The organism is Cytobacillus firmus (genome assembly GCF_023715565.1).
GTDB lineage: Bacteria > Bacillota > Bacilli > Bacillales > Cytobacillaceae > Cytobacillus > Cytobacillus firmus_C.
Genome location: NZ_JAMBOJ010000002.1, coordinates 57672 through 115342 on the forward strand (window position 1 = coordinate 57672; position 57671 = coordinate 115342).

Here is a 57671-nt window from a genome sequence, read left to right on the forward strand (position 1 = left end):
TAAAGAGCTGTTATATCCAACATAAAGGAGCGTTCTTAATGCTTGGGATTTTAAATAAAGTGTTCGATCAAAATAAACGCGAACTAAAACGCCTTACCAAAATGGCAGAAGAAATCGATGCTCTTGCATCTGATATGGAAAAATTATCCGACGAGCAGCTGCGCGAGAAAACGGAAGAATTCAAAGCCCGCTATCAAAAGGGTGAAACTGTTGATAATCTGCTGACTGAAGCCTTTGCGGTTGTCCGTGAAGCATCGAAGCGCGTTCTTGGTTTATACCCATATCCGGTTCAGTTAATGGGGGGGATTTCCCTTCATGACGGAAACATTTCCGAGATGAAAACGGGTGAAGGTAAAACTCTGACTGCCACTATGCCGGTTTATCTTAATGCCTTAACTGGAAAAGGCGTGCACGTTGTAACGGTCAACGAATACCTAGCAAGCCGTGACGCTACTGAAATGGGTCAGCTTTACGAATTCCTTGGCCTGACTGTTGGGCTTAACCTGAATGGCCTTTCCAAAGAAGAAAAGCAGGCTGCCTATGCGGCTGATATCACATATAGCACAAACAATGAGCTTGGGTTTGATTACCTTCGCGATAATATGGTTCTTTACAAAGAGCAGAAGGTTCAGCGTCCTCTTCACTATGCTGTAATTGATGAAGTTGACTCCATCCTTATTGACGAAGCGCGTACACCGCTGATCATTTCAGGGTCAGCTCAAAAGTCTACACAGCTTTATATTCAGGCCAATGCGTTTGTCAGCCGCCTGAAAAAAGACGAAGATTTTACGTATGATGAAAAAACAAAAGGCGTGCAGCTGACTGAAGAAGGGATGACGAAAGCAGAGAAGGCTTTTGGAATCGATAACCTTTTCGACATTTCGCATGTTGCACTTAACCACCATATTACACAGGCATTAAAGGCACATTCCAGCATGCACCTCGATGTTGATTATGTTGTTCAGGACGATGAGATCGTCATCGTTGACCAATTTACAGGCCGTTTGATGAAGGGCCGCCGTTACAGCGACGGGCTTCACCAGGCAATCGAGGCGAAGGAAGGCCTGGAAATCCAGAACGAAAGCATGACCCTTGCAACGATTACATTCCAGAACTATTTCCGTATGTATGAAAAGCTTGCCGGTATGACTGGTACGGCGAAAACGGAAGAAGAGGAATTCCGCAATATTTACAATATGAATGTTGTGGTGATTCCGACAAACCGTCCGATCGCCCGTGATGACCGTGCAGATCTAATCTATGCCACAATGGATGGTAAATTCCGTGCGGTTGTAGAAGACATTGCCGAGCGCCACAAAAAAGGACAGCCTGTGCTTGTCGGTACAGTGGCGATTGAAACATCTGAAATCATTTCAAAATACCTGACCAAAAAAGGTGTTCCGCATAATGTTCTGAATGCGAAAAATCATGGCCGTGAAGCGGAAATAATCCTCGATGCCGGTAAGCAGGGTTCTGTGACAATTGCCACTAACATGGCAGGACGCGGTACGGATATCAAGCTCGGTGAAGGTGTAAAGGAAATTGGCGGTCTTTGCGTTATTGGTACAGAGCGTCATGAAAGCAGACGTATTGATAATCAGCTCCGCGGACGTTCCGGACGTCAGGGAGATCCGGGTGTCACGCAATTCTATCTTTCCATGGAAGATGAATTAATGCGCCGTTTCGGTTCTGACAATATGAAATCGATGATGGAGCGCCTGGGTATGGATGATACTCAGCCAATCCAGAGTAAAATGGTATCAAGAGCTGTTGAATCTGCACAAAAACGTGTTGAGGGCAATAACTTCGATGCCCGTAAGCAGCTTCTTTCATACGACGATGTTCTTCGTCAGCAGCGTGAGATTCTTTACGGTCAGCGTAACGAAGTTCTGGAGTCTGAGAACTTGAGAGATATTGTAGAAAAAATGATCATGACCAGCATCCAGCGCAATGTAGAAGGATATGCACCTGGGCATGAAGATGAGGAAAACTGGAACCTGCAGGGTATCATTGACTATGTAAATGGAAACCTTCTGAATGAAGGCGATCTTACTGTAAATGACATCCGCGGCAAAGATACGGAGGAAATCGCCGAAACCATTTTTGCCAAGGTTAAAGAACGCTATAATGAAAAAGAAGAAATGCTTAGCCCTGAGCAGATGCGTGAATTTGAGAAAGTTATCGTGCTTCGTGCCGTTGACTCCAAGTGGATGGATCACATCGACGCAATGGATCAGCTTCGCCAGGGAATCCATCTGCGTGCGTATGGCCAAACAGATCCGCTCCGTGAGTATCAGGCAGAAGGCTTTGCAATGTTTGAAAATATGATTGCTTCCATCGAAGAAGATGTGGCTAAATACATCATGAAAGCCGAAATCCGCAACAACCTCGAGCGCGAGGAAGTGGCCAAAGGCCAGGCCGTCAACCCGAAAGAAGACGGTGAAAAGGTTAAGAAAAAACCTGTCGTTAAACAAATGGACGTTGGACGGAACGACCCATGTATCTGCGGAAGCGGCAAAAAGTATAAAAACTGCTGTGGTGCAGAGAAATAAACCACAAGAGCCGGCAACAGCTTTGCCGGCTCCTCTCTTTGAAAAAAAACTGGAATAGTCTTTTACAGAAAATCACGCTATAATAGGAAAAAATATTTTTTGAGGTGACCAAAATGGAATTAGCAGATATTCGTAATGAACTTGAAAAAACAGCTAAGATTTTAGCTGACTTTAGGGGGTCTCTTTGACTTAGAAAACAAAGAGGCACGCATTGCTGAGCTTGACGATGTCATGCTGCAGCCAGGATTCTGGGATGACCAGCAGGCGGCACAGGTTGTGATCAGTGAATCAAACTCACTGAAAGACCAGGTAGTTGAATTCCACGATTTATACGAAATGTTTGAAAATCTGGAATTAACTTATGAACTGGTAAAAGAAGAAGATGACGCAGAATTACAGGCTGACCTTGAGGAAGAGCTTAAGGATCTGGTAAAGCGTCTGAACGATTTTGAGCTTCAGCTTCTTTTAAGCGAAGAATATGATAAAAACAATGCCATTCTTGAACTGCATCCGGGTGCAGGCGGAACCGAGTCACAGGACTGGGGCAGCATGCTGCTTCGCATGTACACACGCTGGGCAGAGAAGAAAGGCTTCAAGGTGGAAACCCTGGATTACCTGCCGGGAGATGAAGCCGGCATTAAGAGTGTTACGCTTAGCATCAAAGGACATAACGCTTACGGCTATTTGAAGGCGGAAAAAGGCGTGCACCGCCTTGTAAGAATTTCTCCATTTGATTCATCAGGACGCCGCCATACTTCATTCGTTTCCTGTGAAGTGATGCCGGAATTCAATGATGAAATTGAAATTGATATCCGTACTGAAGATCTCAAAATCGACACATACCGTGCAAGCGGTGCCGGCGGTCAGCATATCAACACGACTGACTCTGCTGTCCGTATCACCCACTTGCCGACAAATGTCGTGGTAACCTGCCAGACAGAGCGTTCCCAGATCAAAAACCGCGAACATGCCATGAAAATGCTTAAAGCCAAGCTCTACCAGAAGAAAATCGAGGAGCAGGAAGCAGAATTGGCTGAAATCCGCGGTGAGCAAAAAGACATCGGCTGGGGAAGTCAGATCCGCTCCTATGTTTTCCACCCATATTCTATGGTGAAAGACCACCGCACCAACACGGAATCAGGAAATGTCCAGGGAGTAATGGACGGAGACCTGGATCCGTTTATTAACGCATATTTGCGGTCAAAATTGATATTGCCTGAGGACTAATACCAGGGAGATAAGAAGCCAATGCCGGCAGAGAGACCGGCATTGGCTTTTTTTGTGCAGAATAAAAGCTGAAAGTTGATTTCCTGAGAATGGATAAGTATAAAAACACCAAAAATTCTTCATTAAAAATATTTTTTCAGTATATTATTAAATCCTTTCCCCCTTTAATGCTTCATAGCATCATATATTCTAACCGCTTTATTGAAATAGTTTTAAATCCACGTTCATTTTAGAATATAAAAAATAGTTTGACAAATAAAATAAGCTGACGTTAAAATACAAATATGTTCATGAATACAGAACAGAGTTTTATAATGTAAAACAAAACGCCTGGAGGAGTGATAGATTCACCAATTTTAAAGTATATTTTGAAAGCGTTTTATTTTGTTTAAACGACATTTATGAGCTTCCAATGATAGCGCAAACGATGAGTACTATCATTTTTAAAAATATTGAGGGGGAAAATTGATGAAGAAGTTGTCTATTTTATTTTTGAGCATTCTTATGTTCAGTACGATGGTATTGGCAGCATGTGGAGGTGGATCAAACTCAACCGGTGCTACTGAAAATGGATCTGATAGTGCCAGTGGAGAAGGGGGAAAGCGGACTATCAAAGTTAGTATTGGGGTCAATGACAAGCACCCGGAATATGAGGCATCCTTGAAGTTTAAAGAACTGGTTGAAGCAGAGTCAGATGACCTAACAGTCGATGTCTATCATTCCGGCCAGATTGCCGATGACCGTTCAGCAATAGAAATGCTTCAGTTCGGTACGCTTGATGCAACTATCCCATCGACTTCACCACTTATAAACTTTATACCGGCGTTCGGTGTTTTCGATCTTCCATTCACGGTTCCTAATGAAGAGGTGGCAGATAAGATATTGGATGGGCCATTTGGAGATAAGATGCTTGAAATGGTTGATCAGCAGGGGTTAGTTGGTTTGGCCTGGTGGGAAAATGGTTTCCGCAATTTAACCAACGATGCAAAACCTGTTGCCGGTATGAAAGATGTTAAAGGATTGAAAATCCGTACAATGGAAAATGAAATCCACTTAGATGCATGGAAAGCTCTTGGTGCTAATCCAACTCCAATGGCATTCACTGAATTATTTACAGCTTTACAGCAGGGGACGATTGACGGACAGGAAAACCCATACCCAACAATATTGTTAAGTAAGTATCATGAAGTTCAAAAGCACGTTTCCAATACAAATCATGTGTACACACCTTTTATTTTCTTATTCAGCAAAATGGTTTGGGAAGAGCTTTCTGCAGAACAGCAGGACATTATCTCGAAAGCAGCGGTAGAAGCAGGTAAGTTTAACCGTGAGCGCACACGTGAAGTAGCGGACGAATCACTTGAAACGTTAAAGAAAGAAATGACTTTTACAGAAATCAAAGAGGGAGAATTTGAGAAGTTCCAGGAAGCTGTGAAGCCGGTTATTGATAAATACAAAGATAAAATCGGAGCCGATATTGTAGACGAGTTCTTTGCTGAGGTTGAGAAGGCAAAATAAATATGAAATGAGCTGCCGGTTGTCGCCCGATGGCCGGCCGCAAATTGAAGAAGAGAGGCGATTAGTTTGCTAAAAGTACTAAAATGGCTGGACGAAAACTTTGAAAAATACATACTATTCGTTTTATCGGCTATCATGGTTTCGGTCATTTTTATACAAGTGTTTATGCGCTATGTGATGTCCAATTCACTGTCATGGTCAGAAGAGCTTGCGCGGTACTGCTTTATCTGGCTTATCTATATCGGTATCAGCTACGCAGTCAAACATCATCGCCATATTAAAGTAGATGCAGCACTCATTCTCTTTAAAGATAAAACGAAAATCTATTTTTCACTCATCTCTAATATCCTCTTTTTAGTATTCTGCGTATATGTAGTGTTCTATGGCTTCGGAATTGCATCCCAGCTGCTGATGTTTGGACAGACAACACCAGCACTTCAAATTCCAACAGGCGTTGTATATCTTGCTCCACCGGTTGGCATGGGGCTTGCTGGCATCCGATTGATTCAAAATATCATAGGCAATATTATATCGATTAAAAACTTTGATAAAACACATGTACTGCCAAAAGATGCTGAGCAAAATATAAATGTGATCTAGCTATTAAAGGGGGTAAGATCTGAATGGCGGGAGTATTATTTGGTTCATTTGCTGCATTCCTCTTTTTAACTGTACCAATAGGAATTGCGATCGGATTAGCCGTATTATTCACTATTTTGTATACCGGCAGTATGCCAGTGGAATTCCTGATGAAAGAATTAACAAACTCAGTTGACTCCTTTCCGCTGCTGGCTGTTCCATACTTTATCATCGCCGGTGAGATTATGGGTAAAGGAGGAATATCGAAGCGCCTCTTTAATGTAGCCGATTCAATGGTAGGGAATAAGACAGGCGGCATTGCTATGGCTACGATTGTTACCTGTATGTTTTTTGCAGCGATTTCAGGATCTGGACCTGCAACTGTTGCGGCGATTGGCGGAATTATGATTCCAGCCATGGTCCAAAAAGGGTATGACAAACGCTTTGCAACAGCGGTTGTTGCATCAGCCGGTTCAATTGGCGTTATTATTCCGCCGAGTATTCCTATGGTTATTTATGGTGTATCCGGCAGTGTTTCGATTGGAGATATGTTTATTGCCGGAATCATCCCGGGAATTTTGGTGGGAATTGGCTTGATGATCTATTCTTACTTCCATTCGAAGAAAATGGGTTATATTGGATCAGGTCAAAAAACAACCTTAAAAGGTATTTTAACAGCTTTTTGGGAAGCTAAATGGGCTCTCATGATTCCGGTTATTATTTTAGGCGGGATTTACGGCGGTATCTTTACGCCAACAGAAGCTGCTGTAGTTGCGGTTGTTTTCGGGTTAATTGTCAGTGTTTTTGTATACAAAGAATTGAAGTTCAAAGATTTGCCTCAGATTTTTGTGGATTCTGCTTTAACGACAGCTTCTGTGCTTGTCATTGTTGGAGCTGCTACAGCATTTGGCCGTTTATTGACCCTTGAACAAATCCCGAACCAAATCGCTGAAGCCATGATTTCCATTTCAAGTGAACCTCTTATCATCATGATGCTCATTACTTTATTGCTATTAATTGTAGGGTGTTTTATGGACACGATTGCGGCGATTATCATCTTAACGCCCATACTGCTGCCAGTTGCCCTTCAGATAGGCTACGATCCGATTCACTTTGGGATTATTATGATCGTAAACCTGGCTATTGGTTTTATCACCCCGCCGCTTGGTGTAAACCTGTTTGTTGGTGCCGGTATATCGGGACTGTCTTTAGAACAGCTGTCTAAAGCGATTGTGCCATTTTTCTTTGCCATGGTTATCACATTGCTGATCATTATTGTTATTCCACAGCTTTCACTGCTATTCTTATAAACTCTGATGATAGTAACAGCATTTTCATTAAGAAATGACTGTTTCCTTTTTGTATATATTACAAAACCGAGTTTTATATTATAGAACAAATTACAACTTTAGAAAGTTGCAGCGAAACTAACAAAGGGGAGATGAAGATGAAAAATAAGAAGTTACTGGGATTGGCAGCCACCGCACTTGCAAGCTTCTTAATTCTCACAGGCTGTGGCGGAGAGGAAGCAGGAGGAAATGGTGGGGGAAAGAAAAAGGTAATCAAAGTAGCTCATTACTTTGCTGAGGATCATCCTCAAAACGTGGCATTGAAAGAAAAGTTTAAAACAATAGTAGAAGAAGAAACCAACGGCGAGCTCGAAGTTCAGCTTTACCCGAATAGTACATTAGGTGCCGAGAAAGAGTTCTATGATGGTGTACGCAACGGAACAATCGAAATGGGAATCCCGGGTTTAATCATGCAAGCTGATATTCCGAAAATGGCTGCTCCGGAATGGCCATTCTTATTTAAAGATTTCGAGCATGCCAAAAAGGTATTGAATGGGCCGATCGGTAACGAATTGACAGAAGACCTTGAATCCGAACATGGTGTAAAACCTCTTGCCTGGAGTGCAAATGGATTTAGGATGATTTCCTCTAACAAAACGATTGATAGCTTAGAAGATCTTGATGGACTCCGCCTGAGAATGCCGAATATACCGAATTATATTAAATTGGGAAAATTACTTGGTGCCAATGTGACGCCTCTCCCAATCTCTGAAATTTTCACAGCGATGGAGCAAAAAGTGGTAGATGGCCAGGACAACCCAATTGCTACAGTCCGGGCATCGGGCTGGTATGAGGTACAAAGCGACATTCTGGAATCAAAGCATATGTTCAGCCCTAACTTATATATCATCAACAGTAACTTTTGGAATGGTTTGACGGAGGAGCAGCAGAAAATTATCGAAAAGGCCTCAAAAGAAGCCGCAGAATATGAATTTGATCTCCTTGAGAAGAGTTATGAAGAAGATAGGGAGTTTCTTGAAGACAATGGATTAAAATTTACAGCTCCTTCAGATGAATTCTCAGCTGAGATGGAAGAAGCAGCACAGCCTTTATATGAAGAAATTTACAGTGAGTTTGATTGGGCGAAGGATTTAGCTGATCGCATCCGTGCAGAAGCAGAGTAAGCAGCATAAGCTTGGAGGTTATCGACCTGTTTATATCTCCAAGCTTTTATTGCAGGGAGGAGAAAGCCGTGTTTAGCAAAATAAATTCTATTTCTAACAAATTATTAAACATCGCGATTGCCTTTTCATTGGCAGCCATGTCCCTCTCCGTCTTTGGGAATGTTGTTTTAAGATATGTATTTAATTCTGGTCTTACCTGGTCTGAAGAAATGTCCCGCTACTTTTTTGTCTGGATGGTCTTCCTGGGGGCCATTGCTGCACTGAAGGATAAAATGCATCTAGGCGTGGATATTGTTGTCAATGCCCTGCCAAAGGGACTTCAAAAGATTGCCTTCCTGATTAGTAACGCGATAGTCCTTTACCTTCTATGGCTTATTTTGGAAGGGAGCTGGAAAATGACCCTACTCAATATGAATAGTAGTGGTCCCGCAACAGGCATGCCTCTTTCTTACTTATATGGAATAGGTATTGTTTCTAGTATTTGGATGATGCTTATCGTGATAGCCAGCCTCTTTAAAGCTATCAGAGGAAAGTCTGAAGACCTCACGATCATTCAATCCTCAGACGGCGTATTAGCAGAGGTAAATCATGATCAGAAAGAGAAGATCATTGCAAAATAGAGGCGGAAGGAAAGGAGGGGAATACCTGCTATGATTGGCGTATTTTTAGGGTCACTGTTTGGGTCACTGACATTAGGGGTGCCGATTGCATTTGCCCTTCTTGCAAGCGCGGTTATGCTGATGTTTGCAATGGGAACGTTTGATAGCCAAATTGTTGCCCAAAACCTGATTAATGGAGCTAATAACTTTTCACTAATGGCAATTCCGTTTTTTGTTCTAGCTGGAGAACTGATGAATGCCGGGGGGATTTCCAGGCGTATCGTTGATTTTTCCATGGCGCTGGTAGGACACATTCGTGGCGGCCTGGGCTTTGTAGCCATTATTGCCAGTATTCTTTTTGCGGGATTATCAGGCTCAGCTGTTGCAGATACAGCGGCACTTGGGGCCATTTTAATTCCCATGATGATTGCCAAAGGATATAACGTCAACACCTCCACAGGTATCATTTGTGCATCGGGTATTATAGCCCCTGTTATACCGCCGAGTATCCCGATGATTTTATTTGGAGTAACGGCAGGTGTATCCATTACTGACTTATTCATGGGCGGCATTATTCCTGGAATAATGATGGGAGTGGGGCTCATGATCGGCTGGTTCTTTATGTCAAGGAAGGATACAAGTGACCTTCCGCCAAGAAAATCAGCAAAAGAAATCTGGAAGGCTATCCAGGATGCAAGTTTTGCGCTAATGCTTCCGGTTATTATAATCGGCGGCCTCCGCGGCGGCGTTTTCACCCCGACAGAAGCTGCTGTTGTCGCTGCATTTTATGCCTTGGTTGTTGGCTTATTCATTTACCGTGAGCTGAAGCTGGAAGAACTGTATCAGGTTTTAATTGCTTCAGCAAAAACCACGAGTGTGGTCATGTTTGTGGCTGCAGCTGCCATGGTATCGGCGTGGCTTATTACTGTTGCGAATGTTCCTGCGGAAATTGCCGGCTACATGGGTTCTCTTGTCAGCAGCCCGCTGCTGTTAATGGTTGTCATTATGATATTCCTGTTATTGATCGGACTGGTAATGGACTTGACACCTGCGATACTGATATTTACACCAGTTTTGCTGCCGCTTGTGAAAATGGCTGGAATTGATCCGGTTTATTTCGGAATTGTTATGGTGATCAACTTATGTATTGGATTAATCACTCCTCCGGTTGGCACGGTTTTATATGTAGGCTGCGGCATTAGTAAGATTAATCTGGTGGACATAACGAAAGGAATTTGGCCGTTCTTGCTCGTTCATATCATTGTTCTGGCTCTATTAATCTTGTTCCCTGAGATTATTACAGTTCCGCTTGAATGGCTTAATTAAACTGATTCCAAACGGAAGGAGATAAACAAATGAGCATCATTAATGAAATATTAAAAGATATCCACCTTCCTAAAATGGTGAAAGTAAGACAGAAGTTTTCCGCACCCCAGCTGGAAGATGTGGCGGCTGAGGTGCGGAAAACGCTAAATGAAACGAATGTGCTTGACAAAATAAATGAAGGCGACTCCGTTGCTATTGCAGTAGGAAGCAGAGGGCTGGCTGATTTGCCTATTCTGGTGCGGGAAACCGTCAGGGAAATTAGCCGTGCAGGAGGGCATCCCTTTATTGTTCCGGCAATGGGCAGCCATGGCGGCGCTACAGCTGAAGGCCAGATTGATGTGCTGCACCAGCTTGGCGTGACGGAGGAAGCTGTAGACGCCCCCATAAAATCTTCTATGGAGGTTGTCCAAATTGGCCAGCTTCCAAATGGGCTTCCGGTTTACATTGACCGAAATGCCTATGAAGCTGATAAAATTGTCGTCATCAACCGGATTAAGCCACATACAGCATTCCGCGGACCTGTAGAAAGCGGGCTCATGAAGATGATTACAATCGGGCTCGGAAAGCAAAAAGGAGCGGAAGCTGCCCATGCCTACAGCTTTAAATATATGGCAGAGCATGTTCCGGAAATGGCGAAAATTTCTTTAGCGAGAGCGCCAATCATTTTCGGCCTGGCATCACTTGAGAATGCTTATGACAAAGTAGCAAAAGTTATTGCTGTACCGGCGGAGGACCTGGAAACTGCCGAGCCGGAGCTTTTATTGGAAGCAAAGTCCCTGATGCCAAAAATACAATTTGACGAGTTCGATGTGCTGATTGTCGATGAGCTTGGTAAAGATATTTCAGGTGATGGGATGGACCCGAATATTACGGGGAACTTCGCCACGCCGTATGCCTCTGGAGGACCGGATATAAAAAGAACAGTTGTCCTTGGTCTGACCGAAAAAACGCATGGAAACGCAAATGGCATTGGGATGGCAGATATGACGACCAAAGCTGTAGTGGATGAAATTATATGGGAAAAAGGCTATGCAAATGCATTGACCAGTACTGTGATTGAAGTGATTAAGCTTCCAATGGTGCTAGAAACAAAAGAGCTTGCTGTCAAGGCTGCGATTAAAACCTGCAATGCCTTTGATTTAAACAAGGTAAAAGCGGTTCGAATCAGGAATACGTTGGATATCGGAGAGATCTGGATCTCTGAAGGTTTGATTGAGGAAGCGAAACAAAACAGCCATTTAGAAGTTATTTCCGAGCCCATGGAATTAGTGCTCAATTAATTCGAAGAGTCTCTGCCGAAAACTTGCAGATTCATAGATAAGGAGTGTTCATATGACACATTTATACCCGCTTATAGATAATCCTGTAAATCCATACCGTGATAATGTGCAGGGAAAAGCGAATGAACCGATCACGGTAGCCGGACTTCTGGACCGGGCCAAACAGACACTTGGTTCTTCTTATGAAGGCGGAAAGCCGGATTGGACACTTGAGGAAATTTACAATCGCCTTGAAGTAAATGCTCCGCGAATTGCCATTATCGGAGGATCCTCTGACCATCCTGCACACATCATGGACTATCAAACCTCTGCGCGTGCGGCCATCCGCATCTGGCAAAATGGAGGAGTTCCTTTTTATTTTTCCACACCGGTTATGTGTGACGGCACTGCCCAAAGCAATCAGGGGATGAGCTATTCCCTGCAAAGCAGGAATGCGGTTGCCCAAATGGTGGTCAATCAGCTTGAGGCACATAGTTATCACGGTGCGTTCGTTATTCAAGGGTGCGATAAACAGCCGCTGGGCGTTGTCAGTGCACTGGCACATGTCGACCGGGTAAGACGCATCCGCGGTGAAGCTTCGTTTTTTGCAACCTTTGCGCCTGCTCATGTGCTTGAAGGAGGATCGATCCCTGATGATGTCATCGCAGAGCTCGAAGAATTGGCGAAAAAAGCAGAGGCGGATGGTGCAGCTGATGTGGCGGCCGATTTGCGTGACACAATGGCATATATCCTGCAGTGTTCATCCAATACAGCCTTCCAGGGCGTTTTCGAGCGTGCCTATGAGAGGGGTATCCTAACAAAGGAACAGCATAAGTATTTTGAGATGAGGCTGGCGGTTGCGACATGCGACGGTCAGGGAGGGGTTTGTGCCTTTAATGGAACCGGTAATAGTTCCAGACATCTTGTAGCTGGACTGGGCCTTGTTCATCCGGCGGTGGAGCTGCTGACAGATCCGCCGGCACAGAGGCAGATCAATTCAGTTCTTGATAGCTTTGCCACCATGATTAATGAAGAAAAGTATGGCGTTTCCAATATTGTGGCTGCCAATATTAGAAATGCGGTCCGCATCCATAGTGCATCCGGCGGTTCCACTAATCTAATGATGCATATTGTTGCAGGCATGCTCTATGGCGGATACAAGTTTAGCCTATGGGATTTGGACCGCATCCATCATGAGCATTCGATTCCGGATTTGTTTGACTATAGCCTGACAGAAGGCCGTGATATTTACTCCCTCGCCATGCAGTGCTGCAGCGGAACGAGCAGGGGAATGGAAACACTTTTTTACGAATTGCTTGAGCATGGTGTACCGATGGATCAGGATGCGCCGACAGTTGCAGCCAGAACCTGGAGAGAGCGCCTCGCCATCACAAGAAGCCTTCAGGCATTAAATGTTAAAGAAAATCCTGTTATCTTACCTGCTGAAGCACCGCGCAGGGCATTTAGCGGAGTGGATGTCCTGCAGGGCAATTTCTTTGAAAGCGCAGTGGTAAAAATCAGCGGAATGCCGACGCCACAGCTTGATCAATTTGATGATAAACTGGCATTTGTACTTTATTTTGAGAATGAAGATGATGCAAACAGGAGCCTGCTTGACTCGAATTTGCTTAACGATATTAAAAAAGATAAGCTATTTGACCATAACCTGCTGCTGGAAACACTGAAATATAACAACAGGGCAGAATGGGAACTATTAAAAGAAGAAAAATACGAAAAGCTATTTGACGAGATGGCTGAAAAAGGCATATTGAAGATTTCAGTTGTTATTGCCGGTCAGGGTCCGGTAGCCTTTGGAATGCCGGAGATGTTTACGCCGATGCAGCATATTAATGCCAACCGGGTCATGAAAAAGCTTGCAACCATTATCAGTGACGGGCGTTATTCGGGTGTTACATACGGTGCTGCGATTGGACATATGACTCCGGAAGGATACGAGGGCGGCGGCATTGGCTTCCTTCAGACAGGTGATGTTGTACATCTTCAGCTGCGGGGACGCCGCATTGATTTTGTAGACAAATCCCGGCTTTTCGCAGGGGAGGTTGTGCATTCCTTTACAGACAGCTTAAGAGCAGATCGCCAGTCTCTTGCAGAGGAGAGAAAGCAGCGAATGAAGGCACGCCAGAAGTTGGTTGCAGCAAGCAATCGCATGTACGGCCATACAGATGCTGCAAACGGGGTGGTTCCGCTGGCCGTAGCCGAGGATGCAGTTCTGGATTATGAGACAGATGTTTTGCTTCAAGAGGCAGGTACTATTGCAAATTAAAGAGGCAAGCTCGTCAAAAATCCTGTAAAATTAGGCTAAATAGAACTAGGAGAGTGAGCAAAAATGCCTATTATCCAATCAGTGGAACGTGCATTAAAAATTATGGATTTATTTGACGAGCGGGACAGAGAATTATCCATCACAGAAATAAGCAAAAGAATGAATCTGCATAAAAGCACGGTTCATTCGCTGCTAAAGACTTTGCAGGAACAAAGATACATCTCTCAAAATGAGGAAAATGGAAAATATCGTCTGGGGCTAAAGCTGTTCGAAAGAGGCAACATGGTCCTGAGTAATCTTGATTTGCGGAAAGTAGCCCGAAAGCATCTTGAAAGGCTATCCGCCATGACAAACTTAACGGTTCATCTGGTTATTCTCGACGGGCAGGAAGGTGTTTATATTGATAAGGTTGAAGGAAGCGGAGTGACGGTTCTTTACTCCCGCATTGGACGCCGGGTTCCCGTTCATACAAGTGCGGTAGGCAAATCGCTCATCTCAACGAAAACAGATGCCGAACTGGATCAATTTCTTGAAAACTATCAGTACACAAAGCAGACTCCAAAGTCAATCTCTTCAAAAGAGGAGTTGCTCATTGAGGTCGCTCATGTCCGCGAGGCAGGCTATTCAGTGGATAATGAAGAAAACGAACCGGGCATTGTCTGCTATGCGGTTCCGATTAAAGACTATTCCGGTGAGGTTATAGCAGGGATCAGCATGTCTATGCCTGCTTCGAAAGTAACGGATGAAGTCCGTGAATACCACGTGGGGCTCCTGAAAGAGTGCAGCACCAGCATATCGCAGGACCTGGGGTATGAGTACCAAAAAATTTAAATCAAATATTCTGCTGGGAGCATCCTTAGAGGGATTCTCCCATGACTTAGCCAAGATTCGCAACCAATTAATTGAAAATTTCAAACATAAATAATAGTCATTCAGGAGGAGAGAAACATGAGAATTATTCGCTACCTAAAAGGAAACGAAAAACAATTGGCAGCTGTAACAAATGAAAACGAAGTGGCAGACCTTCCATATAGCGACTTTATGTCATTGATTGCCAAAGCGCGCGAATATAACAGAACAGCGTTTGATATTGTAAAACGAATTGTTGGAGAGTCAAATAAACAGCCACTTGATGGCCTCAGGTTAACTACTCCAATTGATGCTCCAGAAGTTTGGGCTTCCGGCGTGACATATAAAAAAAGCAGGGAAGCGCGTAATTATGAAGCTACACAAGGGAAGCTTGATCGTGAAACATTTTATGACAAAGTCTATGATGCAGTGCGGCCGGAAATTTTCTTCAAATCAACATCAGCCAGAACGGTAGGCCCGAATGATCCGGTATATCTAAGGTCCGATTCAAACTGGCAAATCCCGGAGCCGGAGCTGGGGCTTATCATTGATAAAGATGGTAATGTGCTTGGCTATACAGCTGGAAATGATATGAGCTGCCGGGATATAGAAGGGGAAAATCCGCTGTACCTCCCGCAGGCAAAGGTTTGGAAGAATTCCTGCTCCATTGGGCCGGCTATTGTATTGGCCGAGACTGTTACAGATCCATATGAATTTCAGATTATTTGCCGCATCTACAGGGATGAAGAGCTTGTATTTTTTGGAGATGCTCAAGTCAGCCAGCTAAAACGCACACTGGATGAGCTGGTTCAGTACCTGGTGCTTGATAACCAGATATTTGACGGAACCGTCCTTCTTACAGGAACTTGCGTTGTACCGCCTAATGAATTTACTTTAGCGGAAAATGACCGGATTGAAATCGAAATTCCTGGTATAGGAATCCTGAATAACCCGGTTGTCCAAAGTGAAAAAGTGGAGCAAGCCGCCAAGGGGTGAGGAAATGAGTGAGTACAAAACACTTTTTTTAAATGAAAGAGACAGTGTTGCTGTAGCTCTATCAAATATACCTGCGGGAGCGGAAGTGACGGTCAAAGCAGAAGGCATTGAAAAAACAATTCGTATTCTTGAGCCGATCCGGTTTGGCCATAAATTTGCAGTCCGGGCCATTCCTCAGGGGGATGACATTATTAAATATGGTGAGGTGATTGGGGCGGCAATTGCCCCAATCGATGCCGGAGAACATGTGCATGTTCATAATCTTGAAGGCAAAAGAGGAAGGGGTGACAAGATTGTTCAATGAAAAGCTGCAGTTTTGGGGCTACCGCCGTCCTGATGGCCGTGTCGGAGTAAGAAACCACGTGCTGATCCTGCCTACCATTACTTGCGCAACGCAAACGGCACAGCGGGTGACGGAGCTGGTCAGCGGAACTGTTACATTCATCCATCAGCATGGCTGCGCCCAGGTTGGAACCGATTATGACCAGACAGCGAGAACATATGCCGGACTCGGGATGAACCCCAATGTTTACGGTGTGATCGTCCTCGGTCTCGGGTGTGAAACCCATCAGGCACACCGTATTGGTGATGAAATAGCCAAATGCGGCAAGTCGGTTGAGACGGTATCCATACAGGAACATGGCGGAACGCTTCAAACGATTGCCGAGGTCGCAAAAATTGCGGTGAAAATGGTACAGGATGCATCTCTGGTACAGAGGGAGCTATGTGATTTCAGCGAATTGATAGTCGGTACAGAATGCGGGGGTTCTGATGCATGTTCTGGACTTTCGGCAAACCCTGCCGTTGGACGCACAAGCGATATGCTGGTCGAACAGGGGGGCACCGCCATTTTAGCCGAAACCACCGAATTAATTGGTGCAGAGCATTTACTTGCCAACCGGGCAGCAAATGACACGGTTGCTAAAAAAGCATATGCCGTCATTAAAATGATGGAAAACCGATCTATTCAAATGGGTGTTGATATCCGTACCGGCAATCCAAGCCCGGGCAACATTGAAGGCGGCCTAAGCTCTCTTGAAGAGAAGTCGCTTGGAGCTGCAACAAAGTCGGGTACCACGCGTTTGGAGGAAGTGATTGACTATGCAGAAAGACCAACTAAAAAAGGGCTGGTCTGGATGGATACTCCGGGGCATGACATCGAACAGTTAACGGGTATGGTGGCAGGTGGAGCGCAAATTGTCCTATTTACAAGCGGACGCGGAACACCTACCGGATCACCGATTGCCCCTGTTATAAAAATCTCGACAAATACACCAATGTTCGAACGCATGAATGAAAACATGGATCTTGATGCCGGAACCATCGTAGACGGTAAAGAGACTGTCGGGGAAGTAGGCGGACGGATCATGAAGGAAATCCAGGCTGTTGCAAATGGCAAATTGACAAAAGCAGAAATTCTGAAGCAGCATGATTTTGGAATTTGGCGTATTGGCCCAACATTTTAATTTAAAGGAGAGTTTAATTATGAAAACAACTGTTGAAACCAAAACATTCAGGAACTTCATTAATAACGAATGGATAGAATCTGCATCCGGAAATGTTATTGAAAGCATTAATCCTGCTACAAAGGAAGCGGTAGGCTATGTGCAAAAGTCTACGGAGGAAGAGCTGAATAGGGCTGTAGAAGCAGCATTTAATGCCAAGAAAGCATGGCGTAAGCTTGGCCAGGCCGCAAGAGGCCAGCTCTTGTTCCAAACAGCAAACATCCTTGAATCAAGACTGGATGAAATTGCCGAGAGCATGACAAGAGAGATGGGAAAAACACTGCCTGAAGCAAAAGGGGAAACTGCTCGTGGCATTGCCATTCTTCGTTATTATGCTGGGGAAGGAATGCGCAAAGATGGCGATGTTATTCCATCAACAGATAAAGATGCCCTTATGCTCACAAAGCGTGCACCGCTTGGTGTAGTAGGAGTTATCACTCCCTGGAACTTCCCTGTAGCTATTCCTATCTGGAAAATTGCGCCTGCTTTAGTATATGGAAATACAGTTGTATTCAAACCGGCGAGTGAAGCAGCGGTTACAGCTGCAAAGGTGGTCGAATGCTTTGCAGAAGCCGGCTTCCCTGAAGGTGTCTTGAATTTTGTAACAGGCTCAGGCGCTGTTATTGGCCAGGGGTTGATTGACCATCCAAAATTGAACGCCATTACATTTACAGGATCAGAAACTGTCGGACAGGGTGTAGCGAAAGCCGCAGCAGCCCGAGGCATCAAGTTCCAGCTTGAAATGGGCGGTAAGAATCCTGTAATTGTTACGAAAAATGCCAATCTTGACCAGGCGGTTGAAGCAGTCATCAGCGGCGGTTTCCGCTCTTCTGGACAAAAATGTACGGCTTCAAGCAGAGTAATTGTAGAATCGGAAGTTTATAACGAATTTAAGCAGAAGTTAATCGAGGCTTCTGAAAAAATCACTATAGGCAATGGACTTGAAGAAGGAATTTGGATGGGACCATGTGCAAGTGAAAGCCAGTTCAACACATTTAACAAGTACATTGAAATCGGAAAAAAGGAAGGTGCCAGACTGGTTCATGGCGGCGAAGTATTGACTGGCGGGGAATATGATAAGGGCTTCTTCGTAAAACCGGCGATATTTGAAGAAGTGACACCAGACATGACGATTGTTCAGGAAGAGATTTTCGGACCTGTGATTGCTCTTATTAGAGCCGTTGATCTGGAGGAAGCCATTGACCTGGCAAATCATACGAAATATGGATTGAGCGCTTCGATCTTTACTTCTGATATCAGCTCTATTCTGGAATTCATCGATGAAATCGAAGCAGGTCTCGTCCGGATCAATGCGGAAAGTGCCGGTGTAGAGCTACAGGCGCCATTTGGCGGAATGAAGGCCTCAAGCACAGGTTCACGTGAACAAGGTGAAGCTGCAAAAGAATTTTATACAGCGATTAAAACTGTTTTCATAAAGGGCTCATAACCGGCTGATTAAGGATTACCATTCAGAGTCTGAAAAGGAGATTTCCAAACTAGAAATCTCCTTTTTATAAAAAAGTTGCGAGGTGCCCATATGAAAATTACGAAGCTTTCATTATATAAAGTTCCGCCGCGCTGGCTGTTTTTGAAGATCGAAACAGATGAAGGCATTTCCGGCTGGGGAGAGCCTGTTGTCGAAGGGCGTGCTGAAACAGTGAAGGCAGCTGTTAATGAACTATCAGACTATATTATTGGCCGCAATCCTAATGACATCGAAGATATATGGCAAACATTGTACCGCGGCGGTTTTTACCGGGGCGGGCCAATTTTGATGAGTACGATCTCCGGGATTGAGCAGGCGCTCTGGGACATTAAAGGAAAGTATTACAATATACCAGTCTATGAAATGCTCGGCGGAAAGGCGCGCCAAAAGATTAAGGTGTATTCATGGATTGGGGGGGACCGGCCGGCTGATGTTGCTGCGGCAGCAAAGGAAAAGCAGGAACAGGGCTTTCAGGCGATTAAAATGAACGCCTCTGAAGAAATGAACTACATAGACGGCTTTTCAAAGGTGGAAGCGGTTATTGAGCGTGTGGCTTCCATACGCGAGGCGCTTGGCAGGGACTTCGGCATTGGGGTTGATTTTCATGGCCGTATTCATAAAACGATGGCCAAAACATTGGTGAAAGAGCTTGAGCCCTATCGCCCCATGTTCATTGAAGAACCGGTGCTGCCGGAAAACAATGAGGCTCTGCGTGAGATTGCCCTGCATACAACCTGTCCAATCGCCACCGGGGAAAGGATGTATACACGCTGGGGATTTAAGCAGCTTCTGCAGGATGGCTATGTGGATATTATTCAGCCTGACCTTTCACACACAGGCGGCATTCTGGAAGGAAAGAAAATTGCTGCGATGGCTGAGGCCTATGATGTGTCGATTGCGCCGCATTGTCCTCTTGGACCCATGACACTGGCATCTTCGGTTCATTTGGATGCCTCCACTCCAAATTTTATCATCCAGGAACAAAGCCTTGGCATTCACTATAACCAGGGGATGGACATTCTCGATTATATTAATAATCCTGACATATTCGCCTATAAAGATGGCTATGTAAACATTCCGGATCAGCCTGGACTCGGTATAGAGATTAACGAGGAAAAGGTCAAGCAGGCAGCCGAAGCCGGACATGATTGGAAAAACCCTATTTGGCGCCATGAAGATGGGAGCATCGCCGAATGGTAAATAAGGAGGAATAAAGATGAGCTTTCATGGAATTATCCCCCCGGTTGTCACATTAGTTGATGAAGCGGGAAATTTGGATTTGGAGCTGAATAGAAGGTATCTTGATAAGCTAATTTCACAGAATATTCATGGGATATTGCTGATGGGCAGCTCGGGTGAATTTTCTTCTCTTTCCATTGAAGAGTGGAAGCTGTACGTAAGGGAAATGATAAAGCATATTCATGGACGTGTAAAAGTGATGGTTGGTGTTGGCCACACAGCTCTTAAGGAAGTCCTTGAACTGACTTCTTATGCAGAGGAACTGGGAGCAGATGGTGTGCTTGTTGTCAGCCCTTACTATTGGAAGCTTTCAGATGATCAGCTTTATCGCTTCTATTCATCTGTTGCCAGTCATACAGAGCTGCCAGTGTTTATTTACAATATTCCGCAATTAACCGGACAAAACTTGCCGGTTGAGCTAATCGTAAAATTGGCCACAGACTATCAGAATATATCAGGGATTAAAGAAACGGTCGGTGATTTTGGCCATATCCGCCAGGTAATGACAGAAGTGAAAAAAGTCCGTCCTGATTTCCTGGTTTTCTCAGCCTTTGACGAGCACATGCTCCCTGCCCTGATGATTGGCGCAGCTGGCAGCATCAATGGCAGTGCCGTATTTGCTCCGGAAGTCTCAGTGAATTTATATGAATCATATCAAAGAGGGAATCTAGCTAAAGCCCAGAGCAGTCACCTGCAGATCTCCAGGCTGATGGATGTTTACACGTTTTGTCCTACCTTTTTCACATCCATGAAAGAAGCAGTTCATCAGCGCTGGTTTGATACAGCAGCAGGCCACCGTGCACCGTTTGATGTATATCCAGCAAATTTACGTGAGAATGTTCGTAATCTATTAAAAATCATTGAAACGAAAGAAGGCGTTCAATTATGAAAGAGTCCCGCGAACTGCTTGAACAATTAGGCTATCCATCCAGTGATTTTCAAGAATTGCCCACTTCTGCAAAAAGATTTCCGGACGGTGCCCAATACCGTGTAGAAATTCCAAGTGTTGAAGGACCCGAAGCTTTAAAAGCTACGCTTGAAGAAATTGACCGGCTCGGCTTGACGATACACCGTGTCTCACAGGGAAGCGGCATTATGCTTCAGACTGATGAGGAAATCAAAGAAATGTGCGAACTGACAGCAGAACGGGGAATGGAGCTAAGCTTATTTGTTGGTCCAAGAGGCACTTGGGATATCAGTGCAGCGCCGTTTACAGCGGGAGGGAAATCACAGGCGCTCCGCCATGAGGGAGCGGATCAGCTTGTTTATGCTATGGAGGATTTAAAGCGCGGTGCTGAACTGGGTTTAAGAGGAGCCCTTGTAGCTGATGAGGGACTTCTTTTATTAACAAAAGAAATGAAGAAAAAGGGCCAGCTTCCGGAAGACTTCGTTGTAAAGGTATCTGTGCAAATGGGCTCGGCAAACCCTGTTTCAGTGAAACTGATGCAGGATATCGGAGCAGATACGTATAATGTACCTTCTGCATTGCCGCTCGCAAAGCTTGCAGCAATCCGGCAGGCAATTGATATTCCGATTGATTTGTACGTGGAGGTTCCGGATAATTTCGGCGGTTTCCTGCGCTACTACGAAATCCCGGAAATCATTCGGGTGCTCGCTCCGGTTTATATCAAATTTGGCCTCCGCAATCACCCGGATGTTTATCCTTCCGGAAAGCAATGGGAAAGCACGAATATCTCACTCGTAAAAGAGCGTGTGCGCCGTGCTTCCATCGGTATTCAAATGATTGAACGCTACTATCCGGAAGCAGTAACTTCAAAGCTTGGTGCAGAAGGGCTTGGGGTTCCGAGGGGTGAAAAAACGCTGGCCAAATAATCTTCAATCCCTGAACGATCCAATTCATTCCAGGGATTTCTACTATTAATTAAGAGGTGAAAATATTGACATATAAAGTACTTATAACCGACTTTGAATTTGAAAATCTCAAATATGAGGAAGACGTATTTACTGAAAGCGGCCTTGATATAGAATTCGTCAAAGCACAGTGCAAAACGGAAGATGAGGTAATCAAGCAGGCTAAGCATGCAGACGCCATTTTAAATCAATATGCCCCAATCTCCAGACGTGTAATAGAATCCCTTGAAAATGCCAGGGTAATTTCCCGCTATGGTGTTGGTGTGAATACCATTGATTTAGATGCAGCCAATGAAAAAGGCATTACCGTAGCTAACGTTCCTGATTATGGGATGGAAGAGGTATCGAACCATGCACTTGCTCTTCTATTATCGTGGGCACGTAAAGTGCCCCTGTTAAATAATGAAGTGAAAAAAGGAAATTGGGATTTCAAAGCCTGTGTCCCTATTCAACGCTTTATTAATCAAACAGTTGGTGTTCTTGGATTCGGGCGTATCCCAAGGAGGGTTATTGAAAAGGTAAAGCCTCTTGGTTTTAAATTGGCCGCCTATGATCCCTTCGTTTCCGCAGAGGACATGGAATCAGCCGGTGTGCGGAAAATGGAACTGGAGGAAATCATTAGGGAAGCCGACTATTTATCGGTACATGTTCCGCTTATTAAAGATACCTTCCATTTATTAAATGCAGACCGATTTAGCCAAATGAAGAAAAATGCTGTCATCATTAACACTGCAAGAGGTCCGATCATTGATGAAAAGGCTTTGATAGAAGCGCTTGAAAAAGGCATTATAGCCGGTGCAGCACTGGATGTAACTGAAGAAGAGCCAATCAGCATCGATAGCCCGCTTCTTCATATGGACAATGTCATTATTACTCCGCACAGCGCCTGGTATTCTGAGGAAGCCATGGTGGAGCTGCGCCAAAAGGCTGCGAAAAATATCGTTCAGGTCTTAAAGGGTGAACAAACACCTTATGCCCTGACATAAGAAAGGATAGGTGCTGAATATGAAACTGGCTGCTTTCACTATAAATGCACAGAAGCATATAGGCGTTGTTAAGGGAGAAAAAGTCATCAGCTTAACTTTGCTGGACGGAAATCTATTTCCTTCGTGCTTGAAAACCTTCATAGAAAAAAGTAAAGAGCTGCTGCCGCTTACTGAAAAACTGATTGAGCACCGTGACAGTGAAGGTGCTGTTTTTCCAATTTCTGATTTGAAGCTTCTTCCGCCGATCCCATCACCGGAAAAAATCATCTGTGTCGGACTGAATTATATGGATCATTGCAGGGAAACCGGCATGGAACCACCCTCCTCGCCGGTGATTTTTTCGAAATATGCAAATGCTATTGTGGGCCAGAATGATGCTGTTGAGATACCCATTAATTCAAATGAAGTCGATTTTGAGGCTGAGTTAGCCATTGTAATTGGCAAAGAAGCTAAGCGGGTAACCGAAGAAGAGGCAAACGACTATGTATTTGGCTACACAATCATGAATGATATTAGCGCGCGCGATCTGCAATTTAAAGACGGGCAGTGGTCCCGCGGCAAAACAGCAGACACCTTCGCACCAACTGGACCTGTGATCGTGACAAAGGATGAAGCAGGGGATCCGCATAATCTATCCATTTCACTCGAGCTCAATGGGGAAATTATGCAAGATTCCAATACAAGCAACCTGATCTTTACCATCCCGCAGATTATTTCCTTTTTATCTCAGTCTATGACGCTTAGGCCGGGTGACTTAATTGCAACAGGAACGCCTCCAGGAGTTGGAATGGGGCGGGATCCTAAGGTGTGGCTAAAAGACGGTGACAAAATGAGTATTACCATTCAAAACATCGGAACACTATCAAATTACGTAATAGGTGATTTATAGAAGAAAGAGGGCTGATAGACATGGATGTTGTAACAATCGGGGAAACGATGGCTCTTTTTACACCGAATGAGGAAGGAATGCTGCGACATGCCCATTCTTTTTCATTGAAATTTGGAGGGGCAGAGTCCAATGTCGCCATCGGATTGAGCCGTCTCGGACACCGCTCGAGATGGATCAGCCGTATTGGGGCGGATGAATTTGGTGATGCAATGCTGTCATTCATCCGCGGCGAAGGAGTGGATGTTTCTTATGTGACGCGCGATCAAGATGCCCCGACTGGCATATTTTTTAAAGAGTTCAGGCGCTTGAAAGACACTCGTGTCTATTATTATAGAAAAGATTCTGCAGCCAGCCGTATGGATGCCGGCTGGCTTTCGGAAAAGTCTATTTTGGATGCTGAGTATCTTCATCTTACTGGCATAACACCAGGGCTCAGCCCTTCATGCCGGGAGATGTTTGAAAAAGCAATCAGGATAGCAAAAGGAAATGGAACGAAAATCGTTTTTGATCCGAACCTCCGTTTGAAAATTTGGCGTGATGAAGCAGAAGCACGGCAATTTCTGAAAAAATATGCTTCTGAAAGTGATATAGTCCTCCCGGGGATTTCCGAAGCAGAGTTTTTATTTGGCACATTTTCACCCGAGGAATATGTGGAGAAATTTCACGATCTTGGAATCGAAACAGTCATTATGAAATTGGGAAAAGAAGGATCACTGATTTCATCTTCAGGTTTGGTGAAGGAAATTCCAGGCTTTACAGTTGAGCGGGTAATCGATCCGGTTGGAGCGGGTGATGCATTTGCTGCTGGTGTCCTTTCAGGGCTGCTTGACGGAAAAACACTGGAAGAAGCAGCACTGCAGGGCAACGCGATGGGAGCCATGGCAACAATGGTGAATGGCGATTCAGAAGGCTTGCCTACTCGATCAGATCTTGCTTCCTTTATGAATGGGAGCCTTGAAGATGTAACGAGATAAAAAGGAGGGAAACTGTGGGTAAGTTAGAAGAGTTAAAAAAGAGCAAAATTGTTGCGGTTATTCGCGGTGCACGCCAGGATCAGATTTTGCCCATTGCTCATGCGCTGCTGGCCGGCGGTGTCAGTGCATTTGAGATAACCGTAGAAACACCAAAAGTCTGCTCGTTAATAGAACAAGTAAAAAAAGAGTTTGGAAACCGGGCAATCGTAGGGGCAGGGACCGTGCTTGATCCTGAAACAGCGCGTGCTGTCATTATGTCTGGGGCGGAGTTCATTTTTTCGCCAAGCGTTAATACGGAAACTATTAAACTGACGAAACGTTACGGTGTCCTTAGTATTCCAGGCGCCCTTACCCCAACTGAAATCCTGACAGCCTATGAAAATGGCGGGGATATTATTAAGGTGTTCCCGGCTGATGTCATGGGTGTTTCTTATTTCAAAAGCCTGCAGGGACCGCTTCGGCAAATCCCGCTGATGCCAACCGGGGGGATAGATGTCAGCAATATCCGGGATTATTTAAAAGCCGGGGCTGCTGCCGCAGGAGTGGGCGGTTCGTTAGTAAATGCAAAAAAGCTAAATTCGGATGAGGATTATTTGAAACTGACTGAAAAGGCGAAGGAATTTTCCGAGATAATAAACCTCTGAATTATTGGCGTTTTCAGAAACTAAATTTAAGTCAAATGGACCTGCAATTAGGATAGATGGAGGTCCTTTGGTTAAATTGTTATTTAAGCTGCTTCCAAACCTCTTGAAAAACCAATTTTAATGGTATTCCGTATTGCTCCGAGATAGCTTTGCAATCACTGAATTCGGGGGCTTGCTGAACAATCTCACCTTGCATCAGCCCCTCTTTAACAGAGACAGCCCCCCATGGGGTTTCGACCTTTCGGAATGTCCGGCCAAGACGATTGACAGAAAGCGGGTAATATCGTAATCCCAATGTGGTGGTTTCTCTAAAAATGATATTCATCATCTCGGATTTCAGCTTATTTTCACACAAAACCTGAAGCATGGTGCCCGGCCGATTTTTCTTCATGTAAATCGGTATATAAAAGACATCATTAGCCCCGGATTGAAACAATAAGTCCATAACATGTCCCAGCCATTCTCCAGGGATGTCGTCCAGATTTACTTCAATTTTGATCATGTCATGATCAGTATGCTCTTGGCCATGCTGCATTTTTTATAAGCCTCCTTAAGTGAATTTTAGATAAAGAAAGGAAGAAATAAATGCAATCTTACACTACACATATTCTAACACAATTAAAAAATGGCCAACTTTCAATTGAGGAAGCTGAAGACCAATTGAAGGGCTTTACAGATTACGGATTTGCAAAAGTGGACGATGAGCGTGAATTCAGACAAGGATTTCCTGAGGTGATCTTTGGGGCTGGTAAAACAACCGAGCAAATTTTACATATATTTAAGCATTTGGTTTATAAGGGGAATACCGTCTTAGCTACAAGGGTTGACGCCAAATCTGCAGAGGAAGTATGCAGGCAGGTGGAGGGAGTTGAGTATGACTCCTCCGGCAGAACACTGCTGTATAAGTCTGAGGGTTATGAGCTGAAGACAGAGAAGAAAATTGGCGTTATCTGTGCAGGAACATCTGACATTCCTGTAGCCCGGGAAGCAGAAGTGACGATTGAAGCTATGGGACATCATTACGCAAGTTTTTATGATATTGGAGTAGCGGGAATTCACCGCTTATTTGCACAAATTGATGATATTAAAAAATGTGATGTTTTGATTGTTGTAGCAGGAATGGAGGGGGCACTTCCCAGTGTTGTCGGGGGCTTGGTCTCTGCTCCGGTTATAGCTGTTCCCACCAGCATAGGATATGGGGCACATTTAAATGGCATTACATCATTGTTAAGCATGCTTAACACATGTGCTTCCGGCGTCACGGTAGTGAATATAGATAATGGATTTGGTGCAGGCTATTCAGCTTCTTTGATGCTAAGAATCTAAACTTTGAAAAAGGGGGTAGCTGTAATGAACATATTATTTATAGATTGTGGTATTTCAGGCATTGCCGGAGATATGTCCCTGGCAGCTTTTACTGAATTGGGCGCCGATTTATCAATTATAGAAAGAAAGCTTAAATCTGTGATCAAAGAAGAGTTTTCGTTAGAAACAAAAAAGGTTGTAAAAAAAGGAATCTCCAGTACGGAATTAGTCATTCATACAGAAGAAGAGAAACACTCCCACCGCCACTATACACACATAAAAAAAGCAATAGAAGAATCAGAACTTGAAGAGACAGAAAAAGAAACTGCCCTAAAATTGTTTGAAACGATAGGGTTAGCTGAGGCTAAAATACATGACAGCACTCTGGAAAAGGTGCATTTCCATGAAGTTGGAGGTGTAGACTCCATGATTGATATTATAGGGACCGCAATTGCTTACAATGCATCAAACATTGAAAAAGTAGTCTGTACTCCGGTTGCTGCAGGAAATGGATATATCAATATTGCGCATGGACTTTATCCTGTGCCTGCCCCGGCAACATTGGAAATTCTAAAAGATATTCCTCTGCGGAGAACTGACATTCAAAGTGAATTGACGACACCCACTGGTGCTGCCATTGTCCGTACCCTGGCCAGTGAGTTTGGCAGCATGCCTTCCATGAAAGTCCGGGAAATCGGATATGGTGCGGGAACAAAGGATTTCAAATCCCACCCAAATGTTGTCAGGTTTGTAATTGGAGAGCAATAAGAGGAGGAAGTGTCCAAATGAATATACATAACAGTTTAGTCAAAGAACAAAGGCTGAAGGAAATATTTATAGAGATGGAACGGATTATTATTGCATTTTCAGGAGGGGTAGATAGTACCTACCTATTAAAGGTGGCTTTGGATACTTTAGGCAAAGAAAATGTGCTGGCTATTACAGCTGACTCGGAATCTTTCCCACCTTCCGAGCTCGAAGAAACTATTCGAATTGCCAATGCAATTGATGCCCCGCATCAAATTATCAAGATGTCTGAACTCTCGATTCCCGGATATGCGGAAAATGATTCAAACAGATGCTATTACTGTAAAAAGGGACTGTTTGAGAATTTGTATCCCATTATGATTGAAAAAGGTTATCATAACCTGACTTTTGGCCTCATCAAAGATGATTTAGGAGAACATCGTCCTGGTGTGAAGGCTGCTATCGAAAAAAATGTAAGAGGTCCTCTGGCCGAAGCTGATATAACGAAAGAAGATATTAGAATCCGCTCCAAGGAGCTCGGACTTGATACATGGGACAAACCCTCACTTGCATGCTTATCCTCCAGAATAGCATATGGTGAAGAAATCACCATTGAGAAGCTGAGGAAAGTGGATGAGGCAGAGCAGTTTATTAAGGGATTTGGAATCAAGCAGGTCCGTGTCAGAGTTCACCATGAAATTGCAAGAATTGAAGTTGATCCGTCAGATATGAATGAGCTCTTAAAGTATCATAAAGAAATCTCTGAGGAATTAAAATTGATTGGATTTAAATATACAGCTATGGATCTGGCTGGGTATAAAAGCGGAAGCATGAATAAGTTGCTGGAAGGAACAGCTTTATAATGAAGGAACTTCACTGTATTGGAGAGGGAAAAATGGAATTTTGCAGCTGGGGGAATTTAGATGCTTGAAGGCGGATTATTTTCTATATTATTGCTTGGTTTCACATTAGGAATCAAACATTCAACAGAGCCCGATCACGTTATTGCTGTTTCAACAATTGCAAGCCAGACTAAGCGTTTGGTCCGCTCTTCACTCTCAGGAATCTTTTGGGGGCTGGGGCACACGTTAATGCTCCTGTTAATGGGTATAACGGTTATTGCACTTAATCAGCATATTCCAGGCGCTCTTGCTCTTTCTCTTGAATTAGCAGTGGGCATTATGCTTATATATCTTGGTTTTACTGGCTTTAAGGACAATAAGCAGTTAAAGACGAACACACAGCATTTTCACAAGAAGTCTTTTATCATTGGAGGAATTCATGGCCTGGCTGGAAGTGCAGCTTTAGTTTTATTAACAACCGCACAGGCTCAAACTGAGTTGCAGGCTTTTCTATTCATCCTCATTTTTGGGGCAGGGACAATTATTGGCATGCTGCTCTTTACTACTGTTCTAGGATTGCCCTTTTTGATTACTTCTAAAGCTCAAAAGAAAATACACTTAAACCTTATAAGGATCTCTTCAGCAGCAAGTGTGCTATATGGGGTTTATTATATTTTTGAGGTTGGTAGTGAATTATTTCTTTAAAAGTTTTTGCCTCAGGATTAAATGAAGAAAGCCTATGCTGGGATATTACCGGCATAGGCTTATTTTTTTATGGAATTTTAACTGAGCTAGCCGGTGAATGGGGAGTGCTCTAGGAGTGGATACGCTTTTTGAGCTGGTTTATTTCCATTTCTTGAACCCCGCTCTTTTCGCTGAGGTGAACGATATCAATTTTTGTGCCTTTTATTGAATCAGAGATGATGTTAAAAGTCTCTTCATGCTGATCCAGCTTTGTTTCAATGTGTTTAAAATGGCTTCTGAATTCGGTCGCATTGTTCACAATCTGTTCAGAAAGTCTTTCTACGCTAATTTCAACATTCCCAAGCCTGTTCTCAACATTCCCAAGCCTGTTCTCAACATTCCCAAGTCTATTCTCAACATTCTCAAGGCTGTTCTCAACATTCCCAAGCCTGTTCTCAACATTCCCAAGTCTATTCTCAACATTCTCAAGGCTGTTCTCAACATTCTCAAGCCTGTTCTCAACATTCTCAAGGCTGTTCTCAACATTTCCAATTCTGCATTTTACATCTGAGATTTCATGGTCAATCGAATCAAACCTCTCATCCATTCCATCAAACCTCTTGGAATGGTCCTTCAATGTATTTAAAATTTCATTAAGAATCTTCTCCAATTTTCTCACCTCCTTTTCGACATTATACCACATGCCTCTGCATTTCATGCTGATCAGAAGGCGGACTTGAGTATCCTTCTACAATGTTCATAAACCTTTCACACGTTAATATTGCCTGATAAATTAAACGCTTTTATCGCAACATAATGAAAAGGCGGAGAATAGTCCTTTAATACGGCAGTTCAATGGCATTTACAGGCCACAAACTCCATGCTATACTCACTGACGGTAAAAATGGAATGTCAGTTTGTGTAAAGATCGGGACACCGGAGGGAGAAGAAATGGGCAAATATAGAAGAGGCTATACTAATAGTACAAAAGCGGAGAGATTGCTGGAGTATTTATACGTTTTGATAGGGTCAGGTATTGTAGCGGTCGCATTTAATGTGTTCTTGCTTCCCAATCGGATTGCTTCAGGGGGGGTAAGCGGAATCAGTACGGTCCTGGATGCAGTTGTTGGCTGGGAGCCTGCTTATGTACAGTGGGCATTTAATATACCGCTTTTTATTGCTGGTGTGCTGCTGCTTGGAAAACAATTTGGAGCAAAGACTCTGGCCGGGACAATTTTCCTGCCGCTTGTTGTTTTTCTGACGAAGGAATATGAGCCATGGACATCCGACCCGCTGCTCGCATCTCTGTTTGGCGGAATTGGCGTAGGCCTTGGTTTAGGAATTGTTTTCAGGGGTAAAGCATCTACAGGAGGGACAGACCTTGCAGCACAGATTATTAACAAGTATACAGGTTTGTCCCTTGGTACTTGTGTTGCGATAATCGATGGATTGATCGTATTGTCTGCTGCGATTATTTTTGACATAGAGCAGGGCCTGTATGCCTTGATTGCTTTATATGTAACAAGTAAAACCATTGATCTGATCCAGCTTGGTTTCAGCCGGACAAAGATGGCTTTAATCATTACTCAAAAACAAAGTGAAGTTCGTGAAGGAATTTTGAATAAAATTGACCGTGGTGTGACAAAACTATCAGCATACGGTGGTTATACCGACCATGAACGTCCGGTCCTGATGTGTGTGGTGGATCAGACGGAGTTCACAAAATTGAAACAACTGGTTCAAACCATTGATCCTACTGCATTTATCATTGTCACGGATGCTTCCGAGGTGTTGGGCGAGGGTTTCAAACGAGCGTAGTGTTGGTATAATATAGCTGTACTTAGTATTTTTTCCTGAGGGGGAATTATAGGTGAAGAAGAAGCTATTAGCACTATTGATGGGTACATCTTTAGTTCTTGCAGCCTGCGGCGGCGCAGACGATGCTGCTGACGACAAGGACACTTCTACAAACGGCGGCGGTGAAACAACAACTGATACGGCTGACGCTGGCGATGCACAAAAGCTTTTTGAGCAGAAATGTTCAAGCTGCCACGGTGCAAATCTTGAAGGCGGTGTAGGGCCTGCACTTGATAAAGTTGGTGCAAACCTATCAAAGGAAGATATTGAAAACATTATTGAAAACGGTAAAGGAGCTATGCCAAAAGGATTGCTTCAGGGAGAAGAAGCTTCTGCTGTAGCATCTTGGCTAGCGGGCAAGAAATAATAAGATAAAATAAAAACGCTCTGTTTAGCAGAGTGTTTTTATTTTTTCCCTAAGCGTTCAATTTACGGCTTAAGTTAGAGCGTTAATATACAACTTGACATAATTTATGACAAATATCGAGTGAAAGCAATATGAAAAAAGAAGGAAAAATCAGTCGAATAAAAGAAATTTACACTAGTATATTAAAGAAATTCAGGAAAATAGTAACAATAGTATTGGGATTGAAAAGAAACTGTAATATTTTTTTCCGTTATTTTGACAACTTATGATGTTATAATGGGTTGTGTGAGAATTTTAGATGGCTAATTAGGTAGTATTTACAAGTATTTTGTCATCCTCTATGTCGAAAGGATGTCGTTTTTTAGCGAAACATGCCGTCTGTTTATTAAAAATTCTTAATACACACTAGATTGCTAGGTGATATATATGATTGAAATGAAAGACGTATATAAGAGATATCCCAATGGCGTTACAGCAGTCAGCGGGATTGATATCCATATTAAGCAAGGTGAGTTTGTTTATGTAGTAGGACCGAGTGGTGCCGGTAAATCCACTTTTATCAAAATGATGTACCGGGAAGAAAAGCCTTCGAGCGGAACGATCACCATTGACGGAGTGAATCTGGCTGCATTAAAGAATACAAAAGTGCCGCTGATGCGCCGTAAAATCGGGGTTGTTTTCCAGGACTTTAAGCTACTCCCAACTTTGACTGTTTATGAGAATGTTGCTTTTGCTCTTGAAGTTATTGAAGAGCATCCGAAGAATATTAAAAAACAAGTCATGGAAACTTTGGAGCTTGTAGGTTTAAAGCATAAAGCAAGAATGCTTCCCACCGAACTGTCAGGCGGGGAGCAGCAGCGTGTTTCCATCGCCAGATCAATCGTAAACTCTCCGAAAGTCGTGATAGCGGACGAGCCTACAGGAAACCTTGACCCGGATACCTCATGGGAAATCATGAACATCTTTGATGAAATCAACACGAGAGGAACGACTGTGGTCATGGCAACTCATAATAAAGAAATTGTCAACACAATTAAGCACCGCGTTATTGCCATTGAAGGCGGAAGGATTGTACGTGACGAGCAAAGAGGTGATTACGGCTATGAAAGCTAGAACATTGGGCCGGCACTTCCGTGAAAGTTTTAAAAGTCTCGGGCGAAACGGCTGGATGACATTTGCTTCGGCAAGTGCGGTCACAGTAACCCTCATTTTAGTTGGCGTATTTTTCGTCATTATGATGAATCTCAACAAGGTGGCTACAACCATTGAAGAGGATGTGGAAATCCGCATTCACATCGATGTTGCTGCAAATGAGCAGGATCAGGAAGTATTACGGCAAAAAGTCGAAGGAATACCCGAAGTCGAAACAGTTGAATTTTCAAATAAGGAAGAAGAGCTTGATAGCTTAATAAACAGCCTTGGTGAAGAAGGCGAAGCCTTCAAACTGTTCGAACAGGATAATCCTCTGAACGATGTATTTATCGTAAAGACGAAAAACCCGGCAGATACAATGAAAGCTGCAAAGCAGATTGAGAAAATGGAATATGCGTCTAAAGTAAAATATGGGCAGGGACAGGTTGAAAAACTATTCAACTTTATCAATGCCGGCCGAAATGTTGGCCTTGTGCTGATTATCGGCCTATTATTTACTGCCATGTTCCTGATTTCCAATACCATTAAAATTACGATTATGTCACGAAGAAAAGAAATTGAGATTATGAGATTGGTAGGAGCAACCAACTCGTTCATCAGATGGCCATTCTTTCTTGAAGGTTTATGGCTTGGATTGCTTGGATCCATTATTCCAATTGCGCTTGTTTCATCAGCATATTATTACGCCTATGATTACTTAGCCCCAAAGCTTGAAGGACATTTTGTCAAGCTGTTGGAGTTTAGTCCGTTTGTCTATCAGATTTCCGGGCTTCTTATCCTGATGGGTGCTCTCATTGGTGTATGGGGAAGCTTGATGTCAGTCAGAAAGTTCCTGAAAGTTTAAACCAAATCAAAGAAGGCCCTGCGGTGGGGGAAACCTGTCCAGGAGCCTTCAAGCTTTATCATTATATTAGACGATTCAGAGTAGCTAAACGTTTCAGACTTGGATGAAATATAGAACGATTAACCTGTACATATGGTGTTCATTGAAAGGAGAAATCGGAAATTGAAGAAATCCATCATCACCTTATCATTGGCTGCCGTTCTGGGTTTTGGCAGCATAACAGTGGGGATGCCTGTTGAGAAGGCGTCTGCAGCAAATAAACTAAACGATTTAAACAGTCAAAAGAACCAAATTAACGAAAAGCGTTCTGGAGTAGAGTCGAAATTAAACAGTACAGATAAAAAGATCGGCGAAAACCAGAGCGAGCAGCAATCTGTAAACAATGAGATTGAGCGTCTGGATAAAGCGATCAGTGATGCTTTAGCTAAAATTGAAGAAAAGAATCAAGAGATTGCAGATACTAAAAAGGAAATTGAGAAACTAGAAGCAGAAATTAAAGTATTAGTAGAGCGCATCAAAAAGCGTAATGAGTTATTAAAAGATCGTGCACGTAACTACCAGGAAACTGGCGGAATGGTGAGTTATATTGATGTTTTAATGGGTGCGCAGAGCTTTGGAGATTTTGTTGAACGTGTTGGAGCGGTGGCAACAATCGTAGAAGCTGACCAGGATATTCTAAAAGCGCATCAAGCTGATAAAGACGAGCTTGAGAAAAAACAGAATCAGGTAAAAGAAGAGCTAGCCTCTTTAGAAACAATGCGTGCCGAGCTTGAAGGCATGAAAAAGAGCTTAAACGCTCAAAAAGCGGAGAAAGATAAACTACTTGCATCCCTAAAGCATAAAGAAAAGGAAATGCATGCCCACAAGCTTGAACTGTCTGAAGAAAAAGAGATTCTTGCAGCGCAGGAAGCGGCAATTCAAAAAGCGATCAAACTGGAGAAGGAAAGACAGGCAGAAGCAGCAAGACAAGCTGAACTTGCAAAACAAAAGGCTGCAGCAGAAGCAGCTAAAGCAGCTAAAAAGAGCAATTCTCCATCAGCAGGAAGTGGCTCATCATCTGACAGCGGCTCATCAGGCAGCCCTCAGGTTACACCACCTTCCGTATCAAGCGGTGTATGGACAAAACCTGCTTCAGGAAGACTTTCCTCTGGTTTTGGGGGTCGTTCATTAGGTAATCACTTTGGAGTAGACATTGCTTCAGGCGGCACAGTTCCGATTGTGGCGGCAGCAGATGGGGTTGTCATCCGTTCTTATTACTCCAGCAGCTATGGAAATGCGATTTTCATTGCTCACTCTATAGACGGACAAACTTACACTACCGTTTATGCTCATATGAGTAGCCGTATTGTTGGCTCTGGCCAGACTGTTTCTAAAGGTCAGCAAATCGGCGTCATGGGTAATACCGGACAATCTTACGGCCAGCATTTACACTTTGAACTTCACAGAGGTTCTTGGAATGCAGGCAAAACAAATGCAATCAATCCAATTGGCATCGTGCCTATTTAAAAAATGTCGTTAAGTGGAAGGAGCATAGCTTCTTCCACTTTTCTTTTACCCGAAAAGAGGGTCTTTAATCCTATGAGCCATTTGTTTTTAAAATAGTCTCAAGCAAAAGAAATCATAACTCGTCCATCCCCTACATAGAATGAAATAAGCGAAGACATCCCGCTCCCTTTGCGGGCTGTTTTTATTTACTTAAAAATCGGGGAAGACCGCTGACGCTGAAAATACAGGAAACGCAGCAAACTGGAAAGGGAGATGACGATGAGCAGAAAGTGGATCGCCGTTCTGATGACGGGATCATTGCTGACAGGAGCTGGCGGTACATATGCAGGCATGCAATGGCTGGCAAAGGAAGCTCCGCAGACAGGAGCCCCAAATCAATTAATAGATTCCAAAGAAAACGGAAAACAAGTGGATCAAGAGAAGATAGAAAAGATGGAAACAGCCTATCAGCTGATTTTAAATAGCTATGTGGAAAAAGTAGGAGAAAAGCAGCTTGTGGAGGGAGCCATCCAAGGCATGCTTGCAACCCTCGAAGACCCATACTCAGTTTATATGGATGAAAAAACGGCAAAACAATTCAGTGATACATTGGAATCTTCTTTTGAAGGGATCGGTGCAGAAGTCAGCATGGAGGACGGGAAAATCATTATTGTGGCGCCTTTTAAGGATTCACCGGCTGAAAAGGCGGGCCTGAAGCCAAAAGACGAAATCTTAAAAGTGGATGGGGAAAGTGTGAAGGGTCTTGATTTATATAAAGCGACCATGAAGATCCGCGGTAAAAAAGGCACAAAGGTAGAGCTTGAAGTTGCGCGCCAGGGACTAAAAGAGCCTTTAAAGGTAGAAGTAAAAAGAGATGAGATTCCTCAAATTACTGTTTACTCTGAAATCAAGAAGGAAAGAGGAAAAGAGATAGGGTATCTGGAGATCACCTCCTTTTCCGAAGATACATCGAAAGAATTTGCGAAACAGCTGACTGAAATGGAACAGAAGGGGATTGAAGGGCTTGTTATTGATGTGCGCGGAAATCCCGGTGGCCTCCTGACCTCTGTTCAGGAAATCCTGAAGGAATTAGTTACGGCTGACAAACCCTATTTGCAGATTGAGAAGCGGAACGGTGAGAAAATGAGATATTTTTCCACACTTGAAAAGCCAAAAAGTTATCCGATTGCCGTTCTTGTGGATAAAGGAAGTGCCTCTGCCTCGGAGATTCTTGCCGGCGCCCTGAAGGAAGCGGAGGATTACGCCATTATCGGTGAGAAATCATTTGGAAAAGGGACAGTTCAGCAGCCTGTTCCGATGGGGGACGGCAGCAATATCAAACTCACATTATTTAAATGGCTGACGCCGGACGGAAACTGGATTCATAATAAAGGAATCCAGCCTACCCTTGAGGTGAAACAGCCGGACATCTATCAAACTCATCCTTTGCAGGTGGATAAGCCTTTGACAAAGGATATGAATAATGAAATGGTGAAGAATGCACAGGGAATTCTGGCGGGTCTGGGATATGCCCCGGGCAGGACAGATGGCTATTTCAATGCTTCCACTGAAGCAGCAGTGAAAGTCTTTCAGCAGCAAAAAGAGCTTGAAGCAACCGGCCGAATAGACAAAAAAACCGCAGCAGCGCTCGAACAGGCCGCCATCGAAGAAATGAAAAAAGAGCAGAACGATCTGCAGCTGCAGACGGCTTTGAGATATGTAGCCAAGTGACACAAATAGTGACAGGCACCACCCGAATTTTGTCGAATGAAGCAGGAGGATTTTTTCCTTCTGCTATTTTTTATTTAAAGTGAGATTGGAATAGGTTTTGTAAGGTGCTTTTGGTAGAATATAGAGTAATAGAGTTTTTCTGTTGTTTTCATAATTCATGAGAATTTAGAAATAGAGGCTGGTGGCAATTTTGATAGAAGAGTGGATTTTTGAGTTTTTAAAGGGAACGGGAAAGCTGTTGTTGAATCCGGTATTTTATTACCTGTTTTTTGTGGCAGCCTTTTTAGGTATTTCCCGTGTGAAGCGAGAGCGGAAGGACTTTTCGGTCCGTGTTGAAAATGCCTACTTTGAGTTAAGGCAGCTCCTTCCGCTGGGAATTCTGACAGGTCTCGCCGTAAGCGTTGTGATGGTGGGAGCGGGACTAGTCCTGCCGTTGGAGACGATTGTGTTTACTGCTGCACTTACGTTCCTGTGGAGCTTAACGGCAAAAGTGAGGTGGATGGCGCCAGTTTATACGCTGGGTTTTGCCTTTTTCGCCACAATGTTTGCTTTTGAACAGGAGTGGCCATTGCCGTCATTCGCCCAGTCGGCGTCAGATGTTGACTCTTCCATCTTTCCATCTATCGCTGTTCTTCTTGCTCTTCTGGTGATTGCAGAAGGCTTCCTGATTATAAGAAACGGCCGAAAAGGCACATCTCCAAGACTTGTAAAGAGCAAAAGAGGACAAACTATCGGCATTCACGAGTCCAAAAGGATCTGGATGGTGCCTGTGTTTCTATTGATTCCGGGAGAGGCGCTGCAGTTGCCGTTTGAGTGGTGGCCAATGATATCGATTGGCGGTGAAACGTATTCACTTATTCTTGTTCCGTTTTCAATCGGATTTCATCAGCGAATCCAAGGCACGCTTCCTAAAGAGGCAACAGCCCTGCTGGGACAAAGAATAAGCGTGTTTGGCATACTGTTATTACTTATATCAGCTGCAGGCTATTGGTATCCGCTTGCTGCTGTGGGTGCAGCGGCACTTGCGATCATCGGACGTGAATTCATCTCGCTCCGCCAGAAAATGGCAGAGGATCAGGCCCCATTTTATTTTTCCAAACGCAATCAGGGAATCATGGTACTCGGCGTAGTTCCCGATTCACCAGCTGATAAAATGTCTCTTGGAGTGGGAGAGGTTGTTACAAAAGTCAATGGCGTGAAAATCCAGGATGAGAAAGGCTTTTATGAGGCTCTGCAAAAGAACGGCGCTCACTGCAAGCTTGAAGTCTTTGATGTGAACGGGCAGGTTCGTTTCGTTCAGCGTGCTCTCTATGAAGGTGACCATCATGAACTGGGTCTGCTGTTTGTACAGGATGAAAAAAAGTGGGATAGTGAAGCAGTTTAGTGTAGTTTTTCATTAATTACCGGAATGCGTTCGAAATTTACCGGAATGATTTTCAAAATCGACTGGAATCATTCCGTAATTATTAGGAATGTAATTCATTATTAAACGGAATGCAAATAGCCCAATAGATTGTGGGCTGTTTGTTTATTTTCTGAAAAATAAAGAATTGGAACGGTGATAAACTATGGGGAGATTAATACTAATACCACGACCTCAAAATGGAGAAAGTTTAAAAAGCTATTTGTTACGCCTATCAATGGCAAACCATTATGATTCAATTTCGTGGATTTACGAGTTAAGCAATTTAAAAAGAAATAGTACATACCTTTTATCTCCCCATAAAAGTGACTTAAACCACCTATCTGATTTAGTGGGAATCCCATGTAATAAATTATGGAAATTAACTTTTGAAAATGAGTTTAATGATTATTTATCTAAAGATTACTATACTCAATTGATTTATAGGAGCGGAATAATTAATAAGCATTCGAAAGTATGTCCTATTTGTATAACTGGTGATAAATATGAACAAAAAATATGGGATATAAAAATTAACTTAGCTTGTAATAAGCATAAAATTTTACTCATTAATAAGTGCTCAAAATGTCACAACTTAATTTTGTAGAAGAGAAACAATATTGAATATTGTATGTGTGGTTTTCCACTAGGGGATATCCTTAATACATATGGTAAGCTTATTAACCTTTTTTGCCAAGCAATTGACCATCTATTTTGATTATGAGAAATTTAGCAATAAAATTTACAGCACAAATAAAAAATACCAAAAACTAATAATTGATGCATTTGAAATTTTTATGCAGTGGCCAAACAATTATTATGCTCTTTTAAATGATATTCGAAGTTTGCGCATGGATCAAAAAGGATCTAGGCTACAATTATCAGGCGTGTACAAGGTATTCATAGAAAGTTCAGTTTACCTGAATTCTCCTTTCTAAGGGATGAATTTTATAACTTTATGAGAGAAGATAATATAAGGAATCACAAACTAGTTAGATCAAAGACTACTTTAAATGAAGGTTCAAATTTCTTAAATTCAATTAAAATTACAAAATTATTAAAAATGAAACCAAACTCAATAAAGGTGTTAGTTAGAAATGGAATTATAGAAGGTGATTACAAGGATTTTTCGAGTCATGAGCAGTTATTGATTCCAAAAGAATCCGTCGAAAAATATAATGCATTGCATTGGTAAAAGAAAACTTGGGGTTAAAAAAAATTCAATATTAAAAAGGAAACAGGTTTGGTTTGTTCTCTTTCATTCCTCATTTATTTAGTAATGGTGAAGTTGAGATAAGAAGCGTAGAATCAATAACTTGGAACCGACCGGAATAAGTTTGGAGCTGTCATTAAAGGCACCTTTTCTTATAGTACTAGAGGGGCAGGTTTATTTAATAAGAAAATAAACTGTTATGGCGTATTGGACCTAAATGTGACATAAAAAGAGACAGGTTTCCCTGTCAATTTACTAAGATTATCTAGCTTGTCAGAAATATCTCTTGGAATTTTCCACTTTTCCTGCTGCTATTTAAGGGATTTATCCAGCCCAAATTACATTTTGGAGTTTAATTTTTCCCCTGGTAAGCCTCGATTTCCGCCTTTTTCCTAACTAAGAACTCTTTTGAAAGATTTGCTAAGTAAAATCCAATAACAATACCTATAAAATTTAATATTACATCATCAATATCAACTGATCTTGTTCCAAAATTATTTATATGTAATATATACTGTACAAATTCTATTATTATCGGGGAACCTATCGCTACAGGGAATAAAATTTTCTTGTTTACCTTATTAAAACTTAATAAAAGTAGTATGCCTAATGGTAAAGTTATTAAAATGTTACCTATCACATTAGTGACAGCAACAAAAATGTTTATATGGCCTTGAAAAAGATCCATAGTATAAGTAAAGATAGTTTTAAGAGGTACTAGGTTCAAACGTAAATAATTTAAAGTAGCAACTGGCATTAACCAAACTATGAAAATCAAATAGTTTAAATATGTTATTGATAATAATCTAATCGCTTCAACAATCGGGTTTATCGGGTATTTTTTTTTAAAAAGTAGTCTAATAAATATATATATGGAGCATGAAGGAATTACTAAATATAATAAAACGTCAAATAGCCAATTCATACTATTTCCTCTTTTGGATAATTTATTTAGTAGAAGAAGGTTCCAGAAAAGGAACCTTCTTTTATTTATTGATTTATTGTACCGCTACCTTTAATGCTGTATCCAGTAGAGTCAGATTTAAATACAGATACTACATAATCTCCAGAGCTAATAGTTCCAAACGATTTTGTGTAAGATGATCCATTAGCTGGAATTCCTGAAACGGCATATGCTTTTAAAAATTTTGATAAATTAACTTGATAATCTGATTTTGTTGACTGGACACTTCCACTTGAATTGTATGTATTTGCTTTAACTGTAGTTTTCGCAGTTGCAGCCTTTAAAGAGTGTTTTGTACTTCCGGTAACACTAGACCGAATGTCAAAACTGTAGGAACCGCTATATGCAGCAGCTATACTAGGTAAAGCTAAGGAACTAACTAACAAACTAGATAATACCATTTTTTTACCGAATTTCACAACTACCATTCCCTTCTATTAAATTAACATTTTTTTACTGCTTTTACATATTATTATAAAATAATACATTTTTAAACATATAATTTCAATATTATGGTAGAATTAGATTTGTTTTTAATTTACAGTGGAGGGCAAACAAGGAATGTCAGAAATTATTAGAGCTAATGAAATTTACAAAACATATAATACCTATAACAATCAAAGTATTTTAAAAAAATATACAGTTTTCTATAAGTAAAGGAGAAATCAGCATAATTGAAGGAAAAAGTGGATCAGGTAAATCCACTTTGTTAAGTATATTAGGGGGTATGGAACAACCTACAAAAGGGAAGGTATACTACAATAATCATTCGCTATATGATTTATCTGATTATGAACAATCAAAAATACGAGGCGAAAAGTTTGGTTTTATTTTTCAGTCCTTCCAATTAATCCCGGAATTAACAGCTAAAGAGAACATTGAATTACCTTTGGAGTTTATTGGTAATAATAAATCCGAATGGAAGGTTTTTGAATTGGCTGAAGAACTGGGTATAAAATATCAATTAGATAAAAAACCTCCTTTTTTATCTGGTGGGGAACAACAGAGAGTTGCTATCGCAAGGGCGTTAATTACATCACCAGAAGTCATTTTTGCTGATGAGCCTACAGGAAATCTCGATGAAAATACCAGTAAGGTAATAGTCAATTTACTTACCAAATTATGTTTACAGCAGCATGTATCACTAGTTGTGGTTACTAACAGCTTCAAAGGATGATTTTAAAATATTTGCACAAGGCTTCGCTCGTAAACTCATTCGAACATACTATTCAATGGTAATGGTACGTTCTCAGATTTGGACGACACGTCTTCACGACCAGTGTGATGTCTTTATTCACCATTTCCCAGAAAAAGAATCAATTATTCGTACACTGCTAAATTGGATAGATGAGCCTCCGACGGACCGAGAGGCTGTGTATGAGTTGTTTAAGAGTGAGGGTGAATGGGCTAGTGCAAACTTTTCGATGGCCCATTATCCAATTCTGTCCGTTCAAAGCAGTTCTTAAAGCTTTTGAAAAAGGAGGAGGGCGAGTATGAATCAATGATTCAGCGGGTATGCAGGCAGCTTGCTGACGCTGGACTATACGGAGAAAGTTAAATGAGTGGGACTTAGTTGAAAGTCAAGCATTTAAGTGAGGTTTGAATGTTCGGAAAATAACTGGTACAAGGAACTGCCACTCTTTATGGCGGATTTTTTTATGAGCAATATCTCTCTGTACTATTACTCAATTCCTGAATGGCACGATTTAATAGTCTAAAATCATGAAGTATTTGCTTTTTAATTCTCGTATCCTTACAGCGTTCTAAATCCTGCATCAATTGCTCCAATTCCTTTTTAAACATATCAATTGTATTCATTTCAGTTCACCTCTGGAGTCCCTTTCTAATGGTATGGTTACTACTACCCTTACTGCAAAAGAGTAAACCTGGTTTATAGTTATAATTACCTAAAAATTGTATAGGTATTATTTCCTTGAAATCAGCCGTTGATTTACATATATTAACTGTTAATCAAAAATCACTTGAAACCTTTTCAAATGAAACACGTAATAGAAGGTAAGGTCTTCATGGAAGAAAACATCATCAATATGGTATTCTTACATTAACAATTTAAAGAGAAAAGGTGACAATGTGGCAAAGAAAAAACTGCATTACTGGACTTTGCAATTACTGATAATTTTAACAATCATCTATGTATCAACAAAAATTTCTTTTCTGTTTTTACCGGTCGGCATCTTTGTATCTACTCTGTTTTTTCCGATCATTATAACGGGATTTCTGTATTTCTTATTGAACCCGCTGGTCAGATTGCTGCAACGCTATAAGGTGCCAAGAACGGTAGCTATTTTAATCATTTATGCAGCTGTTATCGGTTTAGTGACGCTTGTGATTGGCAACATTGCGCCTCTTATCAGCAGACAGGTTACTGAATTATTCAATGATCTGCCGGGATATGCGAAAACGACAAGAGACTTTGTTAATTCAATGTCTAACACCGAAGAGTTTAAGTGGTTTTTGGCACAGGACTACATATCGATACAAGAAATTGAAGCACGCATTATGGATTATGCCAATACCCTCCCAAGCCGATTGACACAGGGAGTAGCGGGCATTGTCAGCCTGATCACGAATATTGCGATCACGATTGTAACGGTGCCTTTCCTGTTGTTTTATATGTTCAAAGATGGCGATAAGTTTCCTGCCGCCGTTTCGAAGTTTCTTCCTGTTGCTTACAGAGAAGAAGGAGTTAAAACCCTTAAGGAAACAGGTGAAACCCTTTCTTCTTACATTCAGGGGCAGATTACTGTGGCGCTGTTTGTGGGGACACTATCATTTATTGGTTATTTAATCATCGATCTGCCTTATGCGCTGGTTATGGCGCTGATTGTGGCCATCACTAATATCATTCCATATGTTGGACCATTTCTTGGCGGTGCACCTGCCGTAATCGTCGCACTTTTTGACTCGCCGACTAAGGCTCTTCTGGTTGTCGTGGTCATCGTGATTGCCCAGCTGGTCGAAGGAAACGTGCTATCACCGCTGATTCTCGGAAAAACCTTAAACACACATCCGGCCACGATCATTATCCTATTGCTGGTTGCAGGCAATCTTGCCGGAATTCTTGGCATGATTCTGGCGATTCCTACCTATGCTGTGACTAAAACAATTGTTTTAAATACAATAAAGTTTTTAAGGGCGAGGAAAGCAGCTCGGCTTGAGGAATCGGTTACGTGATGATAAGAATGCTCCTTTGCGGAAAGGGGCTTTTTGCTGTATTTGTATATAAAGTTATAATGAAAATAAAACGAAAGCAGTGATCCCCATGTGTCTAATCCTTTTTGCATACAAAGTACATCCGACATATAAGCTGATTGTTGCAGCCAATCGCGACGAATTTTACGAGCGTCCTACTGCACCTGCACATTATTGGGAGGACCATCCACACATTCTCGCCGGACGGGATTTGAGGAAAATGGGAACGTGGATGGGTATCACTACAAATGGAAGCTTTGCAGCTCTGACAAATTACCGTGATCCGAATGAAGTGACAGAAGGCAAGATGTCGAGGGGAGATTTGGTGGCGGATTTTTTAAAGGGCAATGCTTCACCTGCTGACTTTATGAACAGAGCATCTGAACATCGCAGTAATTATCCCGGCTACAATCTGCTGGCAGGCAATTTGGAGGATCTCTTTTATTATTCGAACGTGAAGGATCGTATAGAGAAGCTTCAGCCGGGGATATACGGGGTCAGCAATCATGTGCTGGATACAGAATGGCCAAAGGTGAAAAAAGGGAAGGAGGGCTTATCTGCTCTATTAGAAAATGCAGACGGGGACTTAACAGAAGGCCTGTTTGCAATTCTCCGGAATACTGACCCTGCCCCGGATGAGTTATTTCCGAAAACAGGAGTTTCTCTTGAATGGGAAAGAATTCTATCTCCTTTATTTATCAAAAGTGATGGCTACGGAACCAGGAGTTCAACTGTGCTGCTGATGTCAGAGGATGAAATTTTTTACAAGGAAAGGGTTCAGATTGGGGATGAGAGGCAGGAACAGGACTTTATCCTTTAAAAAAGAAGCCAGCTCAGGCATCTGGCTTCTAGCATTCAGGCAAACGGCAAAGTAATCTGCACCGTTGTGCCTTCATTTTCCCTGCTGTGGATGTAAAGGTTTCCGCCGTGGTTTTTAATTATTTTTTTGCAGATCATGATGCCAAGGCCTGTCCCTTTTTCTTTTGTGCTGTAAAACGGCTCTCCCAATTTGGCGAGGCGTTCTTCCGGAATGCCGATTCCTTCATCCTCGATAGTGATGATGGCAGAGTGGTCCTCCTGGCGGATATCGACATTTATTTTGCCGCCCATTGGCATGGCTTCCATTGAGTTCTTAATGATGTTTATCAGCACCTGTTTAATTTTATCTTTTTCACATTTCACGAAGAATTCTCCGGGTGACTTAGTTAATTCGATCAGGATATTTTCCATGACTGCCTGGCTGTTCAATAGAGTAATCACACTTTTTACAACGTTTGTCAGGCATGTTTCTTCTATTTCGGTTATTTGAGGCTTAGCAAGAACGAGCAGGTCATTGACGATGCCTTCAATACGTTCCAGCTCATTAAGAATGACTTCTGCAAAATTATCTTTACGTTCTTCGTATAATAGCTGTGTAAAGCCTTTTATGGCTGTTAGCGGGTTGCGGATCTCATGGGCAATGCCTGCCGCAAGCTGACCGACCACGGAAAGCTTTTCAGCATTCTGCAGCTTTTCTTCAGTCTTCTTTTGTCCAGTTACATCTTTGATAATGATCTGGTAGACCTTTCTGTTTTTAAAAGTGGTTGGAATCAGCTGGACTTCGGCTTTTCTTATTTGTCCGTCCGTCCGGATCAGGTTAAGCTCAAAATTTACGCTCAGCTTTGTTTGCAGAAAATCATCGAGGGTGGAATGTTCTGAAGGAGGAGTGTAGTCGTGGAGGGAAGTGCCTATTATCTCTTTGATGCTCGTGAACCCGAAGAGTTTCTTTCCTTCATTATTGATATAGGTCCAAATTCCCTTTTGTGTCACCATTCCGATCGTATCCTTGGAGTACTCCACCAGAAAGCGGTACTTCTCCTGCGTTTCAAGAATTTCCTCTTCCATGATAATTCTCTGTGTCATATCCCGGATGATGCACATCATATCTTTATCTTCATTTATGACTGAAAAATTGGCTTCTAGCCATAGGTAATGGCCCTCCTTATGTTTGAAGCGAAAAGTCTCCCGTTTATGCGGAAGTTGTTCAAGATCTGCCAATGCATCTCTAAGAAGATCCCGGTCATTTGGATGGCAATATGTATAAAGACTGCTTCGATAAAAGTCCTGCTGCGAATACCCCAGCATCGGCAGGCAGGAAGGCGATACATATAAAGCAATGCCTTCTTTTGTCACTCTTGCAATCACATCGCTGGAGTGTTGAATGGCCAGCTGCAGATTCCTCGCTTCAACTTTGTCCGCGCATAAATCTGCCGGATTTTCGGTCATAATCATTTTGTCCCTCCTTTTTTGGAAAAATGACACTTTTCCATTATTATACATGAGTCAGGGTCCCAGACACATAGGATTTAACTATCATTTTTTTAACCAAATGAAAATATTAAAAAATTTTTATTGACTTCCTTCACTTTAAGGTGGTAAAGTAATAAACATATAAAAATCGCATATGAAAAATCTTCTTATCCAGAGAGGTTGAGGGACTGGCCCTATGACACCTCGGCAGCGGACAAAAGTGTACCGTGCCAAATCCAGCAAGCTTTGCTTGAAAGATGAGAAGAGGACCATTGATAAATGCTGCCCTCTTCTTTCTATAGAAGAGGGTTTTGTGTTACGCGGAGAAATTACATCAAGATGCTATTCATAAACATATGAATAATTCTTATCAAGAGAAGCAGAGGGACCTGGCCCAATGAAGCTTCGGCAGCAGGCAAAACGCACTGTGCCAAATCCAGCAGGCAAAAAGCCTGAAAGATAAGGAGAGGACTTTTAAAAAACCTCTTCTGATGGAAGGGGTAAATTTCAGAATGTAATTCTTAGTTTTCTTATAGGTATAGTTGTGAATCGGAAGGTGACAGGTACCTATACCAGTTCATCAAATTGGTATAGGTACCTGTCACCAACAAAGGACGTCACCACCAAAGGACGTCACCACCAAAGGACGTCACCAACAAAGGACGTCACCAACAAAGGAGAGATGCGGCATGATAGAGTTTCAGAATTTAAAGAAGGTCTATGAAAGCGGGGGGCAGCAGGTAGCTGCTCTGGATGGAATAGATTTAAGGATTAATAAGGGTGAGATTTTTGGAGTGATTGGCTTCAGTGGTGCGGGTAAGAGCTCTTTGATCCGCTGTGTCAATTGGCTGGAGAAGCCGACTTCAGGAAAGGTCATTGTGAGCGGGCATGATTTGACGGCTTTATCAGTAAAAGAAATTCGTGAAGTGAAAAGAAACATAGGGATGGTCTTTCAGCACTTTAACCTTCTAAACTCAAAAACCGTGTTTGCCAATGTAGCGATGCCACTCACGCTGGCTAAGATCCCAAAAGAGGAAATAAAAAAGCGTGTCCATGAACTCTTAGATTTTGTGGGGCTTGCCGATAAGGCACACAGCTATCCTGATCAGCTGTCAGGCGGGCAAAAGCAGCGGATTGGGATCGCCAGGGCGCTGGCAACCCAGCCTTCCATTCTATTATGTGATGAAGCAACGTCAGCTCTGGATCCGCAGACCACCAGCTCGATCCTGCAGCTGCTGAAAAAAATAAATAAAGAATACAACATTACCATCCTGATCATTACCCATGAAATGTCTGTCATCAGAGAGATCTGTGACCGTGTTGCTGTCATTGAGGCAGGAAAAATTATTGAAGAAGGAACCGTCTTCAATGTCTTTTCCTCACCCAAAACACAAACAGCGAAAAACTTTGTCAGCACAGTTATGAATGATCAAATACCTGACTCCATTAAGCAAGTGATTGAAAAACAGCAAGGGCTTCAAAAGGTATTCAGAATCAACTTTGTCGGAAACTCTGCCGGGCAGCCGCTGCTCTCGCAAGTTGCCAAAAAGTTTAATATCGACTTCAACGTCCTGTTTGGAAATATTACTGAACTGCAGGGAACACCATTTGGCAACCTGATTGTCGAATTCCAGGGTCCGGACAGTGAAATAAAACGCGCTATTCAGTACATCAGCCATGAACAAGTTTCAATAAAGGAAGTGACGTCACGTGCTAGTTAACCAGGAAAAAATTATCGAAGCCTTAATCGAAACGGTCCAAATGGTGGCTTTCTCATTGCTGTTTTCAGCTCTTATCGGACTGCCGCTTGGCATATTGCTTGTTGTGACAAGAAAAGGGCATCTCTTAGAAAACACCGTTGTTTTTAACATCATAAACAGCATTATTAATATTTTCAGATCAGTCCCCTTCATCATTTTAATGGTAGCCATCATCCCAATCACGAGAATGATTGTCGGAACATCGATTGGAACTGCTGCAGCCGTAGTGCCGCTCGTCTTTTATGCAGGACCATATATTGCGAGATTAATAGAAAATTCACTGCTTGAAGTAGATCCGGGAGTCATTGAAGCGGCAGAAGCAATGGGAGCGACACCTGGCCAGATCATTATAAAGTTCCTGATTCCTGAAGCACTCAGTTCGCTGGTATTAGGCTTTACCATTGCGACAATCGGTCTGGTCGGAGCATCAGCCATGGCCGGGGCAGTCGGAGGCGGGGGTCTTGGTGACCTTGCCATTACATATGGTTATCAACGATTTGATACAACCGTCATGCTAATTACCGTTGCAATTTTAGTGGTCATGGTTCAGGGCCTGCAGTCATTCGGAAATATTTTATCCAAAAAAATCAGAAGAAGATAACTTAGGAGGAAAAACTTCAATGAAAAAACTATTTTTATCATTCATTATTTTAGCATTGGCTGTGTTCACTGCGGCATGCTCAAGCGCAACTGGCGGAGAAGAAACTAAGAAGGTTAAATTGGGTGTCAGCGGATCAGATACACGCATTTGGGATTTTATTGCTGAAAAGGCTGAGAAAGAAGGCATTGAAATTGATGTTGTGACATTCTCTGACTATGTACAGCCAAACGTTGCCCTTGCAGAAGGTGAACTGGATGTAAATGCATTCCAGACAGTTGCTTATTTCGACACTTTTATTAAAGAGCATAATATGGATCTTTCACCGATTGCGACAACTGTTTTAGCTCCAATGGGCCTTTATTCAGAAAAGGTAAAAACAGTCGAAGACATTCCGGAAGGCGGCAAAATTGCCATTCCAAATGATGCTTCAAATGGGGGAAGAGCCCTTCTATTACTGGAGGAAGCCGGCCTGATCAAATTATCCGAGGACTATGACGGTAATCTGGACTTGAATAAAATCGTTGAAAACAAAAAGAACCTAGAATTTGTAGAAATGGTATCAGCGCAGACGCCGCGTGCACTTCCGGATGTGTCGGCTTCAGTCGTCAATAATGGAATTGCTGTAGACGCCGGCTTTAATCCAACTAAGGATTCAGTGTTTATTGAAAGCGAAACCGCTACACCTTATGTAAATATCATTGCTGTCAGAACAGAGAACAAGGATAACAAAACTCTTAAGAGAATTGCGGAACTTTACCAGGAAGATGATGTAGCTGATTTCATCACGAAAGAATATGACGGAAGCATGATCCCTACATTCATTCCATTAAGTGATATTGGCTGGTAATTAAAATATAAAAGGAGGAACAATGATGACGGCATCTGTAAAAGCACTATCCGAACTGAAAGAAGCGATCAGGAAGAATGTTGATAATAACAAGGAACTTTACCTTTCTGCAAGCCACCAGATCCATGCAAACCCGGAAATAGGAAATGAGGAGTTTTTTGCTTCAGGCTTGCTCTCAGGAATCCTTGAGAAGGAAGGGTTTGAAGTAGATCGGGCAGTAGCTGGGCATGAAACAGCTTTCCTGGCCCGAAAGAAATCTGATAAACCAGGGCCGTCCATTGCATTCCTTGCAGAATATGATGCCCTTCCCGGATTGGGCCATGGATGCGGCCACAATATCATAGGTACGACAAGTGTGGCAGCAGCCATTGCGTTAAGCAAGGTTCTTGATGATATAGGAGGAGAAGCAGTAGTGTTTGGAACCCCTGCAGAAGAGGGTGGGCCGAATGGAAGTGCAAAAGGAAGCTTTGTGAAGCATGGCTTGCTTGAAGGCGTTGATGCCGCTCTTATGGTTCATCCGTCAAACCAAACACGACTGACCAGTTCGTCACTGGCAGTTGATCCGCTTGACTTCGAGTATATCGGCAAGCCTGCCCATGCAGCCGCTTCACCGGAGGAAGGAATCAATGCCCTTGATGCTGTTATTCAGCTGTTCAACGGAATAAATGCTCTCCGCCAGCAATTGAAGGATGATGTGCGGATCCATGGAATTATTACTCATGGCGGCGATGCTCCAAATATTATCCCTGAGTATGCAAAAGCCAGATTCTTCATCCGTGCTTCAACCAGAACACGTTTGAATGAGGTAACACGGAAGGTTAAAGCTGTCGCTGAAGGTGCTGCACTGGCAACAGGAGCAAAGCTGAATGTCATTGCATTTCAAAACGAAGTAGATAACCTGCTGTTAAATAAGACATATGACCAGGTGTTTAAAGAAGTGATTAAAGACTTGGGAGAAACCGTAGTGGAAGGGGACCGGGATGGAATCGGTTCGACGGATGCCGGCAATATCAGCCAAGTGGTGCCAACCATTCACCCTTATATCAAAATTGGTGCTGATGATCTCGTCGGCCATACTGTTCCATTCCGTGAAGCCGCATCATCGGCAAAAGGAGACGAAGCACTGATAACCGGAGCAAAGGGACTAGCTCTCACAGCATTCCAGCTAATAACGAAACCGGAACTGATTAAATCCATTAAACATGAATTTCAAGAGCGGAAAGCCGCTGAATAGGTGAGAAAGCTATCCTTTTCCGGGATAGCTTTTTCTCACTTTTGTGAGTGTTTACTCAAAAATTGTAGAGTTCTTTCCCTATGTTGCTGAGTCTTTTCTTCTTTTCTCAGTTCACCTTTGCCTACTGTTCCTTCATCCGTTCCTGTGCCATCCGGATAAGTTCCTTCACCATGCTGCCGCCAATCTTACCGCCGACAGTTCCTGCCTGTTTGGATGTAAGCCGGCCATTATAGCCTTGCTTCAAAGGCACACCTGCCTCCTCAGCAATTTCATATTTCACTGCATCAGGATTTTCTCTGTCAACATGATATCCCTGGTTCGCCATTACCTGATTTTTCAGCTGGTCCAATGCATCTCTTGATTCCGGTACTAGCGGGCGTCTTTTTCTTCTGGCCATGAAGCATTCCTCCATAAAAAGTTCTTTTTCTTATTATGTGAAAGAACGCTTGGAATAACACTGAAAAAAACTTGTACATCCTCCGGTGAAAAGCTATTCTAATGGTAGAAACCTTGAGTTTTTTGTGAAAAACCAAAAGAAGGTGTTTTAAATGGGGTTAAAATACTTGTCAGCGCTCCTGCTTCCTGGACTGCTCGTATTGTTTTTTACAAGAGTCAGCTATAATCGTGTAATCGGGCTGGTGCTGACGGTGGGACTTATTGCTGCTTCTGTATATAAAGGCTACACCAATTCATTTGCCCTAATTGTTATAGACGCATTTTCACTGACTGTCGGGTTTTGGTACGCCCAAAAATTAAAGCCGAAAATAAAGCCAAGTGCGGAATAAATTTTGCAGAGCCTGTCGAACAAACCTTTCGACAGGTTTTTTATTTAATTATACAACAGCTGTTTTTAGGCATACTCATATCAGCTTTTAATGGAATTCAATCAAACGTTTGATTAAACTTAAAGCGATCAATCAAACGTTTGATTAACCTTTCTTCGACAATCCCCTCAAAATTTCGTCATATTTCCCAAGCAATGTTTTCTTAGTGAATACAGAAAAACGAATATCCGTTCGCATATTGTTGGTTTGTTTTAGGCTCTTTGTGGTAGAATGATGATATGAGTTTTGAGTAAAAAACTGACAAATCAGCGCTGCATCCCGGATTTTAAAATTATTTCAATGCTGGTTTGTGATTAATAAATAGATAAAAGTAATTTGAACGGGAGGCTTTTAGGTGAAGGATCAATTTGAATTAGTCTCAAAATATTCCCCGCAGGGCGACCAGCCCGGGGCAATCAAAGAAATTGTGAAGGGAATCAACTCCGGCAAGAAGCACCAGACACTTCTGGGTGCAACAGGAACGGGTAAGACTTTCACGATTTCGAATGTCATAAAAGAAGTAAACAAGCCGACGCTTGTTATTGCCCATAATAAAACACTTGCAGGTCAGCTATACAGTGAATTCAAGGACTTTTTTCCAAACAATGCGGTTGAGTATTTTGTCAGCTATTATGACTACTATCAGCCTGAGGCGTATGTGCCTTCTACAGATACTTTTATTGAAAAAGATGCAAGCATCAATGATGAAATTGATAAGCTTCGCCACTCGGCTACTTCCTCCCTGTTTGAGCGGAATGATGTCATTATTATTGCCAGTGTCTCCTGCATATATGGTTTGGGATCGCCTGAAGAATACCGTGAAATGGTGCTGTCCTTAAGAACCGGAATGGAGATTGAGAGGAACCAGCTTCTTCACAGGCTCGTTGACATCCAGTACGAGCGCAATGATATCGACTTCCAGCGCGGTACCTTCCGTGTACGTGGAGATGTTGTCGAGATTTTCCCGGCATCACGGGATGAACATTGTATCCGTGTAGAATTTTTCGGAGACGAAATAGACAGGATCCGTGAAGTGGATGCCCTAACAGGTGAAATAATGGGTGAACGTGAGCATGTTGCGATTTTCCCGGCATCCCACTTCGTAACGCGTGAAGAGAAACTGCGAATCGCCATCCAGAACATTGAAAAAGAACTGGAAGTGCGCCTGGCTGAATTAAGAGAAAATGATAAGCTTCTTGAAGCCCAGCGCCTCGAGCAGCGGACCCGTTATGACCTTGAAATGATGAGGGAGATGGGTTTTTGTTCCGGCATTGAAAACTACTCGCGCCATCTTACGTTAAGGCCTCCTGGTTCAACACCATATACACTTCTGGATTACTTTCCGGAAGACTTCCTGATTGTGATTGATGAATCGCACGTAACCCTGCCGCAAATACGCGGGATGTTTAATGGTGACCAGGCAAGAAAATCCGTGCTTGTGGACCATGGTTTCCGTTTGCCTTCAGCGATGGATAACAGGCCTCTTACATTTACCGAATTTGAAAAGCATGTGAAGCAGGCTGTCTTTGTTTCGGCAACACCCGGTCCTTATGAGCTTGAGCACACACCTGAAATGGTTGAGCAGATTATCCGTCCAACCGGTCTGCTTGATCCTACAATTGATATCCGTCCAATCGAAGGTCAAATTGATGATCTCATTGGCGAAATCCAGGACCGTGTTGAGAAAAACGAACGTGTGCTTGTTACCACTTTAACGAAGAAAATGTCTGAGGACTTAACAGACTATTTAAAGGAAATCGGCATTAAAGTTCAATACCTGCACTCAGAGGTAAAAACGCTTGAGAGGATTGAAATTATCCGCGAACTCCGTCTTGGCAAATACGATGTGTTAGTCGGAATTAACCTTCTGAGGGAGGGACTGGATATTCCTGAAGTATCCCTTGTTACCATTCTTGACGCTGATAAAGAAGGTTTCCTCCGGTCGGAACGTTCACTCATCCAGACGATGGGGCGTGCGGCACGTAATGCAAACGGCCATGTCATCATGTATGCTGACCGGATTACAGACAGCATGGAAAAAGCTATCAGTGAAACAAAGCGCCGCCGTTCTATTCAGGAAGAGTACAATAAAAAGCATGGCATAACACCGATGACTATTCAAAAGGATATACGCGATTCGATCCGTGCAACCCATGCGGCAGAAGAGCAGGAAGAATACCAGCCGTCAGCAAAGCTCGGCAAGCTGAACAAGAAAGAGCGCGAAAAGCTGATTGGCAATATGGAAAAAGAAATGAAGGAAGCGGCAAAATCTCTCAACTTCGAAAGGGCCGCCGAGCTTCGTGATTTAATATTAGAGCTGAAAGCGGAAGGATGACGTAAAAATGGCGATGGATAAACTGATTGTAAAGGGTGCCAGAGCCCATAATCTGAAAAATATAGATGTCACCATTCCAAGAGATAAGCTTGTCGTCCTGACCGGACTTTCAGGTTCAGGAAAGTCCTCTCTGGCCTTTGATACGATTTATGCAGAAGGGCAGCGCCGCTATGTGGAATCATTATCTGCTTACGCGCGGCAATTCCTTGGCCAGATGGATAAGCCTGATGTGGATGCGATTGAAGGCTTGTCTCCGGCAATCTCGATTGACCAAAAGACAACAAGCCGAAATCCACGTTCCACAGTGGGAACAGTGACAGAAATTTATGATTATCTGAGATTATTATTTGCACGGGTAGGACGTCCCACTTGTCCGATTCACAATATTGAAATCTCCTCACAGACCATTGAGCAAATGGTTGACCGGATAATGGAATATCCTGAGAGAACAAAGCTCCAGGTTATGGCTCCCCTTGTTTCCGGGCGAAAAGGGACACATGTAAAAGTGTTTGAGGATGTGAAAAAGCAGGGATTCGTCCGTGTACGTGTCGACGGAGAAATGATGGATCTCGGTGAAGAGATTGAGCTTGAAAAAAACAAAAAGCATTCGATAGAAGTTGTAATCGATCGGATCGTCGTAAAAGAAGGCGTAGCGCCAAGGCTTGCAGATTCATTGGAAACTGCTTTAAATCTGGGCAATGGCAAGGTGCTTGTGGACGTTATTGGTGAAGAAGAACTGTTATTCAGCGAGAACCATGCCTGCCCTCAATGCGGATTCTCAATCGGTGAGCTTGAACCAAGAATGTTCTCATTTAATAGTCCATTTGGTGCCTGTTCGGAATGTGACGGATTAGGCTCTAAGCTTGAAGTAGATGTTGATCTGGTCATACCCAACAAGGATCTTTCATTAAAACAGAATGCCATTGCACCATGGGAGCCGACAAGTTCTCAATATTATCCTCAGTTGCTTGAGGCCGTCTGCAATCATTATGGGATTGATATGGATATGCCGGTAAAAGATATGCCGGAACACCTGCTTGATAAAGTTTTATATGGATCCGCCAAGGACAGCATCTATTTCAGATATGAAAACGACTTTGGCCAGGTTAGGGAAAATTATATTCATTTTGAAGGTGTCATCCGCAATGTGGAGCGACGCTATAAAGAAACAAGCTCTGATTATATTAGGGAGCAAATGGAGAAATACATGGCCCAGCACCCATGTCCTTCCTGCAAGGGCTACCGCCTGAAGCCGGAAACACTTGCTGTGCTTATATCCGGAAAGCATATTGGCCATGTAACAGAATATTCGATTGAAGAAGCATTCAGCTTCTTTGAGGATCTGACACTGTCTGAAAAAGAAATGAAGATTGCCAATCTTATTTTCCGTGAGATTAAGGAAAGGCTGGGTTTCCTCCTCAATGTCGGTCTGGATTACCTGACATTAAGCAGGGCAGCGGGAACTTTATCCGGCGGTGAAGCCCAGCGTATTCGCCTGGCCACACAAATCGGATCGCGACTGACAGGTGTACTCTACATTTTGGATGAGCCTTCCATTGGCCTGCATCAGCGTGATAATGACCGTTTGATTGATACGCTCAAAAATATGCGTGATATCGGCAACACCCTGATTGTGGTGGAGCACGATGAAGATACAATGGTGGCTGCCGACTATTTAATTGATGTGGGTCCGGGAGCAGGAGTTCATGGAGGGCAGATTGTCTCAGCGGGTACGCCTCAGGAGGTAATGGACGATCCAAACTCCCTGACAGGTCAATATCTGTCAGGCAAGAAATTCATTCCGCTTCCAATTGAGCGCCGAAAGAACGACGGACGCTTTATCGAAATTAAAGGGGCTAAAGAAAACAATCTTAAAAATGTGAATGCTAAGTTCCCGCTCGGCACCTTTATTTCTGTTACGGGTGTATCCGGTTCAGGAAAAAGTACGTTAATCAATGAAATTCTTCATAAAGGGCTAGCCCAGAAGCTTCATAGAGCCAAAGCGAAGCCTGGTGAGCATAAGGAGATAAAAGGTATTGATCATCTGGATAAAGTCATTGATATTGACCAGTCTCCAATTGGGCGTACACCCCGTTCCAACCCGGCAACCTATACGGGAGTGTTTGATGATATTCGCGATGTATTTGCTTCAACCAATGAAGCAAAAGTCCGGGGCTACAAAAAAGGGCGGTTCAGCTTCAATGTAAAAGGCGGCCGGTGTGAAGCATGCCGCGGAGACGGGATCATTAAGATTGAAATGCACTTCCTGCCTGATGTGTATGTACCATGTGAAGTCTGTCATGGCAAGCGCTATAACAGGGAAACACTTGAAGTAAAATACAAAGGGAAGAATATTTCCGAGATACTTGATATGACGGTGGAAGATGCACTGGAGTTTTTCGAAAATATTCCGAAGATCCGCCGCAAGCTGCAGACGATTTATGATGTTGGCCTGGGCTACATCACATTAGGGCAGCCTGCGACCACATTGTCCGGCGGTGAAGCGCAGCGTGTCAAGCTTGCTTCCGAGTTGCACCGCCGTTCAACGGGCCGCTCCCTATATATACTTGATGAACCGACAACAGGTCTCCATGTGGATGATATTTCAAGACTGCTAGTGGTCCTTCAGCGTCTGGTTGAGAATGGAGATACCGTTCTGGTTATCGAGCATAATCTCGATGTCATCAAGGCTGCCGATTATATCGTCGACCTTGGGCCAGAAGGTGGAGATAAAGGCGGCACCATTTTGGCTGCAGGTACGCCGGAGAAAATTGCCGAAGTGCCGGAATCTTATACAGGCAAATATCTTAAGCCGATCTTGGAAAGAGACCGACAGAGAATGAAGCAGCAAATTAAAGAAAAAGAGGGCGTGACAAACGCTTAATTACAGTAAGCAGTACCGTTTTGGTACTGCTTCTTTTTTATGGAAATAAGATTAAACCACCCGGATGCGGGGTAAAGAACATGCGTCTGCCGCAGCCATCAATTATTTCAACCAAGAAAGGAACATACGCTATGAAAAATAAAATCTACCTCTTAGCAGGCATTATCCTTTTAGGGATCGGCATCTATCTTTCCATCACATTCCTTGGAGATGAGAAAAAAGCAAAAAGCAGCCAAACGATTGTAGCTTTTGGGGATTCACTTACCTATGGATATGGTGATGAAACGAAAGATGGGTATATTGGGAGGCTGCAGAGCAAACTGGATAAGGAATCGGATAAAAATTACCGCATAACAAATCATGGAGTGTATGGCTATAAATCTTCTGATGTCCTCCAGCAAATGCTCAAACCGAAAGTGGCAGAGGATATCAAAGATGCAGACATGTTTATTGTATATATCGGCACAAACGATTTGCTGAAAAGCAATGGCGGGGATCTGTATCCGCTCCATCACGAAAATCTTGTTAAAGCTAAAGATATATATGAAGATAAACTGAATGGAATACTGGAAACACTCGAAACCGCCAACAGTGATGCACCTGTTATCCTAATTGGACTATACAATCCTTACCCTGACGGCGACAAAATTGAAAAATATATTGACCATTGGAACAAATCCATCAGAAAGAAAGCAGCAGAAGAGAAACATATCACCTATATTTCCACCAATGAACTGTTCAAGGGAAAAAACAAAAAACAATACTTTGCTGATTCCCTTCACCCAAACGGCAAGGGATATGAGCTGATTGCAGATAAAATTATGGATAATTACTCATTTTAAGTTCTTGGCTATTTTTTGCCTCCCCTTCTATTAATTGATAACACACTGTAATGTTCCAGCAAAATCGGTGTAACCAAGCAGCGTTATACTCCTATATAAGGGAAACTATTGTCTGGAAACAGAAGGGGAGGTCATTATGGAGGATTATTTAGCGAAGTCACTGGAAGAATGGAAAGAAGATATTTCTGAAGTTTTAGACCAGATTAATAATGAATACGAGGATGTTAAAAAAGAGCTGAAAGTATATTCCTACAAATACGGAATTACAAAACAGGTTATCCAGTCTACTGTGAACGAAGAGATCATAGATAATATCCGTGAAATGTATCATAAGCCTTTTGAAGAAAAGTATAACGAATTGAAAGAGTACATACGTGATTTGGATGAAAAACGAAAGGTATTCCAAATGTTTGTCAATAAAATCGACGAAGTGAAAAAGAAGGAAGCACCGCGCACCGACTTGGCAGCTGCCTATAAATAGCCATAAAACCGTCTTTGAATAAAAGGCGGTTTTTTTATAAGTACAGCTATGAGACTTGAGGCCATGGAACTCATCAGCCTGCAGATGTATTTTTAAAAATATGGAGGTAAATGCTCCGTTGATTTTCTATAATGAAGAGGAAGCTGAAACTTTTGCCGCACCAGTTCCGTAATATAGATATAAAGGAGCTGAGAACATTGGAAACAAGAAAGGTTCTGTCTGCTTTAAGCTATTTTAGCATTATGTTCGCTGGGTTTATTTTTCCGCTTATTGTATTTTTCGTTTCAGAAGACAGGGAAGTGAAGCGGCATGCCAGGAGTGCATTTTTATCACATTTAATACCGCTGGTTCCCGTTCCATTCGTTGTTTTTGCAGCGGTAACTCAGTTTACAGTTAATGATCAGTCAATTCCGTTATTTTTTCTTGCAGCTGTCGCCATCACAATCATTCTGCTATTAATTGTATTTATATGGAATATCATTAAAGGGGTAAAAGTCCTTATTCAGGAATA

At 42.7% G+C, this 57671-nt stretch carries 55 protein-coding genes, 1 pseudogene and 2 riboswitches (1 of these 58 only partly in view); of the genes and pseudogenes, 49 read left to right on the top strand and 7 right to left on the bottom strand.

What is annotated here, in order from left to right; all coding sequences use genetic code 11:
• Positions 1-38: 38 nt before the first annotated feature.
• The 22 genes from secA (at position 39) to M3205_RS01240 (ending at position 25257) form a co-directional block, all read left to right on the top strand.
• A complete protein-coding gene (gene secA, locus M3205_RS01135; protein ID WP_251168237.1) occupies positions 39-2552 on the top strand; it encodes a preprotein translocase subunit SecA in 2514 nt (837 codons plus the stop codon).
• Between the two features lie 113 nt (positions 2553-2665).
• Positions 2666-3779, top strand: a protein-coding gene (prfB, locus tag M3205_RS01140) for a peptide chain release factor 2 (protein WP_251168238.1) whose coding sequence is annotated in 2 segments (ribosomal slippage) — positions 2666-2737 and positions 2739-3779 — 1113 coding nt in all. Because the reading frame shifts where the segments join, the coding sequence is not laid out codon by codon here.
• 468 nt (positions 3780-4247) lie between these two features.
• Positions 4248-5297, top strand: a complete 1050-nt coding sequence (locus tag M3205_RS01145) for a TRAP transporter substrate-binding protein (RefSeq protein ID WP_251168239.1) — start codon at positions 4248-4250, stop codon at positions 5295-5297.
• Between the two features lie 66 nt (positions 5298-5363).
• The gene (locus tag M3205_RS01150) at positions 5364-5897 is read left to right on the top strand and encodes a TRAP transporter small permease (RefSeq protein ID WP_251168240.1); all 534 of its coding nucleotides are present in this window, start codon (positions 5364-5366) and stop codon (positions 5895-5897) included.
• Between the two features lie 23 nt (positions 5898-5920).
• Positions 5921-7186: a TRAP transporter large permease gene (locus M3205_RS01155; protein ID WP_251168241.1), complete on the top strand. Its 1266-nt coding sequence runs from the start codon at positions 5921-5923 to the stop codon at positions 7184-7186.
• A gap of 137 nt (positions 7187-7323) precedes the next feature.
• Positions 7324-8349 carry a TRAP transporter substrate-binding protein gene (locus M3205_RS01160; protein ID WP_251168242.1) on the top strand — a complete coding sequence of 342 codons (1026 nt, stop codon included), beginning with the start codon at positions 7324-7326 and terminating at the stop codon, positions 8347-8349.
• A gap of 68 nt (positions 8350-8417) precedes the next feature.
• On the top strand, positions 8418-8969 hold the full coding sequence (locus M3205_RS01165; RefSeq protein WP_251168243.1) for a TRAP transporter small permease: 552 nt from the start codon (positions 8418-8420) through the stop codon (positions 8967-8969).
• Between the two features lie 30 nt (positions 8970-8999).
• Positions 9000-10274 (top strand): TRAP transporter large permease, encoded by a 1275-nt coding sequence (locus M3205_RS01170; protein WP_251168244.1) that lies wholly within the window; start codon positions 9000-9002, stop codon positions 10272-10274.
• Between the two features lie 29 nt (positions 10275-10303).
• The gene (locus M3205_RS01175) at positions 10304-11554 is read left to right on the top strand and encodes a nickel pincer cofactor-dependent isomerase, group 22 (protein ID WP_251168245.1); all 1251 of its coding nucleotides are present in this window, start codon (positions 10304-10306) and stop codon (positions 11552-11554) included.
• Between the two features lie 52 nt (positions 11555-11606).
• Positions 11607-13817: a dihydroxy-acid dehydratase domain-containing protein gene (locus M3205_RS01180; protein WP_251168246.1), complete on the top strand. Its 2211-nt coding sequence runs from the start codon at positions 11607-11609 to the stop codon at positions 13815-13817.
• Between the two features lie 63 nt (positions 13818-13880).
• Positions 13881-14648, top strand: coding sequence for an IclR family transcriptional regulator (locus M3205_RS01185; protein WP_251168247.1), 768 nt, complete (start codon positions 13881-13883; stop codon positions 14646-14648).
• Positions 14649-14765: 117 nt separating this feature from the next.
• The gene (locus M3205_RS01190) at positions 14766-15662 is read left to right on the top strand and encodes a fumarylacetoacetate hydrolase family protein (protein ID WP_251168248.1); all 897 of its coding nucleotides are present in this window, start codon (positions 14766-14768) and stop codon (positions 15660-15662) included.
• Positions 15663-15666: 4 nt separating this feature from the next.
• Positions 15667-15966 carry a UxaA family hydrolase gene (locus M3205_RS01195; RefSeq protein ID WP_251168249.1) on the top strand — a complete coding sequence of 100 codons (300 nt, stop codon included), beginning with the start codon at positions 15667-15669 and terminating at the stop codon, positions 15964-15966.
• A complete protein-coding gene (locus M3205_RS01200) occupies positions 15914-17128 on the top strand; it encodes a UxaA family hydrolase (RefSeq protein ID WP_251168250.1) in 1215 nt (404 codons plus the stop codon). Before M3205_RS01195 ends, M3205_RS01200 begins: the two co-directional genes overlap by 53 nt.
• Before the next feature lie 19 nt (positions 17129-17147).
• Positions 17148-18614, top strand: coding sequence for an alpha-ketoglutaric semialdehyde dehydrogenase GucD (gucD, locus tag M3205_RS01205; RefSeq protein ID WP_251168251.1), 1467 nt, complete (start codon positions 17148-17150; stop codon positions 18612-18614).
• Positions 18615-18704: 90 nt separating this feature from the next.
• Entirely contained in the window at positions 18705-19853 is a 1149-nt protein-coding gene (gene dgoD / locus M3205_RS01210; RefSeq protein ID WP_251168252.1) for a galactonate dehydratase, read from the top strand.
• A 16-nt stretch (positions 19854-19869) separates the two neighbouring features.
• Positions 19870-20781: a dihydrodipicolinate synthase family protein gene (locus tag M3205_RS01215; RefSeq protein ID WP_251168253.1), complete on the top strand. Its 912-nt coding sequence runs from the start codon at positions 19870-19872 to the stop codon at positions 20779-20781.
• Positions 20778-21725 carry a U32 family peptidase gene (locus tag M3205_RS01220; protein ID WP_251168254.1) on the top strand — a complete coding sequence of 316 codons (948 nt, stop codon included), beginning with the start codon at positions 20778-20780 and terminating at the stop codon, positions 21723-21725. The genes M3205_RS01215 and M3205_RS01220 overlap by 4 nt, the downstream gene beginning before the upstream one ends.
• A 56-nt stretch (positions 21726-21781) precedes the next feature.
• Positions 21782-22750: a C-terminal binding protein gene (locus M3205_RS01225; protein WP_251168255.1), complete on the top strand. Its 969-nt coding sequence runs from the start codon at positions 21782-21784 to the stop codon at positions 22748-22750.
• Between the two features lie 19 nt (positions 22751-22769).
• Entirely contained in the window at positions 22770-23639 is an 870-nt protein-coding gene (locus M3205_RS01230; RefSeq protein ID WP_251168307.1) for a fumarylacetoacetate hydrolase family protein, read from the top strand.
• Between the two features lie 20 nt (positions 23640-23659).
• Positions 23660-24613 (top strand): sugar kinase, encoded by a 954-nt coding sequence (locus M3205_RS01235; RefSeq protein WP_251168256.1) that lies wholly within the window; start codon positions 23660-23662, stop codon positions 24611-24613.
• A 14-nt stretch (positions 24614-24627) separates the two neighbouring features.
• Positions 24628-25257 (top strand): bifunctional 4-hydroxy-2-oxoglutarate aldolase/2-dehydro-3-deoxy-phosphogluconate aldolase, encoded by a 630-nt coding sequence (locus M3205_RS01240; RefSeq protein WP_251168257.1) that lies wholly within the window; start codon positions 24628-24630, stop codon positions 25255-25257.
• A 79-nt stretch (positions 25258-25336) separates the two neighbouring features.
• Here M3205_RS01240 and larC2 read toward each other — a convergent pair whose 3' ends face one another.
• Positions 25337-25792 (bottom strand): nickel pincer cofactor biosynthesis protein LarC2, encoded by a 456-nt coding sequence (gene larC2, locus M3205_RS01245; RefSeq protein ID WP_251168258.1) that lies wholly within the window; start codon positions 25790-25792, stop codon positions 25337-25339.
• A gap of 50 nt (positions 25793-25842) precedes the next feature.
• Here larC2 and larB point away from each other — a divergent pair, with 50 nt between their 5' ends.
• Genes larB through M3205_RS01265 form a run of 4 tightly spaced genes read left to right on the top strand, consistent with a single transcriptional unit; the run spans position 25843 to position 28856 of the window.
• Positions 25843-26583 (top strand): nickel pincer cofactor biosynthesis protein LarB, encoded by a 741-nt coding sequence (gene larB, locus M3205_RS01250; RefSeq protein WP_251168259.1) that lies wholly within the window; start codon positions 25843-25845, stop codon positions 26581-26583.
• Positions 26584-26607: 24 nt separating this feature from the next.
• A complete protein-coding gene (gene larC, locus M3205_RS01255) occupies positions 26608-27330 on the top strand; it encodes a nickel pincer cofactor biosynthesis protein LarC (RefSeq protein ID WP_251168260.1) in 723 nt (240 codons plus the stop codon).
• Positions 27331-27347: 17 nt separating this feature from the next.
• Complete coding sequence (gene larE / locus M3205_RS01260; protein ID WP_251168261.1) at positions 27348-28172, top strand: ATP-dependent sacrificial sulfur transferase LarE; 825 nt, start codon at positions 27348-27350, stop codon at positions 28170-28172.
• Positions 28173-28232: 60 nt separating this feature from the next.
• Positions 28233-28856, top strand: coding sequence for a HoxN/HupN/NixA family nickel/cobalt transporter (locus M3205_RS01265; RefSeq protein WP_251168262.1), 624 nt, complete (start codon positions 28233-28235; stop codon positions 28854-28856).
• Between the two features lie 109 nt (positions 28857-28965).
• Here M3205_RS01265 and M3205_RS01270 read toward each other — a convergent pair whose 3' ends face one another.
• Positions 28966-29505: a hypothetical protein gene (locus M3205_RS01270; protein ID WP_251168263.1), complete on the bottom strand. Its 540-nt coding sequence runs from the start codon at positions 29503-29505 to the stop codon at positions 28966-28968.
• Between the two features lie 281 nt (positions 29506-29786).
• On the opposite strand from M3205_RS01270, the gene M3205_RS01275 reads away from it, so the two are divergent.
• The 9 genes from M3205_RS01275 (at position 29787) to M3205_RS01310 (ending at position 38868) form a co-directional block, all read left to right on the top strand.
• The gene (locus tag M3205_RS01275; RefSeq protein ID WP_251168308.1) at positions 29787-30653 is read left to right on the top strand and encodes a YitT family protein; all 867 of its coding nucleotides are present in this window, start codon (positions 29787-29789) and stop codon (positions 30651-30653) included.
• A 52-nt stretch (positions 30654-30705) separates the two neighbouring features.
• A complete protein-coding gene (cccB, locus tag M3205_RS01280; RefSeq protein WP_251168264.1) occupies positions 30706-31059 on the top strand; it encodes a cytochrome c551 in 354 nt (117 codons plus the stop codon).
• 426 nt (positions 31060-31485) lie between these two features.
• Positions 31486-32172 (top strand): cell division ATP-binding protein FtsE, encoded by a 687-nt coding sequence (ftsE, locus tag M3205_RS01285; RefSeq protein ID WP_251168265.1) that lies wholly within the window; start codon positions 31486-31488, stop codon positions 32170-32172.
• The gene (ftsX, locus tag M3205_RS01290) at positions 32162-33055 is read left to right on the top strand and encodes a permease-like cell division protein FtsX (RefSeq protein WP_251168266.1); all 894 of its coding nucleotides are present in this window, start codon (positions 32162-32164) and stop codon (positions 33053-33055) included. Before ftsE ends, ftsX begins: the two co-directional genes overlap by 11 nt.
• 162 nt (positions 33056-33217) lie before the next feature.
• Entirely contained in the window at positions 33218-34561 is a 1344-nt protein-coding gene (locus tag M3205_RS01295) for a murein hydrolase activator EnvC family protein (protein WP_251168267.1), read from the top strand.
• 258 nt (positions 34562-34819) lie between these two features.
• The gene (locus M3205_RS01300) at positions 34820-36271 is read left to right on the top strand and encodes a S41 family peptidase (RefSeq protein ID WP_251168268.1); all 1452 of its coding nucleotides are present in this window, start codon (positions 34820-34822) and stop codon (positions 36269-36271) included.
• A 190-nt stretch (positions 36272-36461) separates the two neighbouring features.
• Positions 36462-37655 (top strand): PDZ domain-containing protein, encoded by a 1194-nt coding sequence (locus M3205_RS01305; protein WP_251168269.1) that lies wholly within the window; start codon positions 36462-36464, stop codon positions 37653-37655.
• Between the two features lie 184 nt (positions 37656-37839).
• Entirely contained in the window at positions 37840-38280 is a 441-nt protein-coding gene (locus M3205_RS25870; protein WP_396104943.1) for a TniQ family protein, read from the top strand.
• A 351-nt stretch (positions 38281-38631) separates the two neighbouring features.
• Positions 38632-38868: a hypothetical protein gene (locus M3205_RS01310; protein ID WP_251168270.1), complete on the top strand. Its 237-nt coding sequence runs from the start codon at positions 38632-38634 to the stop codon at positions 38866-38868.
• A gap of 370 nt (positions 38869-39238) precedes the next feature.
• On the opposite strand, the gene M3205_RS01315 is transcribed toward M3205_RS01310, so the two are convergent.
• Together M3205_RS01315 and M3205_RS01320 are read right to left on the bottom strand one after the other, a co-directional pair.
• Complete coding sequence (locus M3205_RS01315) at positions 39239-39811, bottom strand: VanZ family protein (protein ID WP_251168271.1); 573 nt, start codon at positions 39809-39811, stop codon at positions 39239-39241.
• A gap of 65 nt (positions 39812-39876) precedes the next feature.
• Complete coding sequence (locus M3205_RS01320; protein ID WP_251168272.1) at positions 39877-40278, bottom strand: hypothetical protein; 402 nt, start codon at positions 40276-40278, stop codon at positions 39877-39879.
• Positions 40279-40523: 245 nt separating this feature from the next.
• Here M3205_RS01320 and M3205_RS01325 point away from each other — a divergent pair, with 245 nt between their 5' ends.
• Positions 40524-41027 (top strand): ABC transporter ATP-binding protein, encoded by a 504-nt coding sequence (locus M3205_RS01325; RefSeq protein ID WP_251168309.1) that lies wholly within the window; start codon positions 40524-40526, stop codon positions 41025-41027.
• A 252-nt stretch (positions 41028-41279) separates the two neighbouring features.
• Positions 41280-41393, top strand: a pseudogene (locus M3205_RS25785) (sugar phosphate nucleotidyltransferase); the annotation flags it as partial.
• 113 nt (positions 41394-41506) lie between these two features.
• Here M3205_RS25785 and M3205_RS01330 read toward each other — a convergent pair.
• On the bottom strand, positions 41507-41668 hold the full coding sequence (locus M3205_RS01330; RefSeq protein ID WP_251168273.1) for a hypothetical protein: 162 nt from the start codon (positions 41666-41668) through the stop codon (positions 41507-41509).
• Positions 41669-41941: 273 nt separating this feature from the next.
• Between M3205_RS01330 and M3205_RS01335 the strand changes: the two genes are divergently transcribed.
• Together M3205_RS01335 and M3205_RS01340 are read left to right on the top strand one after the other, a co-directional pair.
• Positions 41942-43045, top strand: coding sequence for an AI-2E family transporter (locus tag M3205_RS01335; RefSeq protein WP_251168274.1), 1104 nt, complete (start codon positions 41942-41944; stop codon positions 43043-43045).
• Positions 43046-43133: 88 nt separating this feature from the next.
• Positions 43134-43883: an NRDE family protein gene (locus M3205_RS01340; protein WP_251168275.1), complete on the top strand. Its 750-nt coding sequence runs from the start codon at positions 43134-43136 to the stop codon at positions 43881-43883.
• 35 nt (positions 43884-43918) lie between these two features.
• On the opposite strand, the gene M3205_RS01345 is transcribed toward M3205_RS01340, so the two are convergent.
• Positions 43919-45334 carry a PAS domain-containing sensor histidine kinase gene (locus M3205_RS01345; RefSeq protein ID WP_251168276.1) on the bottom strand — a complete coding sequence of 472 codons (1416 nt, stop codon included), beginning with the start codon at positions 45332-45334 and terminating at the stop codon, positions 43919-43921.
• 182 nt (positions 45335-45516) lie between these two features.
• Positions 45517-45616, top strand: a riboswitch (SAM riboswitch).
• A gap of 100 nt (positions 45617-45716) precedes the next feature.
• Positions 45717-45818: riboswitch (SAM riboswitch) on the top strand.
• A gap of 223 nt (positions 45819-46041) precedes the next feature.
• Here M3205_RS01345 and M3205_RS01350 point away from each other — a divergent pair.
• Genes M3205_RS01350 through M3205_RS01365 form a run of 4 tightly spaced genes read left to right on the top strand, consistent with a single transcriptional unit; the run spans position 46042 to position 49794 of the window.
• Positions 46042-47073, top strand: a complete 1032-nt coding sequence (locus M3205_RS01350) for a methionine ABC transporter ATP-binding protein (RefSeq protein WP_251168277.1) — start codon at positions 46042-46044, stop codon at positions 47071-47073.
• Complete coding sequence (locus M3205_RS01355) at positions 47063-47713, top strand: methionine ABC transporter permease (RefSeq protein WP_251168278.1); 651 nt, start codon at positions 47063-47065, stop codon at positions 47711-47713. The genes M3205_RS01350 and M3205_RS01355 overlap by 11 nt, the downstream gene beginning before the upstream one ends.
• Positions 47714-47732: 19 nt before the next feature.
• On the top strand, positions 47733-48560 hold the full coding sequence (locus M3205_RS01360) for a MetQ/NlpA family ABC transporter substrate-binding protein (RefSeq protein WP_251168279.1): 828 nt from the start codon (positions 47733-47735) through the stop codon (positions 48558-48560).
• 25 nt (positions 48561-48585) lie between these two features.
• Entirely contained in the window at positions 48586-49794 is a 1209-nt protein-coding gene (locus tag M3205_RS01365; protein WP_251168310.1) for a M20 family metallopeptidase, read from the top strand.
• A 121-nt stretch (positions 49795-49915) separates the two neighbouring features.
• Here the strand turns inward: M3205_RS01365 and M3205_RS01370 are convergent, their stop codons facing one another.
• Positions 49916-50191, bottom strand: a complete 276-nt coding sequence (locus M3205_RS01370; protein ID WP_251168280.1) for an alpha/beta-type small acid-soluble spore protein — start codon at positions 50189-50191, stop codon at positions 49916-49918.
• A 151-nt stretch (positions 50192-50342) separates the two neighbouring features.
• Between M3205_RS01370 and M3205_RS01375 the strand changes: the two genes are divergently transcribed.
• The 6 genes from M3205_RS01375 to M3205_RS01400 all read left to right on the top strand — a co-directional run.
• The gene (locus M3205_RS01375; RefSeq protein ID WP_095243475.1) at positions 50343-50579 is read left to right on the top strand and encodes a DUF2198 family protein; all 237 of its coding nucleotides are present in this window, start codon (positions 50343-50345) and stop codon (positions 50577-50579) included.
• 394 nt (positions 50580-50973) lie between these two features.
• A complete protein-coding gene (gene uvrB / locus M3205_RS01380) occupies positions 50974-52953 on the top strand; it encodes an excinuclease ABC subunit UvrB (RefSeq protein WP_251168281.1) in 1980 nt (659 codons plus the stop codon).
• A 7-nt stretch (positions 52954-52960) separates the two neighbouring features.
• Positions 52961-55837, top strand: coding sequence for an excinuclease ABC subunit UvrA (gene uvrA, locus M3205_RS01385; RefSeq protein WP_251168282.1), 2877 nt, complete (start codon positions 52961-52963; stop codon positions 55835-55837).
• Between the two features lie 80 nt (positions 55838-55917).
• Entirely contained in the window at positions 55918-56679 is a 762-nt protein-coding gene (locus M3205_RS01390) for a DUF459 domain-containing protein (protein ID WP_251168283.1), read from the top strand.
• 136 nt (positions 56680-56815) lie between these two features.
• The gene (locus M3205_RS01395; RefSeq protein ID WP_035329260.1) at positions 56816-57160 is read left to right on the top strand and encodes a hypothetical protein; all 345 of its coding nucleotides are present in this window, start codon (positions 56816-56818) and stop codon (positions 57158-57160) included.
• A gap of 197 nt (positions 57161-57357) precedes the next feature.
• Positions 57358-57671, top strand: partial view of a hypothetical protein gene (locus M3205_RS01400; RefSeq protein WP_251168284.1) — the 5' portion only. It continues 1 nt past the right edge of the window; 314 of the gene's 315 nt are visible here — the first part of the coding sequence; its start codon is at positions 57358-57360; the stop codon is cut by the window's right edge — 2 of its three bases fall inside, at positions 57670-57671.

Coding starts and splice junctions, on each gene's coding strand:
- M3205_RS01230 (WP_251168307.1), top strand. CDS start 22,770: ATGAAACTGGCTGCTTTCACTATAAATGCACAGAAGCATATAGGCGTT.
- larE (WP_251168261.1), top strand. CDS start 27,348: ATGAATATACATAACAGTTTAGTCAAAGAACAAAGGCTGAAGGAAATA.
- M3205_RS01215 (WP_251168253.1), top strand. CDS start 19,870: ATGAGCTTTCATGGAATTATCCCCCCGGTTGTCACATTAGTTGATGAA.
- larC2 (WP_251168258.1), bottom strand. CDS start 25,792: ATGCAGCATGGCCAAGAGCATACTGATCATGACATGATCAAAATTGAA.
- uvrA (WP_251168282.1), top strand. CDS start 52,961: ATGGCGATGGATAAACTGATTGTAAAGGGTGCCAGAGCCCATAATCTG.
- M3205_RS01390 (WP_251168283.1), top strand. CDS start 55,918: ATGCGTCTGCCGCAGCCATCAATTATTTCAACCAAGAAAGGAACATAC.
- M3205_RS01160 (WP_251168242.1), top strand. CDS start 7,324: ATGAAAAATAAGAAGTTACTGGGATTGGCAGCCACCGCACTTGCAAGC.
- M3205_RS01345 (WP_251168276.1), bottom strand. CDS start 45,334: ATGATTATGACCGAAAATCCGGCAGATTTATGCGCGGACAAAGTTGAA.
- M3205_RS01340 (WP_251168275.1), top strand. CDS start 43,134: ATGTGTCTAATCCTTTTTGCATACAAAGTACATCCGACATATAAGCTG.
- M3205_RS25870 (WP_396104943.1), top strand. CDS start 37,840: ATGGGGAGATTAATACTAATACCACGACCTCAAAATGGAGAAAGTTTA.
- M3205_RS01375 (WP_095243475.1), top strand. CDS start 50,343: ATGGGGTTAAAATACTTGTCAGCGCTCCTGCTTCCTGGACTGCTCGTA.
- M3205_RS01265 (WP_251168262.1), top strand. CDS start 28,233: ATGCTTGAAGGCGGATTATTTTCTATATTATTGCTTGGTTTCACATTA.
- M3205_RS01145 (WP_251168239.1), top strand. CDS start 4,248: ATGAAGAAGTTGTCTATTTTATTTTTGAGCATTCTTATGTTCAGTACG.
- M3205_RS01365 (WP_251168310.1), top strand. CDS start 48,586: ATGACGGCATCTGTAAAAGCACTATCCGAACTGAAAGAAGCGATCAGG.
- M3205_RS01185 (WP_251168247.1), top strand. CDS start 13,881: ATGCCTATTATCCAATCAGTGGAACGTGCATTAAAAATTATGGATTTA.
- ftsX (WP_251168266.1), top strand. CDS start 32,162: ATGAAAGCTAGAACATTGGGCCGGCACTTCCGTGAAAGTTTTAAAAGT.
- M3205_RS01350 (WP_251168277.1), top strand. CDS start 46,042: ATGATAGAGTTTCAGAATTTAAAGAAGGTCTATGAAAGCGGGGGGCAG.
- M3205_RS01190 (WP_251168248.1), top strand. CDS start 14,766: ATGAGAATTATTCGCTACCTAAAAGGAAACGAAAAACAATTGGCAGCT.
- M3205_RS01370 (WP_251168280.1), bottom strand. CDS start 50,191: ATGGCCAGAAGAAAAAGACGCCCGCTAGTACCGGAATCAAGAGATGCA.
- M3205_RS01195 (WP_251168249.1), top strand. CDS start 15,667: ATGAGTGAGTACAAAACACTTTTTTTAAATGAAAGAGACAGTGTTGCT.
- M3205_RS01315 (WP_251168271.1), bottom strand. CDS start 39,811: ATGAATTGGCTATTTGACGTTTTATTATATTTAGTAATTCCTTCATGC.
- M3205_RS01170 (WP_251168244.1), top strand. CDS start 9,000: ATGATTGGCGTATTTTTAGGGTCACTGTTTGGGTCACTGACATTAGGG.
- secA (WP_251168237.1), top strand. CDS start 39: ATGCTTGGGATTTTAAATAAAGTGTTCGATCAAAATAAACGCGAACTA.
- M3205_RS01200 (WP_251168250.1), top strand. CDS start 15,914: ATGTTCATAATCTTGAAGGCAAAAGAGGAAGGGGTGACAAGATTGTTC.
- gucD (WP_251168251.1), top strand. CDS start 17,148: ATGAAAACAACTGTTGAAACCAAAACATTCAGGAACTTCATTAATAAC.
- larB (WP_251168259.1), top strand. CDS start 25,843: ATGCAATCTTACACTACACATATTCTAACACAATTAAAAAATGGCCAA.
- M3205_RS01320 (WP_251168272.1), bottom strand. CDS start 40,278: ATGGTAGTTGTGAAATTCGGTAAAAAAATGGTATTATCTAGTTTGTTA.
- M3205_RS01175 (WP_251168245.1), top strand. CDS start 10,304: ATGAGCATCATTAATGAAATATTAAAAGATATCCACCTTCCTAAAATG.
- M3205_RS01330 (WP_251168273.1), bottom strand. CDS start 41,668: ATGAATACAATTGATATGTTTAAAAAGGAATTGGAGCAATTGATGCAG.
- M3205_RS01275 (WP_251168308.1), top strand. CDS start 29,787: ATGGGCAAATATAGAAGAGGCTATACTAATAGTACAAAAGCGGAGAGA.
- M3205_RS01235 (WP_251168256.1), top strand. CDS start 23,660: ATGGATGTTGTAACAATCGGGGAAACGATGGCTCTTTTTACACCGAAT.
- M3205_RS01360 (WP_251168279.1), top strand. CDS start 47,733: ATGAAAAAACTATTTTTATCATTCATTATTTTAGCATTGGCTGTGTTC.
- M3205_RS01180 (WP_251168246.1), top strand. CDS start 11,607: ATGACACATTTATACCCGCTTATAGATAATCCTGTAAATCCATACCGT.
- M3205_RS01310 (WP_251168270.1), top strand. CDS start 38,632: ATGAGAGAAGATAATATAAGGAATCACAAACTAGTTAGATCAAAGACT.
- ftsE (WP_251168265.1), top strand. CDS start 31,486: ATGATTGAAATGAAAGACGTATATAAGAGATATCCCAATGGCGTTACA.
- M3205_RS01155 (WP_251168241.1), top strand. CDS start 5,921: ATGGCGGGAGTATTATTTGGTTCATTTGCTGCATTCCTCTTTTTAACT.
- larC (WP_251168260.1), top strand. CDS start 26,608: ATGAACATATTATTTATAGATTGTGGTATTTCAGGCATTGCCGGAGAT.
- M3205_RS01300 (WP_251168268.1), top strand. CDS start 34,820: ATGAGCAGAAAGTGGATCGCCGTTCTGATGACGGGATCATTGCTGACA.
- dgoD (WP_251168252.1), top strand. CDS start 18,705: ATGAAAATTACGAAGCTTTCATTATATAAAGTTCCGCCGCGCTGGCTG.
- M3205_RS01395 (WP_035329260.1), top strand. CDS start 56,816: ATGGAGGATTATTTAGCGAAGTCACTGGAAGAATGGAAAGAAGATATT.
- M3205_RS01220 (WP_251168254.1), top strand. CDS start 20,778: ATGAAAGAGTCCCGCGAACTGCTTGAACAATTAGGCTATCCATCCAGT.